This window comes from Flavobacterium ginsengisoli, assembly GCF_029625315.1.
GTDB lineage: Bacteria > Bacteroidota > Bacteroidia > Flavobacteriales > Flavobacteriaceae > Flavobacterium > Flavobacterium ginsengisoli.
On sequence record NZ_CP121110.1, the window covers coordinates 3,345,414 to 3,403,084 of the forward strand.

Annotated in this window: 45 protein-coding genes, 2 tRNA genes and 8 pseudogenes (2 of these 55 cut by a window edge); 26 read left to right on the top strand and 29 right to left on the bottom strand. The window is 33.1% G+C overall.

The annotated features are described in order from the left end of the window. A protein-coding gene (locus tag P5P87_RS15580) for an IPT/TIG domain-containing protein (protein WP_278019863.1) crosses the window boundary here: on the top strand, window positions 1-1,130 show its 3' portion. It extends 175 nt beyond the left edge of the window; the window shows 1,130 of its 1,305 coding nt (coding positions 176-1,305); its start codon lies off the left edge, out of view; its stop codon occupies window positions 1,128-1,130. Between the two features lie 124 nt (window positions 1,131-1,254). Here the strand turns inward: P5P87_RS15580 and P5P87_RS15585 are convergent. From P5P87_RS15585 to P5P87_RS15595, 3 genes and pseudogenes are all read right to left on the bottom strand, one after another. Continuing rightward, window positions 1,255-1,808 (bottom strand): annotated as a pseudogene (locus P5P87_RS15585) (DUF5683 domain-containing protein). A gap of 244 nt (window positions 1,809-2,052) precedes the next feature. Then, window positions 2,053-5,420, bottom strand: a pseudogene (mfd, locus tag P5P87_RS15590) (transcription-repair coupling factor). Then, a complete protein-coding gene (locus P5P87_RS15595; RefSeq protein ID WP_198854902.1) occupies window positions 5,413-6,024 on the bottom strand; it encodes a hypothetical protein in 612 nt (203 codons plus the stop codon). The pseudogene mfd and the gene P5P87_RS15595 overlap by 8 nt, the downstream one beginning before the upstream one ends. A 311-nt stretch (window positions 6,025-6,335) precedes the next feature. Between P5P87_RS15595 and P5P87_RS15600 the strand changes: the two genes are divergently transcribed. Beyond that, window positions 6,336-7,274, top strand: coding sequence for an L-threonine 3-dehydrogenase (locus P5P87_RS15600; RefSeq protein WP_278019864.1), 939 nt, complete (start codon window positions 6,336-6,338; stop codon window positions 7,272-7,274). Window positions 7,275-7,448: 174 nt separating this feature from the next. Further along, window positions 7,449-8,645 (top strand): DUF418 domain-containing protein, encoded by a 1,197-nt coding sequence (locus P5P87_RS15605; RefSeq protein WP_198854904.1) that lies wholly within the window; start codon window positions 7,449-7,451, stop codon window positions 8,643-8,645. A gap of 87 nt (window positions 8,646-8,732) precedes the next feature. Here P5P87_RS15605 and P5P87_RS15610 read toward each other — a convergent pair. Further along, window positions 8,733-10,612, bottom strand: a pseudogene (locus P5P87_RS15610) (M1 family metallopeptidase). A gap of 64 nt (window positions 10,613-10,676) precedes the next feature. Next, window positions 10,677-12,311: pseudogene (locus P5P87_RS15615) on the bottom strand (S8 family peptidase). 302 nt (window positions 12,312-12,613) lie between these two features. Here P5P87_RS15615 and P5P87_RS15620 point away from each other — a divergent pair. The 4 genes from P5P87_RS15620 to P5P87_RS15635 are packed head-to-tail and all read left to right on the top strand — an operon-like array spanning window position 12,614 to window position 19,314. Beyond that, complete coding sequence (locus P5P87_RS15620) at window positions 12,614-16,825, top strand: carbohydrate binding domain-containing protein (RefSeq protein ID WP_278019865.1); 4,212 nt, start codon at window positions 12,614-12,616, stop codon at window positions 16,823-16,825. Beyond that, on the top strand, window positions 16,803-18,395 hold the full coding sequence (locus P5P87_RS15625; protein ID WP_278019866.1) for a leucine-rich repeat domain-containing protein: 1,593 nt from the start codon (window positions 16,803-16,805) through the stop codon (window positions 18,393-18,395). Before P5P87_RS15620 ends, P5P87_RS15625 begins: the two co-directional genes overlap by 23 nt. Next, the gene (locus tag P5P87_RS15630; protein ID WP_278019867.1) at window positions 18,379-18,609 is read left to right on the top strand and encodes a T9SS type A sorting domain-containing protein; all 231 of its coding nucleotides are present in this window, start codon (window positions 18,379-18,381) and stop codon (window positions 18,607-18,609) included. Before P5P87_RS15625 ends, P5P87_RS15630 begins: the two co-directional genes overlap by 17 nt. Window positions 18,610-18,612: 3 nt before the next feature. After that, window positions 18,613-19,314 carry a glycoside hydrolase family 78 protein gene (locus tag P5P87_RS15635; protein ID WP_198854908.1) on the top strand — a complete coding sequence of 234 codons (702 nt, stop codon included), beginning with the start codon at window positions 18,613-18,615 and terminating at the stop codon, window positions 19,312-19,314. Between the two features lie 91 nt (window positions 19,315-19,405). On the opposite strand, the gene P5P87_RS15640 is transcribed toward P5P87_RS15635, so the two are convergent. Both P5P87_RS15640 and P5P87_RS15645 read right to left on the bottom strand, forming a co-directional pair. Beyond that, window positions 19,406-20,263 carry an MBL fold metallo-hydrolase gene (locus P5P87_RS15640; RefSeq protein ID WP_278019868.1) on the bottom strand — a complete coding sequence of 286 codons (858 nt, stop codon included), beginning with the start codon at window positions 20,261-20,263 and terminating at the stop codon, window positions 19,406-19,408. A gap of 76 nt (window positions 20,264-20,339) precedes the next feature. After that, a complete protein-coding gene (locus P5P87_RS15645; RefSeq protein ID WP_198854910.1) occupies window positions 20,340-21,260 on the bottom strand; it encodes a hypothetical protein in 921 nt (306 codons plus the stop codon). Between the two features lie 321 nt (window positions 21,261-21,581). On the opposite strand from P5P87_RS15645, the gene P5P87_RS15650 reads away from it, so the two are divergent. From P5P87_RS15650 to sufD, 6 genes and pseudogenes are all read left to right on the top strand, one after another. Then, window positions 21,582-21,911, top strand: coding sequence for a HesB/IscA family protein (locus P5P87_RS15650; protein WP_026727150.1), 330 nt, complete (start codon window positions 21,582-21,584; stop codon window positions 21,909-21,911). 90 nt (window positions 21,912-22,001) lie between these two features. Continuing rightward, complete coding sequence (sufB, locus tag P5P87_RS15655) at window positions 22,002-23,450, top strand: Fe-S cluster assembly protein SufB (RefSeq protein WP_198854911.1); 1,449 nt, start codon at window positions 22,002-22,004, stop codon at window positions 23,448-23,450. A gap of 7 nt (window positions 23,451-23,457) precedes the next feature. Next, entirely contained in the window at window positions 23,458-23,772 is a 315-nt protein-coding gene (locus tag P5P87_RS15660) for a flavodoxin family protein (RefSeq protein ID WP_278019869.1), read from the top strand. A 16-nt stretch (window positions 23,773-23,788) separates the two neighbouring features. Continuing rightward, the gene (locus P5P87_RS15665; protein ID WP_278019870.1) at window positions 23,789-23,944 is read left to right on the top strand and encodes a hypothetical protein; all 156 of its coding nucleotides are present in this window, start codon (window positions 23,789-23,791) and stop codon (window positions 23,942-23,944) included. 11 nt (window positions 23,945-23,955) lie between these two features. Further along, window positions 23,956-24,701: pseudogene (gene sufC, locus P5P87_RS15670) on the top strand (Fe-S cluster assembly ATPase SufC). A gap of 66 nt (window positions 24,702-24,767) precedes the next feature. Then, on the top strand, window positions 24,768-26,084 hold the full coding sequence (sufD, locus tag P5P87_RS15675; RefSeq protein ID WP_278019871.1) for a Fe-S cluster assembly protein SufD: 1,317 nt from the start codon (window positions 24,768-24,770) through the stop codon (window positions 26,082-26,084). Between the two features lie 103 nt (window positions 26,085-26,187). On the opposite strand, the gene P5P87_RS15680 is transcribed toward sufD, so the two are convergent. Beyond that, window positions 26,188-27,537 carry a serine hydrolase domain-containing protein gene (locus tag P5P87_RS15680; RefSeq protein ID WP_278019872.1) on the bottom strand — a complete coding sequence of 450 codons (1,350 nt, stop codon included), beginning with the start codon at window positions 27,535-27,537 and terminating at the stop codon, window positions 26,188-26,190. 219 nt (window positions 27,538-27,756) lie between these two features. Here P5P87_RS15680 and P5P87_RS15685 point away from each other — a divergent pair. The 6 genes and pseudogenes from P5P87_RS15685 to P5P87_RS15710 all read left to right on the top strand — a co-directional run bounded on the left by P5P87_RS15685 (window position 27,757) and on the right by P5P87_RS15710 (window position 31,864). Further along, a pseudogene (locus P5P87_RS15685) lies at window positions 27,757-28,968 on the top strand (aminotransferase class V-fold PLP-dependent enzyme). 83 nt (window positions 28,969-29,051) lie between these two features. Next, complete coding sequence (locus P5P87_RS15690; protein WP_278019873.1) at window positions 29,052-29,405, top strand: hypothetical protein; 354 nt, start codon at window positions 29,052-29,054, stop codon at window positions 29,403-29,405. Window positions 29,406-29,407: 2 nt separating this feature from the next. Further along, a complete protein-coding gene (locus tag P5P87_RS15695; protein ID WP_278019874.1) occupies window positions 29,408-29,833 on the top strand; it encodes a SufE family protein in 426 nt (141 codons plus the stop codon). A gap of 87 nt (window positions 29,834-29,920) precedes the next feature. Further along, complete coding sequence (locus P5P87_RS15700) at window positions 29,921-30,244, top strand: SUF system Fe-S cluster assembly protein (RefSeq protein WP_012023258.1); 324 nt, start codon at window positions 29,921-29,923, stop codon at window positions 30,242-30,244. An 81-nt stretch (window positions 30,245-30,325) separates the two neighbouring features. Beyond that, on the top strand, window positions 30,326-30,835 hold the full coding sequence (locus P5P87_RS15705; RefSeq protein ID WP_278019875.1) for a DUF2480 family protein: 510 nt from the start codon (window positions 30,326-30,328) through the stop codon (window positions 30,833-30,835). 78 nt (window positions 30,836-30,913) lie between these two features. Next, the gene (locus tag P5P87_RS15710; RefSeq protein WP_198854919.1) at window positions 30,914-31,864 is read left to right on the top strand and encodes a DUF3078 domain-containing protein; all 951 of its coding nucleotides are present in this window, start codon (window positions 30,914-30,916) and stop codon (window positions 31,862-31,864) included. A 141-nt stretch (window positions 31,865-32,005) separates the two neighbouring features. Here P5P87_RS15710 and hflX read toward each other — a convergent pair whose 3' ends face one another. The 11 genes and pseudogenes from hflX to P5P87_RS15755 all read right to left on the bottom strand — a co-directional run bounded on the left by hflX (window position 32,006) and on the right by P5P87_RS15755 (window position 42,584). Then, a complete protein-coding gene (hflX, locus tag P5P87_RS15715; protein WP_198854920.1) occupies window positions 32,006-33,238 on the bottom strand; it encodes a GTPase HflX in 1,233 nt (410 codons plus the stop codon). 166 nt (window positions 33,239-33,404) lie between these two features. After that, window positions 33,405-34,262 carry a hypothetical protein gene (locus P5P87_RS15720; RefSeq protein ID WP_198854921.1) on the bottom strand — a complete coding sequence of 286 codons (858 nt, stop codon included), beginning with the start codon at window positions 34,260-34,262 and terminating at the stop codon, window positions 33,405-33,407. Window positions 34,263-34,399: 137 nt separating this feature from the next. Further along, on the bottom strand, window positions 34,400-34,816 hold the full coding sequence (locus P5P87_RS15725) for a choice-of-anchor J domain-containing protein (protein ID WP_278019876.1): 417 nt from the start codon (window positions 34,814-34,816) through the stop codon (window positions 34,400-34,402). A gap of 26 nt (window positions 34,817-34,842) precedes the next feature. Beyond that, complete coding sequence (locus P5P87_RS15730) at window positions 34,843-35,487, bottom strand: DUF5689 domain-containing protein (RefSeq protein ID WP_278019877.1); 645 nt, start codon at window positions 35,485-35,487, stop codon at window positions 34,843-34,845. After that, window positions 35,465-35,737 (bottom strand): DUF5689 domain-containing protein, encoded by a 273-nt coding sequence (locus tag P5P87_RS15735; protein ID WP_278019878.1) that lies wholly within the window; start codon window positions 35,735-35,737, stop codon window positions 35,465-35,467. Before P5P87_RS15735 ends, P5P87_RS15730 begins: the two co-directional genes overlap by 23 nt. Before the next feature lie 19 nt (window positions 35,738-35,756). Beyond that, entirely contained in the window at window positions 35,757-36,539 is a 783-nt protein-coding gene (locus tag P5P87_RS25935; protein ID WP_340696565.1) for a hypothetical protein, read from the bottom strand. A gap of 143 nt (window positions 36,540-36,682) precedes the next feature. Next, on the bottom strand, window positions 36,683-37,612 hold the full coding sequence (locus P5P87_RS25940; RefSeq protein WP_340696566.1) for a hypothetical protein: 930 nt from the start codon (window positions 37,610-37,612) through the stop codon (window positions 36,683-36,685). A gap of 13 nt (window positions 37,613-37,625) precedes the next feature. Next, a complete protein-coding gene (locus tag P5P87_RS25945; protein WP_340696567.1) occupies window positions 37,626-38,576 on the bottom strand; it encodes a carboxypeptidase-like regulatory domain-containing protein in 951 nt (316 codons plus the stop codon). A gap of 200 nt (window positions 38,577-38,776) precedes the next feature. Continuing rightward, a complete protein-coding gene (locus tag P5P87_RS15745) occupies window positions 38,777-39,991 on the bottom strand; it encodes an MFS transporter (protein WP_198854924.1) in 1,215 nt (404 codons plus the stop codon). A gap of 262 nt (window positions 39,992-40,253) precedes the next feature. Continuing rightward, a pseudogene (locus tag P5P87_RS15750) lies at window positions 40,254-41,298 on the bottom strand (Gfo/Idh/MocA family oxidoreductase). A gap of 216 nt (window positions 41,299-41,514) precedes the next feature. Further along, window positions 41,515-42,584, bottom strand: a pseudogene (locus P5P87_RS15755) (NADH:flavin oxidoreductase/NADH oxidase). Between the two features lie 201 nt (window positions 42,585-42,785). On the opposite strand from P5P87_RS15755, the gene rseP reads away from it, so the two are divergent. From rseP to P5P87_RS15770, 3 genes are all read left to right on the top strand, one after another. Next, window positions 42,786-44,129, top strand: a complete 1,344-nt coding sequence (gene rseP / locus P5P87_RS15760; protein WP_278019879.1) for an RIP metalloprotease RseP — start codon at window positions 42,786-42,788, stop codon at window positions 44,127-44,129. 83 nt (window positions 44,130-44,212) lie between these two features. Further along, window positions 44,213-44,286, top strand: a tRNA-Asn gene (locus P5P87_RS15765). A 39-nt stretch (window positions 44,287-44,325) separates the two neighbouring features. Then, window positions 44,326-44,399 (top strand) — tRNA-Asn (locus tag P5P87_RS15770). Between the two features lie 136 nt (window positions 44,400-44,535). Here the strand turns inward: P5P87_RS15770 and P5P87_RS15775 are convergent. The 10 genes from P5P87_RS15775 to P5P87_RS15815 all read right to left on the bottom strand — a co-directional run bounded on the left by P5P87_RS15775 (window position 44,536) and on the right by P5P87_RS15815 (window position 53,205). Then, window positions 44,536-44,745 (bottom strand): hypothetical protein, encoded by a 210-nt coding sequence (locus tag P5P87_RS15775; RefSeq protein ID WP_278019880.1) that lies wholly within the window; start codon window positions 44,743-44,745, stop codon window positions 44,536-44,538. Window positions 44,746-44,954: 209 nt separating this feature from the next. Continuing rightward, window positions 44,955-45,263, bottom strand: coding sequence for a recombinase family protein (locus tag P5P87_RS15780; RefSeq protein WP_198854928.1), 309 nt, complete (start codon window positions 45,261-45,263; stop codon window positions 44,955-44,957). A 55-nt stretch (window positions 45,264-45,318) separates the two neighbouring features. Next, window positions 45,319-45,492 (bottom strand): hypothetical protein, encoded by a 174-nt coding sequence (locus P5P87_RS15785; RefSeq protein WP_278019881.1) that lies wholly within the window; start codon window positions 45,490-45,492, stop codon window positions 45,319-45,321. Window positions 45,493-46,219: 727 nt separating this feature from the next. Further along, the gene (locus tag P5P87_RS15790; RefSeq protein ID WP_340696568.1) at window positions 46,220-47,833 is read right to left on the bottom strand and encodes a peptidase domain-containing ABC transporter; all 1,614 of its coding nucleotides are present in this window, start codon (window positions 47,831-47,833) and stop codon (window positions 46,220-46,222) included. Further along, window positions 47,823-48,416: a cysteine peptidase family C39 domain-containing protein gene (locus P5P87_RS25950; RefSeq protein WP_340696569.1), complete on the bottom strand. Its 594-nt coding sequence runs from the start codon at window positions 48,414-48,416 to the stop codon at window positions 47,823-47,825. The genes P5P87_RS15790 and P5P87_RS25950 overlap by 11 nt, the downstream gene beginning before the upstream one ends. A gap of 14 nt (window positions 48,417-48,430) precedes the next feature. Next, window positions 48,431-49,726 carry a radical SAM/SPASM domain-containing protein gene (locus P5P87_RS15795; protein ID WP_278019882.1) on the bottom strand — a complete coding sequence of 432 codons (1,296 nt, stop codon included), beginning with the start codon at window positions 49,724-49,726 and terminating at the stop codon, window positions 48,431-48,433. Between the two features lie 94 nt (window positions 49,727-49,820). Next, window positions 49,821-50,027, bottom strand: coding sequence for a hypothetical protein (locus P5P87_RS15800; RefSeq protein ID WP_198854931.1), 207 nt, complete (start codon window positions 50,025-50,027; stop codon window positions 49,821-49,823). 57 nt (window positions 50,028-50,084) lie between these two features. Further along, on the bottom strand, window positions 50,085-50,291 hold the full coding sequence (locus tag P5P87_RS15805; RefSeq protein WP_278019883.1) for a hypothetical protein: 207 nt from the start codon (window positions 50,289-50,291) through the stop codon (window positions 50,085-50,087). A gap of 87 nt (window positions 50,292-50,378) precedes the next feature. Next, complete coding sequence (locus tag P5P87_RS15810; protein ID WP_198854932.1) at window positions 50,379-50,573, bottom strand: hypothetical protein; 195 nt, start codon at window positions 50,571-50,573, stop codon at window positions 50,379-50,381. A gap of 211 nt (window positions 50,574-50,784) precedes the next feature. Next, complete coding sequence (locus P5P87_RS15815) at window positions 50,785-53,205, bottom strand: TonB-dependent receptor (protein WP_278019884.1); 2,421 nt, start codon at window positions 53,203-53,205, stop codon at window positions 50,785-50,787. A gap of 189 nt (window positions 53,206-53,394) precedes the next feature. Between P5P87_RS15815 and P5P87_RS15820 the strand changes: the two genes are divergently transcribed. The 4 genes from P5P87_RS15820 to P5P87_RS15835 form a co-directional block, all read left to right on the top strand. Then, the gene (locus P5P87_RS15820; protein WP_278019885.1) at window positions 53,395-55,119 is read left to right on the top strand and encodes a helix-turn-helix domain-containing protein; all 1,725 of its coding nucleotides are present in this window, start codon (window positions 53,395-53,397) and stop codon (window positions 55,117-55,119) included. A 134-nt stretch (window positions 55,120-55,253) separates the two neighbouring features. Further along, window positions 55,254-55,424 carry a hypothetical protein gene (locus P5P87_RS15825; RefSeq protein WP_198854935.1) on the top strand — a complete coding sequence of 57 codons (171 nt, stop codon included), beginning with the start codon at window positions 55,254-55,256 and terminating at the stop codon, window positions 55,422-55,424. 183 nt (window positions 55,425-55,607) lie between these two features. Then, window positions 55,608-57,200: a S8 family serine peptidase gene (locus tag P5P87_RS15830; RefSeq protein WP_278019886.1), complete on the top strand. Its 1,593-nt coding sequence runs from the start codon at window positions 55,608-55,610 to the stop codon at window positions 57,198-57,200. Next, window positions 57,200-57,671: the start of a lantibiotic dehydratase family protein gene (locus tag P5P87_RS15835; RefSeq protein ID WP_278019887.1), read on the top strand. Its footprint extends 1,358 nt past the window's final position; 472 of the gene's 1,830 nt are visible here — the first part of the coding sequence; its start codon is at window positions 57,200-57,202; its stop codon lies beyond the right edge, outside the window. The genes P5P87_RS15830 and P5P87_RS15835 overlap by 1 nt, the downstream gene beginning before the upstream one ends.

Genomic DNA, 57,671 nt, shown 5'->3' on the forward strand with positions numbered 1-57,671 from the left:
AAATTTTTATTAACGGAACAGAGGTAACTGCGAAAGAAATTTCAAACACTAAAATTGTATTATCTATTCCAGATGGTTTAATAACAGGTACTAACACTTTAAGAGTGCAAATAAAAAATGTAAATAGTAGCGTTGTCAATTTTTATAGCATAACAAAGGGATGGACAAAATTAACAACACTTGGAAATTTAGATATCCAGTCATCCAGCGTTCTTGACAATAGTAAAACTATATTTTCGTTTGTAAACAATATTACATCTGATAATGGAAGTTTTTGGGGTGCTCCCAAAAAATTAGAAGCTAAATCTACAGGTTATGAACAAGTTTATATCAATCAGTCTGGAAGTTATGGCGATTTTAGAATGATTGACGATAAAACAGGAGCTTTAACAAATACTATTGCTGGCTTTTTTACTGACAATGGTTTTGAAACACAAAAACGAATTGATGTTGATAATCATTTTAGCCCAGCAATTAATGGTCTAAAAATTGGTTATTTGGACAATAACATTTGTATTCTTACAACAGTGATTAGCGGTCAAATTTACACGGCCGATAAAGGTGCGACAATTACTAAAAGCGATCCTCCTGCTTGGGCTACCATTATTGGCAGCGGCGGAGGTGTAGGAACTAGATTGTCAATTTCAGCTTTTGGAAAATCAGTATCCGACAATAAATTTTATCAGGTTGGAGTACTTTATACTCCTAAAAATGGTGTAAACAATTTAAAAAACGTGATCCTACAATCTGAAACAGGATACAACAACTGGATTGTAAAAGATTCTGTTTCTAAACAAATCAACTCAAAAATATATCCTGCTAGTTACAAGTTTGTAAATATCAATAAAATATTTGGACTAAATAATGAAGATAAAACATTATATGCTTCTACTGATATGCTTCAAACATGGAATCCGGTAAAAACTGACGTAAAAGCTTTTTTTCTTAGAACAGAAACACAATGGTATATTCAATCTGGAGATAAATTGTTTGTAACGAAAAACTCAGGTGCTTCCTGGGAACTAGAACTAGAGCTTCCTGCTGGTTCTGTTATAAATGATATTTCTTTTGCTAAAACTAAAATAATTGTTTCTGGAAATAAAGGTTTACATTATTTAAAATTAGAGTAACAATTTTAATTTAATTATAAAAATGGCGTATAAGATTTATACGCCATTTCTTATTTTATTTTGCCACGACTCCACGACTCGAGCGATAGCGAACAGAAGAAGCAAATTCGTGGCAAATCTTCTTTTAAAACGAATAATTCACAGCAAACCCGAAATTATTATTGAAGGTGATATCGTTTTTTATAACAGCAGGTTTAAACGCTAATCTTTCATCTACATTAAATTGAGATAAAGCCGCATCAACATTAGCATCTATAATGTTTAAAACATAAAAACCAATCATAAACAGAGCCGATAAATCTCTGTTTCTCTGATAGCCTTTTTGGGCCGTAATTAATTGGCTTTCGCTTAAACCAGCCAAAAATTCCGAATCACTTTTTTTCCTTCCAATCTGTTTTTATATTCATCTCTGTACAAATTGTAGCTTTTCTGATTATCAATGTACAAATATGCACTTGTACCTATTGCTCCATAAACTAAAGGAAGTTTCCAATATTTTTTATTGTAGATCTGACCTAAACCTGGTAAAACAGCCGAATAAAATGCAGCCTTTGCAGGACGAAGCGGGTCAATGGTTTCCGATTTTAGAGAATCATTTAAAATGTTTTTATTTTTTCCCTGAGCGAAGATTGTAGTTAATCCTAAGAATAGAAAAAGGAGAATAAATTGGTTCTGCATATAAAGTTGTCTTTGAAAATTTGACTCAAAGAAAACTTTTTAGTTCTAAGATTTTTCTTAAATAAAAGATAAAGAAAGCTTAATTTTTTTATTTGCCACCAATTTCACGAATTCACACGAATTTTTTAAAACAATTATTGCCACAGATTAAAAGGATTTAAATGATTTTTTTAATCTTCATAATCTTTTTAATCTGTGGCAAAAAAATTGGTGTGAATTGGTGCAATTCGTGGCAAACTTTATTTTACTCCTCAAACAATTCCATCAACTCCAGCGCACGTTTTATCGACTTTACATTTTCAAAAGTCAATAACAAACGTAATCCGTTTACGGTTTGTTTTTCTTTCATTTTACAAAGATTACTATGCTTTTGAACGAAATTTAAAACATTCCTAAACTTCACCGATTGATAATAATCTGATTGCTGATCTGAGACGAAATAACCGATCATTTTGCCTTGTTTCAGAACTAATTTCTCGATTCCAACTTTTGTCGCAATCCATTTTATTCTGATGCTGTTTAATAGAGAAACAGCTTGTTTTGGCAACGGACCAAAACGGTCAATTAGTTTTTTCTCAAATTCTTGTAATCCAGCTTCATCTTTTATAGCACCCAATTCGTTATATAAAACCAAACGTTCCGAAACGTTATTGATATATTCATCTGGAAATAAAAGCTCAAAATCGGCATCGATTTGAATGTCTTTTACATACTCTTTGGTATCGATATCATTTTCTTCAGGATACAAATCTTTGAATTCATTTTCCTTCAATTCTTCGATAGCTTCGTTCATGATTTTCTGGTACGTATCAAAACCAATTTCATTAATGAAACCGCTTTGTTCTCCACCTAATAAATCTCCTGCTCCACGAATCTCCAAATCTTTCATCGCAATGTTGAAACCGCTTCCTAATTCGCTGAATTGTTCCAAAGCCTGAATACGTTTTCTCGCATCTTCAGTCATCGACGAATATGGTGGACAAATGAAATAACAAAATGCTTTTTTATTGCTTCGGCCAACACGCCCGCGCATTTGATGCAAATCTGACAATCCAAAATTATTGGCATTATTGATGAAAATAGTGTTCGCATTTGGAACGTCCAGACCACTTTCGATAATGGTTGTTGCCACCAAAACATCGAAATCTCCGTTCATGAAACCTAACATCAGTTCTTCGAGTTTCGCTCCGTCCATTTGCCCGTGTCCGATTCCGACTCTTGCATTTGGAACCAAACGCTGAATCATTCCTGCGACTTCTTTTATATTTTCGATTCGGTTATTGATAAAGAAAACCTGTCCGTTTCTTTGAATTTCATACGAAATCGCATCACGGATAATTTCTTCATTAAAACCAACTACATTCGTTTCAATCGGATATCGATTTGGTGGAGGCGTTGTAATTACAGATAAATCTCGAGCTGCCATTAATGAAAACTGAAGCGTTCTCGGAATTGGCGTCGCAGTCAAAGTCAACGTATCAACATTAGCGAGCAATAGTTTTCAGTTTATCTTTTACGTTTACTCCAAACTTTTGTTCCTCATCAACAATCAGTAAACCAAGGTCTTTAAAAACTACATTTTTGTTAACCAATTGGTGTGTTCCAATAACAATATCTAGTTTTCCTTCGGCTAAATCTTTTAAAGTCTGCGTTTTTTGTTTTGCTGTTCTGAATCGGTTTAAGTAACCAATTGAAACTGGCATATCTTTCAAACGTTCTGAGAAAGTTCGATAATGTTGATAAGCCAGAATCGTTGTCGGAACTAAAACGGCAACTTGCTTACTATTATCAACCGCTTTAAAAGCAAGCACGAATCGCAACTTCTGTTTTTCCAAAACCAACATCACCGCAGACCAAACGATCCATTGGACGATCACTTTCCATATCGGCTTTTACTTCTGCTGTCGATTTGGTTTGATCTGGCGTATCTTCGTAAATAAATGAACTTTCTAATTCATTTTGAAGATAACTATCCGGCGCAAATTGAAAACCTTTTTCTAAACGACGTTTTGCATACAACTGAATCAAGTTGAACGCAATATGTTTTACACGGGCTTTTGTTTTCTGTTTTAAAACTTTCCAAGCGTTCGATCCTAGTTTATATATTTTCGGAGGCGTTCCGTCTTTTCCGTTGTATTTTGAAATTTTATGAAGCGAGTGAATGCTCACATACACAATATCATTATCAGCATAAACCAATTTTATCGCTTCTTGTGTTTTGCCTTCGACTTGAATTTTCTGCAAGCCGCCGAATTTTCCAATTCCGTGATCGATATGCGTTACATAATCGCCAACCGAAAGTGCAGTTAATTCTTTAAGCGTGATATTCTGTTTTTTCGAATACCCGTTTTTGATATTGAATTTATGATAACGCTCAAAAATCTGATGATCGGTATAAGCCGTTATCTGATTTTCTTCATCAATAAAACCTTGGTATAAAGGCAATACAATGGTATGATATTGTTTTCTGATATTTTCTGAATTGGCTTCATCCAAAGATTCAAAAATATCATGAAACCGTTTTGCCTGAGTATCATTCGAACAAAACAGATAATTGACATATCCTTTAAAATGATTGTCGCTTAAATTATTCAGCAATAAATCAAATTGTTTATTGAAAGATGGCTGAGGCTGAATATGAAATTCAAATTTTTTAGTGGTTTTATAAACAGGTCTTGAAGCCAATTCTACAACCGAAAAGTCCAAAGATCTTTTTATAAATGACGCCTGATTTAAAAATAATTGTTCTGGCGTAGCATGTTTTATTTCTTTCGACAATTTTTCAAAAGCTTCTTCTGCTCTTGCAAATTGTTTGTCTAATTGACTAAAAAGTCCTTCGGTATTTTGAATGAAAACAACTGTTTTTTCGGCAATATAATCTAAGAAACTCTCACGGTTTTCCTGAAAAAGTTTATTTTCAACATTTGGGATAATCGTGATTTTTTTATGCGTTTCTACAGATAACTGCGTTTCAACATCAAAAGTTCTTATGCTATCTACTTCGTTTCCAAAAAACTCAATTCTGTATGGGTGATCGTTTGAAAAAGAGAATACATCGACAATTCCTCCACGAACCGAAAATTCGCCAGGTTCTGTAATAAAATCTACTCTTTTAAATTCGTATTCGAATAAAACTTCGTTGATAAAATCAATTGAAATTTTATCGTTCAGCGCCACTTTCAGCGTGTTTTTATCAAGTTCTCTTCTCGTAACTACTTTTTCAAAAAGTGCTTCAGGATACGTAACAATTACGGCTGGTTTTTTTCTTGAGTTAATTCGGTTTAAAACCTCAGCGCGAAGCAGAACATTGGCATTATCAGTTTCATCAATCTGGTACGGACGGCGAAATGACGCTGGATAAAACAATACATCTTGTTCTCCAATCATTTGCTCGAGATCGTTTAGGTAATAAGCCGCTTCTTCTTTGTTGTCTAAAACAATTAGAAAAGGCAATTCTGTTTTCCTGAAAACAGAACGTATAATAAATGAAACAGCAGATCCTAATAATCCGCTGATATTCATTTTTACTTGGTTTCCTTCCAGTAAACTTGATGCAATCTGCTGTGCTTTTGGCAGATTATCGTATGTAGTATATAAGGCGTTTTTACTCAACTTTCTGTATATTATTTTGATCTATTGGCGGAGCAGAACTTGGAATTGCGCGCGTTGTGTCTAACATTTTAAGAAAATCGGCTTCTCCTTCTTCTTTCGGAATCTTAGCTCTCTCAACAATTTTGTCCATTTGTCTTTCTAACGAAATCAGCTCTTTATTGATTTCTTGTATCAAAAACACCACTTTATCATCTGGAATGGTGCTCAAATGAATAAATAAATCCAGCATTTTAATTTTGGTAATCAAAATAGAAATACGGCTTTTAATCTGTGGTTGATTGAATTGAGCCGGAATATTATTGTTTAAAGCCATTGCTTTCTTAGAAATCGCAGTCGATTTTTTCTGAAACGCACCAATGGTTTTTCTAGGCTTTTCTCCAATTTCTTTTATAAACTCGCGCCATTCTGTCCATGAATTCAATTGTGATTCTGAAATTTCATTAATAGGCTCGTCTAGAAAAGTCCAGCCTTTATTTATATTGTTAAAAATAGCTTCTTTCTTTTTTGCCTCTTTTGCATTTTCCGCAAGGCGTTTTTCATTTTCATTTTGGCAAGAAAACAATACAGTTGTCAAAAGCAGAAAAAGAGATATTTTGTATTTCATTTATTAAAATGTTAGGTCGCAAAGTTACGAAGTAAATTTACAATTATGAATTCTGTTTTTATGCTAAAGATTCTATAAATCAAGGTTATTTTTTTCGTCTTTGCTGACGTTAATTAAGACGCTTTTTTCTGTTTTATCCTCTTAAAAAATGAACTTTATTTCAGAAAATAAAAAGGCACAAAGACACACCCCTGTAAAAGTGAATAATCCAACAAAAAAACTTTTAAATTATTGAATTAATAATTTATACTCTAAAAAAACGCATTTGATTACGAAAACGTTATATTTGTCTATCTAAAAATCATGAAAAAATGAATCCAAAAATATTGATCATTGGCGCTTGCGGACAGATCGGAACGGAGCTGACTCAAAAGTCGCGCAAAATATACGGAACAGAAAATGTAATTGCTTCTGACATCCGAAAATTAAATACTGATGTCGTGAATTCGGGACCTTTTGAAGTGGTCAATGCTTTAGATTTTAATCAGATCGAACATTTGGTAGAAGTGCATAAAATTACCGATGTATATCTGATGGTCGCACTTTTATCGGCAACTGCGGAGAAAAATCCAGCTTTTGCTTGGGATTTGAATATGAATTCGCTTTTTCATGTTTTGAATTTAGCTAAAGCCAAAAAGATTCAGAAGATTTTCTGGCCTTCGAGTATTGCTGTTTTTGGACCAACAACTCCAAAAGAAAATACGCCTCAATATACCGTAATGGAGCCTTCTACGGTTTACGGAATCAGTAAACAAGCTGGTGAAAGATGGTGCGAATATTATCATAATATTTATGGTGTTGATGTTCGCAGTATTCGTTATCCTGGTTTAATTAGCTGGTCTACTCCTCCAGGTGGCGGAACTACAGATTATGCAGTTGATATTTTCTATAAAGCTATTGCTGATAAAAAATACGAGTGCTTTTTGTCATCTGAAACCAAAATGCCAATGATGTACATGGATGATGCAATTGATGCAACAATTAATATTATGAAAGCACCGGTTGAGGAAATCAAAATACATTCTTCGTACAATTTGGTCGCTATGAGTTTTACTCCAACCGAAATTGCAAGAGAAATTAAAAAACATATTCCTGAATTTGAGATTACATATAATCCAGACTTCCGCCAGAAAATTGCTGACAGCTGGCCGGCAAGCATTGACGATTCTTCTGCAAGAGAAGACTGGGGATGGAATCATAAATTTGATTTAGAAACTATGACAAAAGATATGCTGGAACATTTGGCATAATCTAAAAACGATAAGATTTTAAAAGCGTGTTATTTCAGAATGACACGCTTTTTTTGTGAAATTTATTATAAGAAAAAATATTCAATACATAATTTCTCTACTTTTGATAACGTTAAACATTAATCAAGTTTATTCTAAAATCATCAATCAAATCACAACAAAATCATCAATCAAATGACAAATTCTTATCATCCTGTCGAGCAGAGCAAAAGAACTGCAATTGTCGACATACTTCGGGGCTGGGCCATATTGGGCGTAGCAATTGGAAATTATTTAGATTTCCTGTACATCGGTATAGAGAAAGAAATTAAACATAGTACTTTCTCTGAAATTCTTCTATACATTAACCGCTATTTATTTGCGGCAAAATCTTGGACATTATTAACTCTTTTATTTGGCTTCGGATTTGCCATTTTAATTAATAACGTGGCTTCTAAAGGAAAAAATCCTATCGCTTTTTTTGCTTGGCGAATGTTTTTGCTATTTATTTTAGCATTTATTAATTCTGCTTTTTGGCTGGGCGACATTTTAAAAGATTATGCCTTTTTAGGACTTGTATTATTGCTTTTTTATAGATGTTCTGCCAAAACTTTAGCTATTATTTCTGGTGTAATTGTACTTACAGTTCCTTTTGTAATGGCTTATGTAAATGGTTTTAAAATTGAGCATCCTGTAATTGCATCAAATCCTGAATATCTAAAACTATATCATTCTGGAAATTGGATTGACTTTTTTAGATTTAACTTGTTAGCTTCATTTTACGAGCAAATTATTATTCCTGGTTATGCTATTACTGCCCATTATGTAATGTTGGGTTGTATGCTTTTTGGTTTCTTACTTCAAAAACTAAACTTTTTCAATCGCTTAAGAGAATTAAAAGGACTTTTAAAAAATATCTGTGTTGTTAGTTTTGCATTGGCTGTCATTATCGGAATTGCATTTAATATGATAATAATATACAAAGTAGAATTTCTAAAAATCTTCCACCCGCTTTACTGGCTGGTTTTAAGTACGATGATTTTTATATCAACTGGAATTTGTCTTTTGTATATCAATGGCAAATTAAAAACGGTTTTCAGCTATTTTAGCGCAGGCGGAAAAATGACATTGACCAATTATATGACTCAAAATATATTGGCAGGTATTATTTTCTCTGGAATCGGATTCGGAATTGCAGATTCAATGCCGTATTGGTTTTACTTTTTCCTTGCTATTTCTGTCTTTATAATTCAACTATTCATTAGCAAATGGTGGCTTTCAAAATACAATTATGGACCAATTGAATGGTTATGGAGATCTGCTAGTTACAGAGAATGGGTTCCGTTTAAAAAAGCACAACCAGAGGTTGTTGCAGATATGAAAATGGTATAAAAACTAGAAAACTGGAATAAACTTGATTATAAAAGAAAAGCCCTTAAATTTAGTTTTAAGGGCTTTTTTTATATCTAAAAGAGAGATTTACTTCACTTCAAAAACGTTATTTGTTTGTTTTACATCAGCCATTAATCCGCTTGGATCGATCGTGATTTTTTTGATTGACGTCTTGTTCTTCTCAATTGTAAAACTATAGTTTTGTTGTGCCCAAGCCCAGTCTTCTAATACTGTTCTTTTTTCGTTCGGGTTTGGATTTGGTTTGATGAAGTTCATCATTCTTAACGGAATATAGAATGTCTCAGATGTTCCGTCTGTATAATCAACTTTTAAATCGATAGGCATTGGCATTCTTCCAATTCTTTCTAAAGAAATTGTTGTTTTTCCTGCATTATCTACCACGTCTTTAATTCCGTAATCAATAGTATTTGTAGTTTGTGTCCAATCAACTAAATACCAATCTAACTCAGCTCCAGAAACTCTTTCTGCTGTTCTTTTGATATCGTTTGGAGTTGGGTGTTTGAATTTAAAATCGTTGAAATATCTTTTAAAGTTGCATCAACATTCTCTTTTCCGATTACATATTCTAATTGAGAAAGGAAAAGGCTTCCTTTAACATAAGAAGAAATACTGTACGGACGGTTTTCATCATAACGATCTCCGTGAGTAGTTTGTGGCTGTTCTTTTCCAGAATTTACTAAACTGTAATACGCTTTATAATTCCCTACAAAAGGGTTTGCCTCTTTTTTATCTCCTTTTAATTCATTCAAAGCACTATCTTCTATGTACGTTGTAAAACCTTCATCCATCCAAGGATGTTTTGATTCGTTTGAAGCTAAAATATGCTGGAACCAAGAGTGTCCTAATTCGTGCGTTGCAGTTCCTAAAATTCCTTCAAGAGTTCCGTTTCCTAGCATTAAAGTACACATTGCGTACTCCATTCCGCCGTCTCCGCCTTGAATAAATGAGTATTGTTTGTATGGATATGCTCCAACTCTTTGGTTGTAATATTCCATTACTTTAACCATTAAAGGCTCTAGCTGTTTCCAGTTTGCAGTTGTTTTTTCGTTGTTTTTGTAAAAGAAATGCAAATCTACACCGTTTGGTCCTTTTACAATATCATGGTTGTATTCTTTATCTGCAGCCCAAGTAAAATCGTGAACATTTGGCGCGATAAAATGCCAAGTAAGTGTTTTTGCTTTTTTAGGATATGTAACAGTTACACCTTCATCTTGGTAACCATGTCCGATAGAATTTTTGTCTTGTAAATATCCAGAGCCTCCAATTGTGTAGTCTTTATCGATTGTAATTTTTACATCAAAATTACCCCAAACTCCATGAAATTCTCTTGCGATATACGGATCTGCATGCCATCCTTCGAAATCAAATTCGGCTAGTTTTGGATACCATTGTGACATAGAAAGTTCTACTCCTTCAGAATTGTTTCTTCCAGAACGGCGAATTTGAACTGGAACTTGTCCATCAAAATCTAATGTAAAAGTTGTTTTAGAATTTGGCAAAATTGGTTTAGCCAAAGTTACTTCTAAGATTGTTCCAGAAACTCTAGTTTGAGCTACAGCACCATCTTGTTTAAAGTTTGTAATTTTTAGATAACCTGTTTCGTTTGGTTTTAAAGTTTCAATACGGCTTTGTTTTATTTCTTTTCCGTCGGCTCCTTTAACTTTGTTTACCATTCTTCCGTCTGGATCTTTAATAAAATGAAGACGTGCATCCATTTCGCTTCCTGGCTGAAAGGCATTTGGATATAAATGATAGAATACTTTTTTCAACGTATCAGGAGAATTATTGGTATATACCAATTCTTGTTTTCCTTTGTACTGATAGTTTTTTACATCCATCGAAACCTCCATTTTATAGTCAGCGTGCTGCCGCCAATATGGAGCGCTTTGTGCAAAAGCCGAGTTAAAGCCTAAGCTTAGGAAAGAAAGTAAAATAATTTTTCGCATGTTTATATGTAATAGAAAATGGAAGAGCGTTAGCCCTTCCATTGGATTAATCGTTTATTATAGTTTATTTTTTAGACATCTTTTCTGCCATTAATAAAGCATTGTAAGCATTTACCATCTTTGCTGTTTTTGATGATTCTATAGAAGAAACGGCTGGTGTTTTTTCGTTAGGATTTTCGCTTTTCCCTAAAACAACCATTGAAGGAAGGGCAACTCCAGAGTCCATTAAAATCTTTTTAACTTGAGCCGCTTTTAATTTCGGATAGTAAGAACGAATTAACGCCGCAACACCTGCTGCATTTGGAGATGCCATTGATGTTCCTTGTAAGTATTTGTATTTATTGTTTGGAACTGTTGCATAAATTTCTTCACCTGGAGCAAAAACGTCTACGTTTATTTTTCCGAAGTTTGAAAATGAAGCTACAACATTTTCTCCGTATGATTTATTAATCGCTCCAATTGTAATTAAATTACTTGCAAATTCTTTTACATTGTCTTTAGAGTCGTTTGGATAATTGATGTTTTTTATTTCGTCAATATTATAACCATCGTTACCTGCAGCATGAACAATTAAAACGTCTTTCTTTTCTGCATATTTAATAGCATCATAAACCCATTCTTTGTGTGGAGAGAAGCTTTTTCCGAAACTTCCGTTAATTACTTTTGCTCCGTTATCTACTGCGTAACGAATGGCTAAAGCAATATCTTTATCGTACTCATCTCCGTCTGGCACGGCTCTAACAGTCAAAATTTCAACGTTATTTGCTACTCCGTCTCCTCCTAAATTATTTCCTCTAATTTGAGCAATAATTCCGCAACGTGAGTTCCGTGAAGTGCTTTTTCTTTGTCTGGACCAAAAACAACATTATTTCCATAATGGTTGTTTTTAATATCTTCTGGATTATCTCCTACGATTTTTCTTCCGTCGTAATCTTTGTTTAAATTGTATTTTAACTGATCTTCAACTTGCTCGCTGTATTCAGTCAATTCAGATTCTGGATCAAAAGTTGGTCCCGCATTAGTAAAAATCTGAGTCATAATTGCTTTACTTCTTGCCACTTTTGGATCTGTTGAAGTAATTGCGCTTAAATCTTCGAGTTTATAATCTGATTTATTAAGCTCTTTTTTAATTGTATTATGAACATCAAGTAAAAAATCTGCTTGCTGTTTGTCTTGAAGAGCCTCTTCATACTTTTTAGTATATTCTGCTAAAGCGAGCTTTGTATTCTGGAGAACCATCATCGGCTTTTTTTACGATGCGAGTCAATTCTAGATTTTCGTGAACAGCATCTCCAAGAAAATTCCATCCATGAACATCATCGATAAATCCGTTTTTATCATCATCGATTCCGTTTCCTGGAATTTCTTTTTTATTAGTCCAAATCATTCCTTGTAAGTCTTCGTGCTCGATATCTACACCAGAGTCTACGATTCCTACAATTACTTTCTGCCCTTTTTTACCTTGTAATAGTTCGGCATAAGCTCTATCAACGCTCATTCCTGGAATTGAGTCTTTTATCAAATCAAGATGGCTCCATCTTTTTAATTCGTTTTCGCTAAGAGGAGCTTTTTTTACAACTGTTGTAGGTGCTGTAATAAACTCTTTTGAAGTAGAAACCTGCGCTTGAACTGTAGCGCTACATCCTGCTAAAACAAGTAGTGCAAAAGCAGATAATTTAAGAGGTTTTATATGACTCATGTATCTATATTATAAGTAAAGTTAAAAGATGGGTCTAAATTATGCTTTTTTGTTACAAAAAACTAACTGTTAACAATGTGTTATGAAATTTTGACGAAAATTACTCAAAACTATACGATTTGCAAACATTTACGAATCAAACCATTAGAAATAGGGGTTTGATAAACTAAAAATATATTTTTTGCATGTATTTGTTGTTGAATGATGAAAAAATCAACAAAAAATATATTGCTTACGGCTTCCCGTAAAGATTATTCCTTTAATTATCTTATAATTGCGCGACTGAATTCTAAATTTTTTCTATGAAAGCAAAACTACTCTTATTGCTGTTTCTGGCAACTTTTTCTACTTACGCACAAACCAATCTAGTTTCCAACGGAGGACTAGAATCTTGGGGATCTGGCCCTTCAATCATAGGCTGGACCATAGCAAACAATGTTACTCGCAATTTGACCAGTTATAACGGATCATTTAGTGCAGAATTGTCTTATGTAAGTGCTTCCCCTAAAATTACGACACAAGTTCCGTTACAGGCAGGCGTTACGTATAAGATTAAGTTCAAATACAAGTATGTAGATAATAATTATGATGGGACCCATCCTATTGCATTAAATATCTCACAAAACGGAAGTTCTAGTACTTTATCTACAAGTACTTTTGCGACTAATAATTCGTGGACCGAAAAGGAAGCAACTTTTACTCCAGATGCTAATCTTTCTTACGATTTATCTATTTCTACTTTTAGTTTTGATAGTGCTCCTTTTTCTGTTTTAATAGACCATGTTCAGGTATATGTAGAAGGAACAGAACAATACACGAAAATCCCTGATGTGAATTTTGAAAATAAATTGATCGCTTTAGGTATTGATTCTGGAGTTGCTGATGGGAAAGTACTAACTAATGATATCAATTCGATAACAATATTAGATGTTTCAAGTTCTGATATTACTGATTTAACAGGTATTGAAGATTTTACCTCTTTAACTCAATTATATACTATGTCAAATAAATTGACATCATTAGATGTATCTAACAATTTAGAATTAACGACATTGAGATGTGATTCAAATGGTACTATAACAAGTTTGAATATTTCTAAAAACACTAAACTTATAAATTTGTTTTGCGGCAACAACCAAATTACAAGTTTAAACCTTTCTAATCTTACAAACTTAATAGATCTATACTGCTATGAAAATCAATTAAGCAGTCTAGATCTTTCTACAAATACAAATTTACAATATCTGTATGCAAACAGAAACCTTCTGACATCATTGGATCTGAGTAAAAACACACTTTTAAATACCTTGTATTGTCAAGATAATAGTAGGCTTGAAACCTTAAATCTTCAAAATGGAAACAATACTTTACTTAAAAAATTAAACTTAACATACACTCCAAGTTTATATTGTATTTTAGTTGATGATGTTGCTTATTCTGACACCAATTGGAGCTCATACAAACCAAATAATGTTGCTTTCTCGACAGTTTGCCAAACTCCTGAGTATCTTTTAATACCAGATCCAGAACTTGAGAAAGCTTTAATAGCTAATAATGTTGATGGTGTAGTTGATGGTAAGGTTATAAAATCTAAAGTTTTAGCTACCGAAACCTTATACTTAAATATCACTACTGTAACCGATTTGACAGGTTTAGAATATTTTGAAAATTTAAAAAAATTAGATCTTTCAACAAGTGGAGGATCTACTGCTATTAATAAAATTGATCTAGCCCCTTTTACTCAACTGACGTCTTTTGCAAGCAGATTTACTAATTTGTCTGAAATTAATGTGTCTAAAAACGTAAATCTTAAGGATTTAGATTTAAATAGTAATAAGCTTACAAAAATTGATGTTAGCTCAAATTTAGCTTTAGAAAATTTATCCATTTCAAGAAACTCAATAAGCGAGCTAAATGTTACAAAAAACATCGCTTTAAAGATGTTAAATACTATCGAAAATCCTTTAACGGAAATAAACGTTTCTAATAATACTGCACTGCAAGAACTTTACTGTTATTATAACAGGCTTAAAACGTTAGACGTTACGAACAATCCTAATTTACAAGTTTTAAATGCAGAACTTAACGATTTGAAATTATTAGATGTTTCTAAAAACTTACAGTTATTAACTCTTAATGTCGATCAAAACGACATAAGATCTTTAGATGTATCTAAAAATACTGTACTAACAAAATTTACTTGTGGTTATAATAATAACTTAATTTATTTGAACGTTAAAAATGGTAATAATAAAAATTTCATAACTAACATAAATAATTATAGAGGTTTTCGAAGTACTAATTTAAGCTGTATTGAAGTTGATGATGTTGACTATTCTAATACCAACTGGTCAACACTTAAAGATAGCAACGCTAGCTATTCTACTTCTTGCGATGTTGTATTGGCATATACCGCAATTCCTGACGCGAACTTTGAAGAGGCGTTAATTTTACAAGGAATTGATAAAGATGGCAAAAATGGAAAAGTTTTAACTTCTGATATCCTTAACGTTACATCTTTAAATGTATCTAACAACAATATTAAAGATCTAAAGGGAATTGAAGATTTTACGTCTTTAACTTCATTAGATTGTTCTAAAAACAATTTGACAGCAGTAAATGTTGAAAAAAATACACTTTTAACGCAACTTAAAGCTAGCAACAATAATCTTTTTGATTTAAACGTATCAAAAAACACAAAACTAACCAATCTAAGTGTAAGTTTTAATAAAATAGTAAGTTTAGATCTTTCTAAAAATACCATTCTAAAAGAGGTAGACGCAGCTTCTAATAACCTGCACAATCTTAATTTAAAGAATGGCAACAACGTAAACATGCAACGTATGATTTTTGGAAATTTCACCGAAAATCCTCATTTAGCTTGTATCGAAGTCGATGATGTCGCCTTTTCTGAAGCAAACTGGATCGCAAAAGATGCAACTGCAAATTATTCAACTCAAGCTTGCCCTTTAAACGAACAGCAAACTTTAATTCCTGACTTAGCTTTTGAAAGAATATTAATTGCTAAAGGTTTAGACACAGATGGTGAAAACGGAAAAGTGCGCACTTTAAATATTTCAAATTTAAATAGTTTGAGTTTAAATGATAGCAATAATAAAATTTCTGACCTAACAGGTATTCAAGACTTTAGATCTCTAATTTCATTAGAGGCAAATGATAATAATATTACAACGGTTGACCTTTCTAAAAATACCGAATTGATTGTTTTAAATCTTGATCGTAATAAATTAACATCAATTGATTTATCAAACAATACTCGATTATGGTATGTGACTACAAGAGACAATCAATTAACAACGTTAGACATTTCTAGGAATTTAGAATTAGAAAGCTTAAATATTAACGGTAATCAATTAACCGCTTTAAACGTTTCTAAAAACACTAGACTAAGCGGTTTATCTGCAAACTATAATAAATTGGCAGATATTAATTTAGTCGCAAATACAAAATTGAGTTCTTTGTCTATTGATGGCAATTTGCTAGCTTCTTTAGATGTTTCGAACAATGTATTTCTAACTCAAATATTATGTTCTGGTAATGAAATAACAACTTTAGATTTATCTAAAAACACTAAACTAACATCTATAAATGTTGCTAATAATAAGTTATTCAAGCTAAATATTAAAAATGGTGCAAACAATTTGATTAATACAGCTTATTATTTCAGCTTCATAAATAACCCTTATTTAAAATGTATTCAGGTTGACGATGCAGATTTTTCTAATACAAATTGGAGCAAAATAAAAGATGATGCTACAGTTTACTCATCTGATGCTTGTCCAGACGCAGAACCTTTTACACTAATTCCTGATGCTAATTTTGAAAATAAATTAATCGCTCTTGGAATTGACAAAGATGGTCCAAACGGAAAAGTTGCCACTTACAATATTGATAGTTTAACTTCTCTAAATGTATCAAAAAGCAATATTTCTGACTTGACAGGATTACAAGATTTTAAGGCCTTAACTTCCTTAGAAGCTTCAGACAACAAATTGACAGCTATTAATATTTCGAAAAATACATCGCTGACCAATTTAAATGTTAGCAAAAACCAATTGACTTCTTTAGACATTTCTGCAAATTACTTATTAGCTACCGTAGACTGTAGCGCAAATAGTATTGCAACTTTAAATCTTTCTCAGAGCAACTTTTTAAGTGATTTGAACTGCAGTAATAATAAAATTACAACATTAGACCTTTCTTATCTTTATGGATTAACTAATTTAAATTGCGACAATAATGCTATTACTGCTTTGAATCTTTCTAGAAATAGTAAGTTAACTGTTTTAAGCGCAAGCATTAATAAATTAGAAAGTTTAGATGTTTCTAAAAATACTGCTTTAAAAGAAATTGACTGTGCAGGTAATGAGCTATATAACTTAAACTTGAAAAACGGAAACAATGTTAATATGGAAAGAGTGATTTTTGGAAATTTCACACAAAATCCAAACTTGCTTTGTATTCAAGTAGATGATGTCTGCATTCTCAAATGATAAATGGATCGCAAAAGATGCAACTGCAACATACTCTACTGAAGCTTGTCCGCTAAACGGAAAGTTCACTTTAATTCCTGATCCAAATTTTGAAAAATTATTAATTGCCAAAAACATTGATAAAGATGGCGAAAATGGAAAAGTTTTAACTTCAAGTATTGAGAAAATAACATACTTAGATCTTACCGACACCAACCTAAAAGTATCTGATTTAACAGGTATTCAAGCCTTTAAATCTTTAGCAACTTTATACTGTTCTTCTGCCAATTTAACTTCTGTAGATTTATCTAAAAACGTAAACTTGGAAGACGTTAACTTATCAAATAATAAATTAACTTCTTTAGATTTATCTGCTAATATAAATTTAACAAACGTAGCAAGATATTATAATGAACTAACCAGTGTAGATGTTTCTAAAAATACAGCTTTAAAAACTTTAAGTATTTACAGAAACAATTTGACTAGTTTGAATATTTCTAAAAATACCGCATTAACAAGTTTAGATGCTGGTAATAATCAGTTAAACACTTTAGATCTTAGCACAAACATAAATCTGACAAAAATAGATGTTTATAATAATCAGCTAACTTCTTTAGATTTTTCTAAAAATCCGCTTCTAAAAGGGATAAGAATTACTAGCAATAAGATTGAAAACATAAATGTATCTAATCTAAATGCTTTAACATCATTATTGGCAAGTTACAATCAACTTAGTACGATTGACGTTTCTAGAAATACCGGATTGCTTGTCCTGGAAGTTTCTAATAACAAATTAAATACTATTGATGTTTCCCCAAATACAGCCATTACTTCGTTAGATGTTTCGAAAAATCAATTAAAAACTTTAGACATCTCAAAAAACACAGCTTTGGTTGGTCTTTATGCAAATGATAACCAATTAACAAGTTTGGATTTAAGAAATGGAAAAAATACTTTGATTAAAAATTACAATCTATCTCTTACTGGTAACTCGCAATTATATTGCATTCTTGTTGATGATGTTGCTTATTCAAATTCAAATTGGTCTAGTAACAAAGATGCAATTGCTAAATACAACACAGAATGTACTGGCGAGTTAGTTTTAGCTTCAAACAACTTTACTGTAGAAACTAAAGGAGAATCTTGTTTAGGCGAAAATAATGGAGAGATTAGCATTGTTGGAAAAGCTTCTTTTGCTTACAATGCAATGATAAACGACAAGCCTTATACGTTTACAAATAATGCTTTAAAAATTACTGCATTAACTCCAGGTGTTTACAAAATTAAGATCACTATTCCTGACATGATTTTTGAGCAAAACTTTAATGTAACCATTCAAAAAGGTGCAACAATTACAGGAAAATCTAATGTATCGGCTAAGAATGTAGAAGTTGAAATTACAGAAGGAACTGCTCCTTTTACAGTATTTATTGATGGCGCAGAACAATTCCAGACAACAGACAAGAATTTTACAGTTTCTTTAGACAAAGCCGCATTAGTCGAAGTGGCTACTGCCAAAGCTTGTGAAGGTGTTTTTGCTAAAAAAGTTACTTCTTATGAACTAGGAACTATACTTGCAGACTTACCCTAACCCTACTACAGGAACTATTGAAATCGAAATTCCAAGTACTAAAACTGAAATTGCAATTGAATTGTACAATTTTGGCGGTCAATTAGTTTCTCACGGAACTTATAATATTGAAAGCGGAAAAGCTCTTTTAAATCTTGAAAAATTACCTTCAGGAATTTATCTCGCCAAAATCAATTTAGACACTCCAGAATACGTTAAAATCATAAAAAAATAAAAAATGAAGAATTCTATATATCTTTCAATAATCTGTTTAGTATTTGCAGCCTGCGGAAGCGGAGGTGGAGATGATCCTGTCACTCCACCAGTAGTAAATACAGCTCCTACAGTGCCAGTATTAAGCCTTCCTGCAGATAATAAATTATGTTTAGACAATAATGTTTCTTTTCAGTGGAACGCTTCAACCGACGAACAAAAAGACGCTATTGTTTATCAGATTCAAATTGCAAAAGACAATGCATTTAGTCAAATTGTGAGTACGTTGGATAATTCGTCTCTTTCAACAAGCGCTTTAGCTTTAGACAAAAACACAGCTTATTACTGGAGAGTTAAAGCAACAGACAGCAAAGGTCTGTCTAGTGCTTATTCTTCCACTTTTAAATTTTATACTGCTGGTGTCGCTGTTGTCAATCATTTGCCTTTTGCTCCGGCGTTAATTTCTCCAGAAATGAATGTTGCTTTGAGCACAACAACTGCAAGTTTGCAATGGAATGCATCAGATGTTGATACAGCAGATGTACTTACCTATGACGTTTATTTCGGAACGGCAAATCCGCCAACTGAAAAAGTAAGTGATAGCAAATCTGAAAAAACTGTTGATGTTACAATAGAACCAGGAAAACAATATTACTGGCAAGTAACGGTCAAAGACAATAAAGGTGGCGAAACCGTAGGCCAAGTTTGGAAATTTAAAACCAACTAAACTTAAGAATTACAATTAGTTAAAGATAAAAAAGTTCCATTTTCTAAATACTGAAAATGGGACTTTTTTATTTTTTGTAAATGATCTATTTTTAAAGAATTTCTTCGCAGGTAAAAACCTCTTTTAATCGAACACCTTTTTCGGTATGCTCCACAGTTATGATTTGATTGTGGGCATCGTGTTCTAAAAACAAATAATGATTATTATCTGCCGCCACATTTAAAAATTTTGACTTTTCTGGCATTGTCAGCAACGGTCTTGTATCGTATCCCATAACATACGGAAGCGGAATATGTCCGGCTGTAGCCAACAAATCGGCGCAAAAAACAATCGTTTTATCTTGATATTTGATATGTGGAATCATCTGTTTTTCGGTATGTCCATCAACATAGTAAATATCGAAACCTAATTCCTTCGAAAAACCAAAATCAGAATCTGGCCTTTCAACAAAATTCAATTGTCCGCTTTCTTGCATAGGCAGAATATTTTCAGACAAGAAAGAAGCTTTTTCTCTAGCGTTTGGTTTCGTTGCCCATTCCCAATGATTTTCGTTTGTCCAGAATTTAGCATTTTTAAAAGCCGGCTCGTAACCTGTTTTATCCGAATTCCATTGAACACTTCCTCCACAATGATCAAAATGAAGATGCGTCATAAAAACATCTGTAACATCATCACGATTGAAACCATATTTTGCTAGGGATTTATCTAAAGAATGCGAACCCCAAAGCGAATAATATCCAAAGAATTTTTCTGATTGCTTATCGCCCATTCCAGTATCAATTAAGATAAGACGATTTCCATCTTCAATTAATAAACAGCGTGCAGCAATATCAATAAGATTATTGGCATCTGCAGGATTGGTTTTATTCCAAATTGTTTTAGGAACAACGCCAAACATTGCGCCTCCATCTAACTTAAAATTTCCAGATTCTATTGGGTAAAGTTTCATGAGAATGATTTTCTAAAAGAACAAAGCTAGAAAATTCAAACTCCTTTTACTAAAATTTAAGGTTAAAAACTTCAGATTATTCTAATGTAATCGAAGTGCTTCCCATTATTTCTTGCTTATCAAAATAATTCACAAAATAAGTTCCTTTCTTAAATTGGTCCGCATTTAGAATTCCATAAGCATTCAGAGATTTTCCTTGAAAGTCTGTGCTAACAATAAAACTGTAAACAAGTGCTTTATCATTTCCAAATTCAATCAGCTTATTATCGCCCATAACCGTATTTTTCTGATCTAAAACCTGAACATAAAAAACTCTCTTTCCTGGCTTTGCTACTGCATTTCCGTTAAGTGTGAAACTAGCCTTAAGCTTTTTTGTATTCTTTGCCTTGGTTGTTTCCAATTCGGCTCCAGAGCTTTTTTCGCGAAGTGCAACAACTTTAAAATTACTTAAATACAATTTTGAAGCATCTTTTAAAGTCGATTCTAATGTTTTTTGTTTTGAAATCAAAGTGTCATTTTCTGCTTTTTGCTTATACATGACAACATTTTGGCTTTCAATCTCTGTCAGCAAACTTTTATTCTGAGATTTTAATTTTTTAATTTCCTGAACCCTGTTTTCTAAGGAAGTGTTCAGATCTGAAAGCTGATTTCGATAAATTCTAATCTGCTCAGTCGAAGGATTATTTGAAGCTTTAATAATCGCCATCAAATTTTCAACATTCTTACGCTCTAATTCTAATTCTTTAGACAAAGCTGTTTTTTCTAAAATAGCCTCATCATAAGCCATTTTTAATGTATTTAAAGAATCTAAAATATTCTTCTGCACATCTGTTTCTTTGCTTCCAGAAGAGATTATATTGGCAATACTTTCTTCTTTAGCTCCACTATCATTCTTTTCAGGTTCACTGCTAAAAACCAAAACCACAGCACCTACTCCTAAAACAAAAATCATAGCAAACAAAGGTTTAAACCACTTTATTTCATTTTGTTTTTTCATAATTACTCCTAATTTTCTGCAAAAATATTGAATAAAAAACGACTATAATCAGTAGAAATACTTGTTTTTTAACATTTAGAAGCGATATTTGCGACTCGATTGAAAAACAATTATTCTTTTCTAATTTTGATTCCTATTTTATCAAAATAAGTATTATCTATTTTCACATTTGTTATAATAATGTGAACCGTTATGGAAAAAGGTTTTTAAGTCGTATCTTTGCAGATAATTTCTATTTAACATTGAAAATTAGCGTTTTAAATCTGTACTAAATTCATTACAGACCAAAAAATGTTCATTAAAAACAAACATCTAAGAACAATGATAAAAGTTTCTGATACTGCCAAAAAGAAAATCATCGATTTGATGACTGATGATGGTTTTGACGCCGCGCACGACTACGTAAGAGTAGGCGTAAAAAGTGGTGGATGCTCTGGTTTGTCTTACGATTTAAAATTTGACAAAACCAAAGGAGATGACGATAAAATATTCGTTGACAACGACATACAAATTGCTGTTGAAAAAAAATCATTCCTTTATTTAGCTGGAACAATTTTAGAATTTTCTGGCGGATTAAACGGAAAAGGATTTGTTTTCAATAATCCTAACGCAAGCAGAACTTGCGGATGTGGAGAATCATTCTCTTTATAGTCAAAAGCCGAAAGTCATAAAGTCTGCAAAGACTCTCACCGACTTTTAAACTTTGGACTTTAAAAACTTTAAGACAACATTAAAAATATAATGAGCAAATACACCGAAGACGATTTAAAAATCGAACTGGAAACTAAAGAATATGAGTACGGATTTTATACCAATATAGAATCTGAAACTTTCCCTATTGGCTTAAACGAAGAAATCGTAAGAGCTATTTCGCTTAAAAAAGAAGAACCTGAATGGATGACCGAATGGCGTATCGAAGCTTTCCGCGCTTGGAAAGAAATGATCGAGCCAGAATGGGCAAACGTACATTACGAAAAACCAGACTTTCAGGCGATTTCTTATTATTCAGCTCCAAAACAAGTAGATCCTAATAAAACTTTGGACGATGTTGATCCGGAATTGTTAGAGATGTACAAAAAATTGGGAATTTCTGTTGACGAGCAAAAAATGATGAACAATGTCGCTATGGATATTGTTGTCGATTCTGTTTCAGTAGCAACAACTTTCAAGAAAACTTTGGCAGAAAAAGGGATTATTTTCTGTCCAATTTCTGAAGCAATTAAAGAACATCCTGAATTAGTAAAAAAATATTTAGGAACTGTTGTACCTCAAAAAGACAACTTCTACGCAGCGTTAAACTCAGCAGTTTTCTCTGACGGAAGTTTCTGTTATATTCCGAAAGGTGTAAAATGTCCAATGGAACTTTCAACGTATTTCAGAATCAATCAAGCAGGAACTGGGCAATTCGAAAGAACTCTAGTTATTGCCGATGAAGGAAGTTACGTTTCTTACCTTGAAGGATGTACTGCTCCAAGCCGTGACGAAAATCAATTACACGCTGCTGTGGTTGAATTGATCGCTTTGGATGATGCAGAAATTAAATATTCTACCGTTCAAAACTGGTTCCCAGGAAACAAAGAAGGAAAAGGTGGAGTTTACAACTTCGTAACTAAAAGAGGTTTATGCGAAACAAACGCTAAAATTTCTTGGACGCAGGTTGAAACAGGTTCTGCTGTAACTTGGAAATATCCTTCTTGTGTATTAAAAGGAGATAATTCAGTAGGAGAATTTTATTCGATTGCTGTAACAAATAATTTCCAACAAGCGGATACTGGAACAAAAATGATCCATTTAGGAAAAAACACTAAATCGACTATTATTTCTAAAGGTATCTCGGCTGGAAAATCACAAAATAGCTACCGTGGTTTAGTGCAAATCTCTCCAAGAGCTGAGAATGCAAGAAACTTTTCTCAATGTGACTCGTTGTTAATGGGTAACAATTGCGGTGCACATACTTTCCCTTATATCGAAAGTAAAAATCCATCTGCAAAAATTGAGCACGAAGCAACTACAAGTAAAATTGGAGAAGATCAGGTTTTCTATTGCAACCAAAGAGGTATTCCAACCGAAAAAGCGATTGCCTTAATTGTAAACGGTTTCAGTAAAGATGTCTTGAACAAACTGCCAATGGAATTTGCTGTTGAAGCTCAAAAATTATTAGAGATTTCTTTAGAAGGATCTGTAGGTTAATTGGAAGATGCAAAATAAAAAAGTCATCATTTTAGGTTCTTCTAGAAAAAACGGAAATACAGCAAAAATTGTAGATAAACTTTCGAAAGAACACAACATTGATGTAGTTAATTTAAGTGATTATAAGATTTCCCATTATGATTACGAAAGCAAAAATTTAGGCGATGATTTTTTACCTCTGATAAGAGGAATTATCGAAAAGTACGATACTTTAATTTTTGCAACGCCCATTTATTGGTATAATATGAGCGGAATTATGAAGGTCTTTTTCGACAGGATTTCAGATTTAATCCGAATTGAAAAAGAAACCGAAGAAAACTAAGAGGAAAAAAATCGGAGTGATATCAAATTCTCACGATGATGAAACTGACGAAAGTTTTTATATTCCGTTTCAAAAATCAGCCGATTATTTAGGCATGGAATATTTAGGACACACGCATTTTAATGCCGACACCCTAAACCAACAAACAAAAATAGAATTGACATTTATATAAAATAAAAAACAATGTTATCAATAAAAAACCTTCACGCCGCGATTGGTGATAAAGAAATTCTTAAAGGAATTAATATAGAAGTTAAAGCTGGAGAAGTTCACGCTATCATGGGACCAAACGGTTCTGGAAAAAGTACACTTTCTGCTGTTATTGCAGGAAATGAAAATTATGAAGTTACAGATGGAGAGGTTATTCTTGACGGAGAAGATCTTGCTGATTTAGCTCCTGAAGAAAGAGCACATAAAGGTGTTTTCCTTTCATTTCAATATCCAGTAGAAATTCCTGGAGTTAGTGTAACTAACTTTATGAAAACTGCTATCAACGAAACTCGTAAAGCAAACGGTCAAGAAGAAATGCCAGCTAACGAAATGCTGAAAGTAATTCGTGAGAAATCTGAATTGTTAGAAATCGATCGTAAATTTCTTTCTCGTTCTCTTAATGAAGGTTTTTCTGGAGGAGAGAAAAAAGAAACGAGATTTTCCAAATGGCAATGTTAGAGCCAAAATTAGCTATCCTAGACGAAACAGATTCTGGTCTTGATATCGACGCATTAAGAATTGTGGCTAACGGAGTGAACAAATTAAAAAGCGACAAAAACGCAATTATTGTCATCACACACTACCAACGTTTGCTAGATTATATCGTTCCTGATTTCGTTCACGTTCTTTACAACGGAAGAATCGTAAAATCTGGCGGAAAAGAATTAGCTTACGAATTAGAAGAAAAAGGATACGACTGGATCAAAGCAGAAAACTAGTTTACAGTTACAGTTTGCAGTTTGCAAAAACTCATAACTCATAACTCATAACTTACAACTAAGAAAATGGATTTAAAAGAAAAATTAGTATCGTCTTTTATGGCTTTTGAAGAGCGTGTTGATGTACATTCAGATTTACATGACATACGCACAAATGCTTTAAAAAACTTCGAAAATAAAGGTTTCCCAACCAAAAAAGAAGAAGCTTGGAAATATACATCGCTAAATGCCATCTTAAAAAATGACTTTACGGTTTTTCCAAAGCAGGAAAATGCAATCGAATTTAATCAAGTAAAAAAATACTTTTTGCACGAAATCGATACATACAAATTAGTATTTATCGATGGCGTTTTCAGTTCGCATTTGTCTTCTACAACGCATGACGGAATTGATGTTTGCTTGATGTCATCAGCATTGACCAAACCAAAATATAAAATGGTTATTGATACATACTTTAATCAGATTGCAAGTAAAGATGACAGCTTGACTTCATTGAATACGGCTTTTGCAATTGAAGGTGCTTTTATCAATATCCCAAAGAAAAAAGTGGCTGATAAACCAATTGAGATCATGTATTTCTCAACAGGAAATGAAGCAACTTTAATGGTTCAGCCAAGAAATTTGGTTATTGTGGGCGAAAATTCACATGTTCAAATTATTGAGCGCCACCAAAGTTTGAATGAAAATCCGGTTTTAACAAACTCTGTTACTGAGATTTTTGCTCAAAAACGTGCGATTGTTGATTATTACAAAATTCAAAACGATAATAGTGAAGCCAATTTAATTGACAACACTTACGTTTCGCAACAACAGGAAAGCCATGCTTACGTGCACACTTTCTCTTTTGGTGGAAATTTAACTCGTAACAACTTAAACTTTTATCACTTTGGTGAAAGATTGACAAGTACGCTTAACGGAATTTCAATCTTAAATGACAAACAACACGTTGACCATTATACTTTGGTAAACCACGCACAACCAAATTGCGAAAGTTTCCAAGATTATAAAGGAATTTTCTCTGATCGCTCAACAGGAGTTTTCAACGGAAAAGTTTTGGTAGAAAAAGAAGCTCAAAAAACAAATGCTTTCCAAAAAAGCAACAACATTTTATTGAGTGACAAAGCCACAATCAATGCAAAACCACAATTAGAGATTTTTGCTGACGACGTAAAATGTTCTCACGGATGTACTGTTGGACAGCTTGATGAAACAGCAATGTTCTACATGCAGTCTCGTGGAATCCCGAAAAAAGAAGCTAAAGCTTTATTAATGTACGCATTCTCAAATGCCGTTATCGAAAGCATTAAAATACCAGAATTAAAACAAAGAATTACTAAAATCATTGCTACGAAATTAGGTGTGAATTTAGGATTTGATTTGTAGTCGGGTTTTACCGCAAAGGCACAAAGGTTACGCAAAGTTCGCAAGGTTTAGTTTTAAACTTTGCGAACTTTGCGCTTTTACTTAGCGTCTTTGCGGTTAAATTTTATTTTTTTACTGAAGAAATGACATCCTTCAAAAACCCATTAAAATCAAATCCAGGTTCTTCTTCCTTCACTCCCATTCTCACAATTACCATATCCAAAGACGGAATAATCGCCACCATTTGACCTTGGTAACCACTGCAATAAAACATATCACGCGGAACATCCGGGAATTTCCCTCCAGCATTTAGCCAAAATTGTGCTCCGTATTTCCCTTCAGAAGTATTCGTTGGCGTTGATGTGTATTTTACCCAGCTTTCATCCAGAATTTGTTCTCCGTTCCAGTTTCCTTTATGAAGATATAACAATCCAAATTTTGACCAGTCTCTTGGTGTTGCCCATCCGTAAGATGAACCTACAAACGTTCCTGACATATCCTGCTCCACAATCATCGAATTCATTCCTATTTTATCGATTACAGCGTTGTACCAGAAATCAAGATATTCTTGTTGGGTTTTAAATTGGCTTCTTAAAATTCTCGATAATAAATTGGTCGTTCCAGAAGAATAATACCAATGTGTATTGGGTTTATATTTTGCTGGTTTATCCATTTGCACTTTTCCCATATCTTCGGCCTGAAAAAGCATTTTTGTAGCATCGCAAATTGTACTGTAATTCTCTTCCCATTCTAGACCAGAATTCATGTGAAGCAAATCATTAATCGTAATATTTTTTCGTTCATCATTTTTCCATTCTGCAACTGGGGCAGGTTTATAAATATTAATTTTTCCTTGTTTTGCCAAAACTCCAAAAGCAGAACTTGTGATACTTTTTGTCATCGACCAACCCAAAATTTTGCTGTTTTTATTGAAACCTGTATCGTATTTTTCGCCAATTAATTTGTCTTTATATAGAACTACAACCGCGCGCGTCCGTTTTGCTTTTCCTCCATTTTTATCAAAAGAATCATCAATTGCTTTTTTTAATTTTGCGTAATCGACATTCGCGAAAGCGGTATCTTTTGGTTCATTATTTCCGTAAGGGAAAGGAAGATTGTTTTCTAGTTTTGTTCTTTTTGGAAGCAAATAAGGCTTCGAAATATCAAAATTATCATTAATCAAAGTTGCTCCTAATCCTTCACGATAAATCGCTTTTCTTTCTTTTAATCCATAAACAGAAGCGACCGCAAATTTCCCAGCATCATCAATTGCGTTTTTCGCTAGATCTATCATTTTAATATCATTATCCGTTTTCTCAATTAAATCCAACGGACGATTATCAATAAAATGCCCTGATGCAACACTTTTAGCCGAGAAACCAGAAATCAGATCAAGTTTCGGATACGTTGTGAAACCGAAATACAAAAAAGCCAGAACTAATACAAGAAGGAATACTTTGAGAATTTTTTTCATAATGATTAGATATTTTTACTGCAATATAAATAATTTATGTTCACGATTTTAAGTGTCAAATTAGAAAACCATTCCAGATAATTCAGAAAACTTAATTGATTTTTACAGAATCAGCATTTACAGCTTCAAACAATGGCATCATAAAAGGAAATTATAGAATTTCTGTATAAACAAATTTAGTTTTAGTACTTTTGTAAATAGATTTTTTCTAAATAAGACATGCTAGATATTCAAAAAATAAGAGCTGATTTCCCAATACTTTCTCAAACTGTAAACGGAAAGCCATTAGTATATTTCGACAACGGAGCTACTTCGCAAAAACCAAAAGTTGTGATTGATGCAGAAGTAAAATATTATCAAGAAATCAACGCGAACATTCACCGTGGCGTTCACACTTTAAGCCAGTTAGCAACTGATGCTTACGAGATTTCTCGTGGAAAAGTAAAAGATCACATCAATGCTAAACATGCGCACGAAGTGCTTTTTACTTCGGGAACAACTCACGGAATTAATTTAGTTGCAAACGGATTTGCTTCGATTTTAAAATCTGGTGACGAAGTGGTTGTTTCTTCATTAGAGCATCACAGTAACATTGTGCCTTGGCAAATGTTATGCGAAAAAACTGGAGCCATTTTAAGAGTTATTCCAATCAATGATAATGGAGAATTAATCATTGAGGAATTTGATAAACTGCTTTCAGATAAAACGAAAATTGTTACCGTAAATCATATTTCAAATGCATTGGGTGTAATTAATCCAATCAAATATATTATCGATAAGGCACATTCATTTGGAGCTGCGGTTTTAATTGATGGCGCGCAGGCTGTTCCGCATTTAAAACCAGATGTTCAGGAATTAGACTGCGATTTTTATGCTTTTTCTGGCCATAAAATGTGCGGTCCAACCGAACTGGAATTCTTTACGGAAAAGAAGCTTGGCTGAATAAACTTCCTCCTTACCAAGGCGGCGGAGAAATGATCAAAGAAGTTACTTTCGAGAAAACAACCTACGCAGATTTACCGCATAAATTTGAAGCTGGAACTCCAAATATCGCTGGCGGAATTGTATTAGGAACTGCAATTGATTATTTGAACAACATTGGCTTCGAAAATATTGAGGCATACGAACACGAACTTTTAGAACACGCTACAAAACGTCTTAATGAAATTGAAGGTATCCGAATTTACGGAAACACCAAAAACAAAGCTTCTGTAGTTTCGTTTAATATTGATGGAATTCATCCGTATGATATTGGTTCTATTATAGATAAGTTAGGAATTGCAGTTAGAACAGGACATCACTGTGCTCAACCAATTATGAACTTCTTCTGTATTCGGAACAATTCGTGCTTCTTTCTCATTTTATAATACAAAAGAAGAAATTGATGCTATGGTTGATGCTGTTAAGAAAGCACAAACTATGTTAAGCTAAAAAACAAATTATATGCGAATAGTATCATTATTGCTCCTGACACTTTTTATTGCTACGGGATGCTGCAGTCAAAAAAAGCAGACATGAAAGCTACACAAATTGAATACTCTGCACTTTCAAGAGGTTATTATAAAGTGATTACCGTTGAAAACAAAACCGTTTCAGTTGTTAAAGAACGTAACGCAGAAGCCGTTAAAAGCAATATTGATGATGCAAAATGGAACGAGATTGTTTCAGCATATTCAAAAGTTAATTTAGACGATCTTTCTACTTTAAAAGCACCGACAGATAAACGCACTTATGATGGCGCTGCAATAGGAAATTTAAAAATAACTAAAGAAGGGAAAACATACGAAACACCAGGTTTTGACAATGGTTTTCCGCCAAAAGAAATCGAAAAACTAGTTAATTTATTAGTTGATTTTTCTAAAGAATAATTATGACAATAAAAGAAATACAAGACGAAATAATAGACGAATTTTCAATGTTCGACGACTGGATGCAGCGTTATGAGTACATCATCGAACTAGGAAAAAGTCTTCCGTTAATTAAAGAAGAATACAAAACCGAAGATAATTTAATCAAAGGGTGTCAGTCTAAAGTTTGGTCGCAAGGTGAACAGCAAGATGATAAAATTGTTTTTACGGCAGATAGTGATGCTATTTTGACTAAAGGAATAATTGCAATTTTAATTCGTGCTTTCTCTAATCAAAAAGCAAAAGATATCTTAGAAGCTGATACTGATTTTATAGACGAAATCGGCTTAAAAGAACATTTATCCGCAACACGCGCCAACGGTTTGGTTTCGATGATAAAAAACATCAAAATGTACGCTTTGGCTTTTGATGCTAAAAACAAAAATTAAATTTCTTCTGCCACAAATTACACGAATAAACACTAATTTTTAATTCGGGAAATTTGTGAAATTCGTGGCAAAAAAACAAATAACAAAATGGAACAAGAAATAGACACAAACGAATTAGGAGAATCAATCGTAAGAGTTTTAAAAGGAATTTACGATCCAGAGATTCCTGTAGATATTTATGAATTAGGATTAATTTACGACGTAATGGTAAACACAGATTACGAAGTAAAAATCCTGATGACACTTACTTCACCAAATTGCCCAGTTGCAGAAAGCTTACCTAGAGAAGTTGAAGAAAAAGTAAAAACAATAGAAAACATCAAAGATGTAGACGTTGAAATTACTTTTGATCCGCCTTGGAGCAAAGATTTAATGAGCGAAGAAGCAAAATTAGAATTAGGAATGCTTTAAAAAATAGTCATAAAGTTGAAAGTCATAAAGTCCAAAGTAAAAGACTTTATGACTTTCAACTTTCGACTTTCAGACTAAAAAATGGAAGAAATTATCAATAAAGTTGCCAATAGTGCTTTAGAGGTTTTTGATCTTGAAGATTATTATCCAAAAGGAATACGTGTGCAGATTGACATTTCGCAATGGCTTTTGGAAGGATTTTTATTGAAAGAAAAAGACTTTAGAGAGCATCTTAAAAATCACGATTGGTCGCAATATCAGGATCAATATGTGGCTGTACATTGTAGTACAGATGCCATAATTCCTGCTTGGGCATTAATTTTGGTGAGTGTTCATTTGGCTCCTTTTGCAAAAAAAGTCGTTAACGGAACTATTGAAGATCTAGATGCAAGTCTTTACGAAGAAATTTTAAGTACAATTGACTATTCTGCCTACAAAGGCAAACCTGTCATTGTAAAAGGCTGTTCTAGAAAACCAGTTCCAATGCGCGCTTATATTTTAGCAACAACTCACTTACAGCCATTTGCAAGAAGTATAATGTACGGAGAAGCATGTTCTGCAGTACCTTTATATAAAGAATCTAAGAAATAACCTGCAATAACAACGCATCAACCTTTATCTTTCAATTGGTTTTTAGTATATTTGATAATACACTCTAAACTAAAAACCATGAGAAAGCTAACTCTATTACTTTTCATTTTAGTAAACTTCACGTTTGTACAAGCCCAAAATTCAGAAAAAGAGTTAATTCAGAATACTGAAAAGGCAGTAAAAAAAATTAACGATACTATCGAAGGCGAAGGCTGGAAAACAAAAGGAACTGTTTCTCTTTTACTGAATCAATCGAGTTTTAACAACTGGATTGCAGGAGGTGAAGACAGCTTTTCTGGAACGTTAGGAATCAATTATGATTTCAACTATAAAAAAGATGATTTAACTTGGGACAACAAAGTTTTAGCATCGTACGGTCTTCTTCAAACCAAAAATGATGACTTCACAAAAAAAACTGATGACCGCTTAGAATTCAATTCCATACTCGGAAAAAAAGCTTTTGGACAATGGTATTATTCATACTTTCTAAATTTTAGAACACAATTTTCAACGGGCTACATTTATGATCAAGATGAAAATGGGAAGCAGATAAGGACTGAACAAACCAAATTTATGTCTCCGGGATATCTTACCACTGGTCCTGGTATTTACTGGACAAAAGACGATAATCTTAAAATAAATTTTGCTCCTCTAACTTCAAAATTCACTTTTGTAGACAATGCCTATACAACTGGAATTGACAGATTTACTGGTCTACCATATGTAGACGGCAGTTATTTTGGTGTTGACGAAGGCAAAACTATGCGTTACGAACTTGGTTTTTATGCTTCAGTCTATTACAAATTGGCAATCATGACAAATGTGACTGCCGAAAACACACTTAACCTTTATTCAAATTATCTTGAAGACCCACAAAATGTCGATATAAATTATTCGCTAAATGTCATAATGAAAATCAACAAGTTTCTATCTGCTAATTTATCGTTTCAGGCTATTTATGATGATAATGCATTTGCAGGACTCCAAACTAGAGAAGTATTTGGTTTAGGAGTTAATTTTGGATTTTAATTATCCATCGTACTAGATTCCGGCGTAAAAATTATTAATGCCACAGATTAAAAGATTTAAAAGGATTTTTTAATCTAAATAATCCTTTAATCTGTGGCAAAACAAAAAAGCTTTTGAATTTATCAAAAGCTTTTCTTCATTTTATTCTTCATCTTCTTTTTCAACTGCATCCTTGTAATCAGGATACAAGAATTTATTATAAGGAAAACGAGTAATATGAATTTGACGAACAGCTTCATAAACTGTTTCTCTAAATTCTTCGAAATTCTCTTTATTTCTAGCTGAGATAAACAAAGCTTTATTCTGACCAACATTACTCATCCACGTTTGCTTCCACTCGTCAAGAGTATAATGTTTACGGGTTCTTTCTGTAATCAAATCATCTTCGTCAATAGTAAGATGTTTGTAAGCATCGATTTTATTAAAAACCATAATAGTTGGTTTGTCGTTGCTTTTTATTTCCTGCAAAGTCTTGTTTACAGATTCGATATGATCTTCAAAATCTGGATGCGAAATATCTACTACATGCAGTAATAAATCGGCTTCACGAACCTCATCTAATGTACTTTTAAATGAATCAACCAATTGAGTTGGTAATTTTCGAATAAATCCAACTGTATCAGAAAGTAAAAAAGGAAGGTTTTTAATAACTACTTTTCTAACCGTTGTATCTAAAGTTGCAAACAATTTATTCTCGACAAAAACATCGCTTTTACCAATTGCATTCATCAAAGTCGATTTTCCAACATTGGTATATCCAACCAAAGCAACACGAACCATTGCACCGCGATTGCTTCGCTGAATACTCATTTGCTTGTCGATTGTTTTGATTTTATCTTTCAATAATGAAATTCTATCACGCACAATACGTCTATCGGTTTCAATCTCTGTTTCTCCAGGTCCACGCATACCAATTCCCCCTTTTTGACGCTCAAGGTGTGTCCATAAGCCCGAAAGTCTTGGCAATAAATATTGACATTGCGCCAATTCTACCTGAGTTCTTGCATATGAAGTTTCAGCTCTCTGCGCAAAAATGTCTAGAATTAAGTTTGTTCTGTCTAGAATTTTACAGTCAATAATTCTTGAGATATTTTTTTGCTGAGATGGTGTTAATTCATCATCAAAAATTACAGTCGATATTTTGTTCTCTTTTACAAAAAGATTGATGTCGTCAATTTTTCCCGTTCCAACAAAAGTCTTCGGATTAGGGCGTTCCATTTTCTGCGAAAAGCGTTTAATAACTTCACCTCCAGCAGTAAAAGTCAGAAACTCCAATTCGTCTAAATATTCATTTAGTTTTTCTTCACTTTGATTCTGAGTAACAATACCAACGATAACTGTTCTCTCAAAATTTATAACTTCTTTTTCTAACATAGTCTTGAATAAGTCGCAAATTTAATGATTTGTAAGCTACAATCAATTATACAATTTTGTTTTTACATTTATATTCGTAGAATAAGCATCAAAAAAAAAATGGAACCCGTCAAGATAAACTCAACAAGGTTCCACTTAATCAATAAATGGTCTATTTTTAAAACTTTTATTCGTAAATAAACGTTTTTTCCGTTTTCACAATTCCATTTTCTTCTATCTGAGAGCAAGAAATTGGGTAGTTTAATTTATTGTATTTGTATTTTCTGCTCACCGCAACTAATGCTGCAGATGATGGGCTGAAATTCATTTCATTATTATAAGAAATCGATTCAAACTCAAATTCTTCTTCATGATAAGAAATCATTGGTACAATTACTTTGTAATTATCTCCAAAAAGGTTTTGAACGATTAACTGATCAACCGACTTTTTATCATCGTAAGTATATGATTTTGAAATTTTGTCTCCAACCAATCCTTTGTGTCTTGACACATTATCGTTTACATAAACATATTCCAATTTTCCAATGATTGCCTTATTTCTATCACGGGAAGTACGTCTTACAATAATTCCGTTTTCAACAAGGTATTCAATATCGTCTACTAAATTCTGATGATTAGTACTCTTTTTTGTTGTTGCTTTTACTCTTGCTCCTTCATATACAAACGAAACTACTTTTGTAATATAGTTTGGTCCTTCTTGATATTTTTTTACAAATTTGGTAATGTTGTTGTCAGCGTCGTAAGTATAATTTATCACCTCTTTCCAGTCGCTTCCCACTTTATCTTTTACAGTCATATCTAGCAAACCATTTTTGTTATAAAAAAAATGCTGTACAACATCTGAAGTAGTTATGGTTTGAAGTTTACCTTCTTTAAAAACCATTGTTTTGTTAACAATTTCACCGTCTTTAGAGTTTTGGTAATTTGTTTTTACAATGTTAATCTGCTTTAGTCTAACGTTGTCTTGACTGTGCATCAAGAAAGGAAATACCATCCATAAGATGGCAATAAAGTAGGTTCTCATATTTGTTTTTGTATTGATTTGGGATGACCAAAATACAAAATTCAATTAGATTTTAACGTTTTGAAATACAAAAACTACAAACTTTTCAATAATGCTTTAAAAATCAATCTATTAATTTCATTATTCTAAATTAGTTCTTACTTCTCTCCAAATATCTTTATGTCATCAACCATAAAAGCACCATTTAACGTTTTGTCTTTCCCTGAACCGATATATTTAAAAGCAATATTTATATTTCCTGAATAAGCAGATAAATCTATTCCGCCAGAACTCATAAACTCACGGGAAGGTGTTGAGAGCGTAGGTACTTTTGCTTCAAGTTTTACCCATCTTGCTTTGGCCAGGCTTGCACCGTCAAAATTGGTTGATATATATATTTCTAAAGTATTTAAAGGCGAATCTACTTTCAAATCGTGTTGCGCGCTTCTAAACGAAAGCACTGCATTTTTATATCCTGTAAGATCTATTTTTGGCGAAACAAGCCAAGCCACATTCTCGGCTGCGGTTGTGCTTGTAGTATTAAACTCTGCATAACCATTTCCAGAATAGACCATGCTTTTCCAAAGTTTTGAAGCTTTTTCTACAATATTGCTCCAGCCGGAAGCGTAAAATTTACATTGTTTTTAACCGATTGAAAATCTTCTGAAAAAAACGGAGTGCTTCTTTTTCCGTTCATCACAACGTCACTTTCAGAACGCACCATAAATTGATAATCTGACCCAAATTTTGTCATAATTCCTCGTGCTTTTCCATTTCCTTCGGGCACAAAATGATCGGCAAATTTTGCATAAGAGCTTGTTCTAAAAATAACTTGATTTCCTGTTTTATCTCTCAAATACCAATTGGTAGAGCCTCCGATATTATTAGACTCTTCAAAATAATGACGCCCCAATGCTGCCTCTGTAAACTCAACATCGTTTAATTCGATCAGAGTATTTAATTTAGAATCTGAAAGTGCTTCTTCAATAGTAAGCGATTTTACCAATTGATCCTCGTCTAAATTTGCACATGAAGCATTTAGTACATTTTTATATTCGTTTTGAGAAATTCTTCCAATTGTTGGGTCTCCTGCGTTACTTACATATAAACTTCCGATTCTTAAACCTCCATAATACAAATCTGTAAATTGATTTTTAAGTTTTACATATACTTTATTACCAACACGATAGTCAATATAAGTATTTGTAGCATCTACTGGAACACTAAAACCAAGAGCTGCAAGCATTTTCGGTTTCTTTTGTTTGCAATGAAATCGTTTTGAAAAAATTACCTCCCTCATCGCTCGAAACCACATAAGCTTCTATAACATCATCATATAAATATTGTTTGGCAGTTGTTCCTGTAAGCTCGTATATTTTTTCTACTGTTTTGCTTACAGTAAGGTTGGGCTGTGTACATGCCAATTTTGGATTTTCAACTTCGTTACTGCAGCTATATAGTAAGCATAAGCCAAAAAATAAAATTAATTTTTTCATGAGAAATAAATTTTTCAGTTTATAAACCGATTGTAAGATTTAAAAAATAAGTTCGGCCATAGCCATAATAATACCTAGATCCGAAAGAAGGTGTTCCACTGGTCATATCTTGATTTAAGGCTCTAAAATTTGCATTTCTTGCCTGTTCAAAACCACCTGTTTTATATATCAAACCCAAAACATTATTTATACTGGCAAAAAGTCCGATGTATTTTTTATGAATGCGCCAAGACTTGCCACCGTTAAAATTCAACAATGTAATTGGTTGAAATTTTTCCTGTTTTAATAATTCATTTCCTCTTTCGGAAGTTGCTTCAGGAAAAGGAAAACCGTTAGCTGGATTGATGTAAAATTGAGAAGTCCTAGAAATTGGTGAAACATCAATATAGCTTTCGGCCAAATAATTTATATTCCCGCCAATCCACCAGAACTTCGGATCACGATATTCTAATCCAAAAGAATACGCCTGTTGCGGAGTTCCAGGTTGCTTGTAATTTTTTAAAAAAGCAGACCCAAAATCAAAAGTCGTTTGCGCTCCATCTTTTGATCTGTTGGCATCATTGGTAATTGTGACACTCGGATTACTGCTATAAACATAATTTCCAAATGCCGCAGATAAAGTTGTTTTGAATGTTGATGAGATTTGATACTCAAAACTTAATTCTGCTCCTGTATTTTTCTTATCCAATTTTGTCAAGGTCTGACTAACAAATGCGTTTGTAGGATCGTAGCCAGAACCGTTGTCAAAAATTCCTTCAGCATAGAAATAAGACGTTTTGGAACTATTTTTAATTGCGAGCATAATAAGCCGTTAAACGCAATTTTAGTTTTGATGAGCGGTATACATAATTAGCCTCTGCACTACTCGTATTCTCACTTTCGATCCCATCAACAATGTTATTATTTAACCGTGCATTCGAAAAAGTATTTCTGAGTGAAGGCGCTCTAGTAAAATGTGCTCGCATTAAAAAACAGTAATTGTTTTCCTGAAATTTTATAGGTAAATCCGCCTTTGAAACCAAAATTTTCAAAATTTACGTTCTCGCTTTTTCCTAAAGATGTTGTTGCATAGAGTCCGTTTTGATATAATCCTTCCCTCTGATAATTTGATAATGAATAAGACTGCGTCAAGAAAAATTCGGTTTTGTTATAACTAAATTTAAATTGGGTAAAAACATCCAAAGTGTTAGCCAGCAGATTATAATTATATCCATAAACATCTCCTTTAACAACTTGCCGATTTGGATGTTGCAAATCTGATTGAGAGAGATTTCCTTTGTAAAACGGATCAATATCTTCAAAATATGCTCCGCCAAGAAGATCTAGCAAATATTGAAAATTATGCGATTTTAGTTTCTTAAAAGTAAAACTGCCATCAAAAGAAATATTAGGCGTAATCTGTGTATTTAAATTTGAATTTACTGCTAAAGTCTTGTCGTCAGTTCGGTCTTCATAGAGAACATAATGGCTTTGTGCAGGTTCATATCCATTGGGTCCAAGCTTCTGATTGGCAAAATACAATTCGTCCCAATTTATCCTCGGATTTGCTAAAAAAGCTGTTTTATTATTTTCTGCATTTTCATAATCTGGGGTAAACGCACCAGAAAATTCGCCTTGATCTTTCGCGTAAAGCGAACTAAAATAACTTGGCATTTTTCTATAATATACAGGGTCTGGACTATTTGCATTTTGATAATCAATATTACTGTTTCCGACTTTTCCGAACTGGTACATTACACCCGAATTCAGATTGGTTTTATCATCAATTTTAAAGTAATGATTCAGCATAAACAGCGGTTCTTCTACATTTTTTACTCTGGCATTTCTTTTTTCACCGTTCTGAAATCCCCAATATGAATTGTATTTTTCACCCATTAAATTGGTAACTTCATTTGTATTGGCTGAATTTTTTCCTCTTGAATTTGGCGTATAAAACCCTGTAAAATTGAGAGAATGTCTTTTGTTTACTTTTTTCTACACTAATAAAAAACGAATCTGCATTGAAACTTGTACCTTCAAAATAGCCTTCATCTGCCCAACGTTTTCCTGCTGAAACGACAAAAGCCCATCCAGACAAATTCATTCCCGAAGCATAAGTAGCAACTGCCCTCCATAAATAAGTGGTATTGCTCCCAGAAAACGTAAAAGATTCTCCCTTTCTATACAAAGAAGCACGAGTAAAAATCTGCTGTGTGCCTAAAATTCCTCCAAAGGTATAATTGGAAGCAGCTGTCCCGATTGAAAATTCCTGATTGCGAAGTACATTGTTTAAACCGCCCCAATTGCCCCATTGCGGTCTGCCATCGTAGATTTTATTCATTGGCATTCCGTTAAGCATTGTGATTGCATTTTCGCTATCCAAACCACGAACGCGAAATCGAGCTTGCCCCCAATTGAATGCCGATGCCTGCATAAAAGCATCTCTTGAAGATTGCAAAAGACCAGATGTCATTTCAGAGGAACTGTTATCATCTGAAAAATCATTGTCTGACAACGTAATCAATGCAGCTGGAACTTCATCTGAATAAGTATCTTCTAATTGTAAAATTCCGAGATCTATATTTTCTTTTAAATTAGACTGGACTTTTAAAAGAAAATCTTTGTAACCTTGGTTTCTCAATAAAAGAAGCTGTTCTTTTTTAGGAAATATATGAAGTTCAAATTTCCCTATTTTTGAAGTGAGCTGCATCACAGCGGTATTTTGTATGGTTACCACGACACTTTCTAGCGGATTTTGCGTTCGAGCATCAATAACAATTCCTGTTACTGTGATTTCCTTCTGCGAAAAAGAAAAATTAAAAAACCATATAAAAAAGAAGACAACGTATTTTTTTACCATTAAAAAATCCAATTTACTTTGAAAAATAATCTTAGGATTGAAATCCTTTATTCAAAAGATAAAATTGGTTTTTGGAAAAAAGAGCCGTTTAGAACTCCAGTCAATGCTTGAATTCAAATATAGATAATATATTTAAAAAACAAATAAATTCTTACAAATTTATTTGTTTTTAATACATCTTAATCAAAATAGAGTTATGCCTAAGTTCTAATTTTAGAAACCATAAAAGCAATCAGAACACCAAAAATTCCGATGAAGGCAAAAGAAAACTGCAATCCGAAACTTTGTGCAATATGTCCAATTACTGGAGGTCCCATTAAGAAACCTAAGAAACTTACACTAGAAACAATCGTTAAAGCTTCGCCCGCAGGAACGGTTGGATTTTTACCTGCAATACTATAAACAGTAGGAACGATCGTTGCAACACCCAAACCTACAAACATAAAAGCGATTGTACACGGAATGATATAAGGAAGAAAAACAGCTGTAAAAAGTCCAGCCGAAATCATGACACCGCTAATCTGCATAACACGTTCACGTCCGAATTTATTGATTAATCCGTCGCCTAAAAATCTTCCGCTAGCCATCATAATCATAAAAGAAGTATAGCCCAAAACTACCAATGGTCCTGGCGCTTTTACAATGTCTTTAAAGTAAACGCCACTCCAATCGAACATTACACCTTCGCTCGCCATACTACAGAATCCTATTACTCCTAACCAAAGCAAAGCTGTGTCTGGTTTTACAAATAGTTTTTTGCCTTCTTGTTTTGGCTTTACTTTTTCTTTGGCTCTAATTAAAAATTTAAAATTAAATGCGACCATCAATAATACAATTCCGGCTACAATCATAAAATGATGCAACGGACTTAAATCTAAAGCCAGCATTCCTAAACCTACCAATGCACCAGTAAATCCAGCAAAACTCCACATTCCGTGAAAAGAAGACATGATTGTTTTTTTGAATAAAACCTCTGTATAAACTCCTTGAGTATTTACGGCAATATTGGCAAGATTTCCGAACACACCAAACAAGAATAATCCTAATGATAATTGCAATGATGTTGTTGCCAAACCTAAATTGATTAAGCACAAAACATACATTATTAAAGAGAAAACCAAAATACGATGACTACCGAATTTAGTTACCATTTTTCCTGAAAATGGCATAACAATAAGCTGTCCAACCGGAAGCGCAAAAAGTATAGAGCCCAAATCGCCTTCTGACAAATGTAAAGCGCTTTTGATGTCTGGAATTCTACTTGCCCATGTAGCAAAACTCAAACCCATTCCAAAATAAAACATTCCAACAGCAAAACGAATTCGGTTTAAATACGAAGCTTTGGCTTCTCTAAATACTTTCTTGATTTTGGCTTTGGTCTGAAAAAGCGATAATGGATTAATGTTTATCAGCATATTGAATTTTTATTGGAATGTTGTCAAAAATACTAAAAACGCTCGTCAAAGTGCATAAAGCCTCAGGTTATACACAATATACAACGTTATTGTTTATAAATTCAAAGGTTTTTAATTGAATTTGGTCTATTAAAATTACAATTTTTCGGGTTTAATGGAATTATAATTTGTTTCATTTTTTCAAGAAAATAAAAAGGGATTATCTCAAAAATTGAGATAATCCCTTTAATTATTTATATTTCATTATTCCGTAGGAACATTTTTATGATATACCTATTACCTTTTGCTGGGCATTACTTGCAATTGCGGCTTCTATAACCTGCATTACTTTTACCCCTTCGTCTGCAGTAACAGGTTCTTTTTTATCGTTTGCAATCGAGTCGTAAACGCCATCGAAGAAACTAAAATAATTGCCTTGAAGCGTTGGGATTTTTTCTCTCACAATTTTACCGTCTATTTCGGTGTGCAAAAGTCCTTGCAAGTTTTCATCTTCTGTTCCCCAAGAGTCTAGGTTTGGTTTTTTACCTACTTTTAAATCATCTTCCTGAACATCTCCGCGAGGCTTTAAGAAAGAACCTTTTTTTCCGTGCAAAGTATAAGCTGGGTTGGCTTCTCTCACAAAAAATCCTGCTTTTAAGCGTACTCTAAAATTAGAATAAAACAAAGTCAAATCGATCCAGTCGTCTACAACAGAGTTTTCTCTGGTTACTCGAATGTCTCCAAATACCGCTTTCGGACATCCAAATAAACTTACTGCCTGATCTATGATGTGCGGTCCTAAATCTTTTAAAACTCCTGCGCCATCATTTGCTGTTTCTTTATGCGCTTTCGGACTTAATAACGGATTGTATCTGTCAAAATGGAATTCGGCTTCTACTAAATCTCCCAAAAGACCATCATCAATTACTTTTTTTAACGGTTTTAAAATCGCTGTCCCATCTTCTGTTCTGGAAAACAGCCAATTTTAAACCTTTTTCTTTTGCAATTTTTGCCAATTCTTTTGCTTCGGCTGCAGTCGTAGTAAAAGCTTTTTCTACAACGGCATGCTTTCCTGCCAAAAGCACTTTTTTAGCGTATTCGTAATGCGTTCCAACTGGCGTATTTACGATTACTAAATCTACATCGTCTGCTAAAAGTTCGTCTAGCGAAGCGTAACTTTTTACGTATGGATAATCTTCCTGAATTAGTTTTTTACTTCTTTCCCAAGAGCCTAAAAGTTCAAATCCTTCGTGAATATCTAAAAACGGAGCGTGAAAAACTTTCCCCGACATTCCGTATGATAATAATGCTGTCTTTATCTTTTGCATGTTGTTATGTTTTTTTGCCACAGATTAAATGGATTAAAAAAGATTTTATGTCTGCCACGACCCGAGCGATAGCGAATAGGCGAAGCAATTACACAAATTTACACAAATCATAATGTTCAAAACTTAAATAAATTCGTGAAAATTTGTGTAATTCGTGGCGAAAAAAAATTAAAAAAAATCATTTTAATCTGTGTAATCTGTGGCTAATAAAAATATTTAAAGTTTAGCTCTTTCGTATTGTTTTGGCCATTGAATATCGGCGTTTAGTTCTTTAGCAAAATCCAAAGGAAGATTTGGGTTTCTTAAAGATTCTCTTGCGAACAAAATTAAATCGGCTTGACCGTTATTTAAAATTTCTTCAGCTTGTTTGGCGTCTGTAATTAAACCAACTGCGCCTGTAGAAATTCCTGCTTCTTGTTTCACTTTTTCTGCAAAAGGAACCTGATAACCTGGCCCTAATGTAATTTTCTGATGCGAAACCAATCCGCCAGACGAAACATCGATTAAATCTACTCCTTTTTCTTTTAATATTTTAGAAAGCTGTACAGATTCTTCTGGGTTCCATCCGTTTTCTGCCCAATCTGTTGCCGAAATTCTAACAAACAATGGCAAATCTGAAGGCCATTCTGACTGAACCGCTTCTACAATTTCTAATGTAAAACGGATTCTGTTTTCAAAACTTCCTCCATATTCGTCAGCTCTTACGTTTGTTAACGGAGAAAGAAACTGATGCAATAAATAACCATGCGCTGCATGAATTTCTATAACCTGATATCCTGCTTCGACCACTCTTTTTGTTGCCGATTTAAAATCTGAAATTACTTTTTGAATTCCGTTTTTATTTAACGCTTCTGGAAGAAACGGTTCGTTGTCGTGATACGGAATCGCGCTTGGCGCAACAGTCTGCCATCCGCCTTGAGCGAAATCTAACTTTTTATTTCCCAACCACGGAGCCGAAACACTCGCTTTTCTTCCTGCATGTGCCAACTGAATTCCGGAATCGAATTTTGAGAAACAATAAATGCGTTGATTTGTTTTAGTTTTTCGATATGTTCGTCTTTCCAGATTCCTAAATCGGCAGGAGATATTCGGGCTTCTGGAGAAACTGCAGTAGCTTCCTGAATAATCAGTGCAGCGCCTCCACTGGCACGGCTTCCTAAATGAACCAGATGCCAATCGTTTGCAAATCCGTCAACTGCAGAATACTGGCACATGGGCGAGATTGCAATTCTATTTTTTAAGGTGATATTTTTTATAGTAATAGGAGAAAATAATTTCGTTGCCATAAACTTGTAACTTTTAATGAGTTTATACTACCAATTGAGTAAGGCAGTGTTCGAAAAGTAAAGTTACGGCATCTTGTTAAAAAGAGAAATCGAAATGTTTATTAATTAACAAACATTTAAAACCTTAAACACTATCTTGCACTCTTATATTAAAATAGAAAACGCTACTTTTGTGCGTTAAATACGAATTAAAAACAACAAATGGATATAGTTATCAAACTCTCTCAATTTCTATTGAGTTTATCTTTACTTATTATTCTTCATGAATTAGGGCATTTTATCCCTGCTAAATTGTTTAAAACCAGAGTCGAAAAATTTTACTTGTTTTTTGATGTTAAATATTCACTTTTCAAAAAGAAAATCGGAGAAACAGAATACGGTATCGGATGGCTTCCGCTTGGGGGTTATGTGAAAATTTCTGGAATGATTGACGAAAGTATGGATAAAGAGCAAATGGCGCTTCCGCCTCAGCCTTGGGAATTTCGTTCAAAACCAGCTTGGCAGCGTTTAATTATTATGCTTGGTGGTGTTACCGTAAACTTTATTCTAGCTTTTATTATCTATATCGGAATGGCATTTGCTTACGGAGATACTTATATTGCTAATGCTGACTTAAAAGATGGTGTTGCGATTGAAAATCCTGCTATGCTTAAAGCTGGTTTTAAAACTGGAGATAAAATTATTTCTATTGATGGAAAAGCTGTAGAAAACTTTGACAGCGATATGAACATGAATGTGATCATGGCAAAACACGTTTTGATCGAAAGAGACGGAAAACAGCAAACGATTACTATGCCAACAGATTTTGTTGATCAGCTTTCTAAAACAGAGAAAGGAATGCTTATCGATATTCGTAGACCTTTTGCTATTGGAAAAGTTGGAGAAGAATCTCCTAACCAAAATTTAAAAGCAAAAGATTTGATTCTTTCTCTTAACGGACAAAAAGTTAAATATTTTGACGAGGCTAAAGCAATCTTAGTCGCTAATAAAGGAAAAGAAATTTCTGCAGTTGTTTTACGTGATTTAAAAGAAACCCCGCTTAATGTGAAAGTATCTCCAGAAGGAACTTTAGGCGTTTTTGCTGGTGGTTTAGATATGAAATCTTTAGAAAAACTAGGATACTATAAAATAAGCACGAAAGAATACGGTTTCTTTGAATCTATTCCGGTTGGTCTTCAAAAAGGAAAAGATCAATTAGTAGGTTACGGAAAACAATTGAAAATGATTTTTAATCCAGAAACTAAAGCTTACAAACAAGTAGGTGGTTTTGCGGCTATTTATAACATTTTCCCTAGTTCTTGGAGCTGGGAAGTTTTCTGGTCAATCACAGCTTTATTGTCGATTATGCTTGGTGTTATGAATTTATTGCCAATTCCTGCTCTTGATGGTGGACACGTGATGTTTTTATTGTATGAAATTGTAAGCGGCAAAAAACCGAGCGATAAATTCCTAGAGAATGCGCAAATGGTTGGTTTTGTTTTACTTATTTCACTACTACTGTTTGCTAACGGTAACGACATTTACAAGGCGATTGTTGGCAAGTAAAAAAAAGTCAAAAAAAGAGTGAAAATGTTTTTGAGAAACTAAAAATAGTTTTATATTTGCACTCGCTAAAAAGAGCAACACTTTCCTCCTTAGCTCAGTTGGTTAGAGCATCTGACTGTTAATCAGAGGGTCCTTGGTTCGAGCCCAAGAGGGGGAGCAACTTTTTTTAGCAAACATATTAACCTTTTAAGGTGATTCCTCCTTAGCTCAGTTGGTTAGAGCATCTGACTGTTAATCAGAGGGTCCTTGGTTCGAGCCCAAGAGGGGGAGCTTTAATAGACAAGCCATTCGAAAGAGTGGCTTGTTTTTTTTAACGCCTTCTAAGGCATTGTTATTGTTGAATATTAACTCTAGAAAAGCATTTTCTTTTACGGTTCGATAAGTTTTATCATCAAATATCAATTTCTCAGGAAATATCGAACCAATAATCATTTTTTTTAATCTTAGAATCACTCATTTCATAGTATATACCAACTCCATTTAAAAATGAAATTCCAAATTTCAAATAGGCAGTAAATTCTTTATCAGCTATTTTTAAACTTTCTCTTTCATCTTTCATCTCATTTATTGCAACTTCATAGTGTTTAATTATGGTCAGAATTCTTGCAATTGGCACTTCAGTCTCTCCAATTGAATCTTCGAGTTTTATAATTTTAATCTCTAGTGTTTGAATTTCTAAATAAATTTTTCGAATTCTGTTATCTCGAATTTTTGAATTTTCCGAAAACTTACTTTCAAGAATTCTTAAATATAAATTGTAGACCTCATCTTTTATTTCGAACTTTTTAAGGAAAGTAAAAAAGAACCATGTAACTCTTCTGCTCTCTAACTTCCATTACATCTATTCCGACAATGATAATAATAAAATTTACCCCCATTTCCCTTAGATGGAGCTCCTGTAAACTTTTTGTCACATTTAGAACACAAAAGTTGTTGACGCAAAGGCAACATTTCATCATTTAAATTTGTAATGAGAGACTTTCTTTTTTTATCAGACAAAATTGATGCAACTTTTTCAAATATTTCTTCAGAAACTATCCTAGAATGTAAGCCATCTACAATTTCCAACAGCTCTTTTTTCCATTCTGGAACAACTATTCTCCCGACATATAAAAAGTTTCTCAACATATTCATAAAGCCTTGCTTAGAAGTTTTAAGCCCTTTTTTCGCGTCATAGTCCTGATTCCATTTACTTTTTTAGTTCGGTAGATTTTATTAAAATAGTTCTACCATCTCTTACTTTAATTTCAATATCCTGAAAAGCACTTTTATTTATAATATCAACAACTTTCGTATTAACATTCAATTTCATTGAACTTTCAATTAAATAAATTTCATCATCAGTTCGCAGATAGTAAAGCAATTCAAGCTCTTTATGTGTTAGAGTAGTTACCTAGTCGCCATTTGAAAAATCTGTGAAACCATTTTTTGGAAACTCTGTTTGCGATATGTCAAGTAAATTAACAGAGATACGAGTAAGTAAGATGAACTTATCGCTTAGATAATTTAAATACTGCGATTTGGACATTAAATTTATTGTACCGTCATTATAAATAAGGAGTATGCATGGTTCAACCATCAATGAGTAAACAATCGCATATTTTATTGGGGAAAAATTGGAGGCGTCAATTTTGTTTTCAAATAAAAAATCTCGAACACTTTTAATTTTTTCTAATCCAGCGTGTTGGACAGTTATATAAAATTTATCAGATGCATCAGCGACTACTTTATCATAGCCAGGATAGTCGAAATGATTGAAAATTAAATTAATGTGGCCCTGATTGATGGCATTTATGCTATCTCTCTTTTTTTGAAGATTTCTTATACTTTTTCGCTTCCATACTTTCGAGTCAGCTCAGCAGGAGGCATGCCAGGTATATTTCTGATCTTCATCATAAATCTGATCAATTTTCCCTATTACAAGATTTCTCTCGTCCATTGTCATTTCACCTGTTTTACAGCCATAATACCCTAAAAATATAAGTGCAATTAAGATAGTTTTTTTAATATCCTTTAGAAAAATTTTATTCTAATAAAACGAATTCTACGGCAGAAAACTGGCATATTTTTAAGGGCTTTATCAAACACTATTAATTGCCCAATTCTAATTGATTTCGAACTAAATTAAAATAATTTGATCTAATATCAACCAGCTCTTTATGATTTCCCTGTTCAACAATACTCCCGTTTTTCAAGACCACAATATTATCTGCCTTTTTTACAGTTGAAAGACGATGGGCAATTATCAGAACCGTTTTGCCTTTAAAAAACTCATGCAAGCGTTCGTGTATGATTTTTTCATTTTCGGAATCAAGAGCAGAAGTTGCTTCATCTAAAAAAATATAATGGGGATCCTTGTATACCGCTCTGGCGATTAAAATCCTCTGCTTCTGCCCGCCGGAAATATCATTCCCAGAAGCCCCTATTTTTGTTTTATACCCGAGTGGAAGAGACAAAATAAAGTCCTCAATATTTGCAATGCTGACCGCTCTCTTTAATCGCTCTTCATCAATAAGTCTATCACTTGTCGCAATATTTCTCTCTATGGTATCTGAAAAAATAAAACCGTCCTGCATAACTACGCCGCAGTTTTCTCTCAAATTTTTTGGGGAGATTATATTTATATTTTTATTGTTAAACAATAATTCGCCATCACTTGGCAAATAAAATTTTAATAATAGTTTCATCAGTGTAGTTTTCCCGCTGCCGCTGGCGCCTACTATAGCAGTAATTTTCCCCTCAGGAATTTTAAAATTAATATTTTTCAGTGCATAAGCTGATTTTGGTCCGTCATACTGAAAACTTACATTTTTGAATGTTATGCCTGTTGGCATAGTATTTCTGTCAAATAGTTTTTCGTGAATAGTGGGATCTTCTTCAATAATATGATTTTGAACTTCGTTTAATCTCTCAAAACTTAATTTTGCATCCTGAAGTGAGCGAAAAAAATTGACCAACTGATTAACTGGAGAATTCATCTGCCCGACAATATAGGTAACACTCAGCAGCTCACCTAAACTCATTTTCCCTTTTACAACTAATGTGGCAGAAAAAAAAGTTACCAGAATATTTTTCAATTGATTAATAAATTCGAAACCAGAAATTTGCAGCTGGTCAATCTTTAAAATACGAATATTTATATTAAAAAGTTTCTGCTGTATTTTTTCCCACTCATCACGCTTGAAATCTTCAAATTTGTTAAGTTTCATTTCTGCCGCACCGCTTACAATCTCATAGATTGATTCCTGGTTCTCGCTTCGGTGCTGAAACTTGAAATAATCTAAAATCTGTCTTTTTTTAAGCCAATAAACTGACCATATGATAGATATTACAGTAAGAATTAGATAAACAACAAGAATCCAAATGTTATAATAAAAAAGAACACCAAAAAACACCGAAAATGTCACCACTGAAAAGAAAGTAATTAGGCTTTGAGAAGTCAAAAAATGCTCAATTCTCTCATTATCCTGAATCCTCTGGCTGAAATCACCCATCATTTTTGAATCAAAAAATTTAACCGGAAGCTGCATCAGTTTTCTTAAAAACTCAGAGACAATGGTTATGCTTAGTTTAGATCCCACAATTAGCATCACCCGGTTTCTAATAATTTCAAAAAACAAGGTGCCCAAAAAAACAGATAACTGGCCAATCAGTATTAGCATTATAAGATCTATCCTTTTTGCACTGATTCCTTCATCTATCAAGCTTTGGGTTAGAAAAGGCAAAACTAATGTCAGACAGTCTGCCAAAAAAAAGCATCAGGACCATCAATGCCAGCTGTTTTTTATAGGGCTTTAAATAATTTATCAAATAGCTGGCAGACAGCCTAATTTCTTCTGGTTCCTTATAATCGTAAAACTTATCTGTTGGCTGTAAATATAAGACTATACCTGAGTGTCCGTCAGATATCCACGATTTTCTAAATGCGGATTCACTTAAAGTGATGAAGCCATGAGCTGGATCTGCAAGATGAAAACGATATTTCTTAGAAAAAAAATTTTGTGTTATTTTTTTAAGAATCACAAAATGATTCTGATTCCAATGCAGGATACATGGCAGGCTGTCTTTCTCTTCAATAAGCCTCTCAAGTGAAAGCAGGCCTGAAAGCGTTTCGAATCCTATTCCTTGTGCCGCTTCCGTGATGCCAAATAAAGACACCCCCTCTCTGTTAATATAGGAACGGTCTCTTAAGAACTGCAGAGGGTATTTTTTTTTATAAAAACTGGCGATCATTGACAGGCATGCTGGTCCGCAATCTGTCTGATCATGCTGGGCAGTAAAAACCATAAAGAAATATTGTTTTAAGAAATGGCATATAAAAATTTGTCTTTAATAATTTCCAACTTTTTGTTTTCATCAAAATTATTTACGCAATAATCTACCCCTTTATGTTCGATAGCCTGCTGAGAACATCCCCCGTTACATATTGGAAGTATACTGCAGTCTAGACAGGGCGGGTTTTTAAATTTAGAATTCATTCTATCCTCAAACTTATCATTCCATTCAATAATACCTTTCTCGTTCAGTTGCCCCTCTTTAGATTTTGACTCAAAATCTCTCGCAGTACACTTGAAAACTTCTCCATTATAATTTAAAGTTGCATGATTATTTTTGTCAGCATAACATGAATTTCGCACAGTATCTAAATTCATTCCTTTATAAAGGGCATTGAATCCTTTTTCCCGAAACAGATCCACAATGCCCTGAACATCTGCATGAATATCCTTTTTCTCCTGCCAGACCTCATGAAATGAAAAATTTAGAAACTTCTTATCTGTATCTATCAGATTAATAAAATCATCAATAATCTGTGGTAGCGTTTCGATAGTTTCCTCAGAAATATTTAATCTTACACTTACCGTAAAAGCATTTTTTATAGCTAAAATAATGTTTGCCACTATTTCATCGTACGACCCTTTTTCTTTCGAAACATATCGCACTTTATTATGTCTCTCCCTGTGTCCGTCTAAAGTGATCTGGAAATAATTCACGCCATAAGCTCTGCATGAATCAAGCATTTTTTGGCTAATTAACAAACCATTAGTGGTGAAACCTGAAGTAAAGCCAATTTTCCTTTCCTGCATTTTTGGATAAATCTCTTCAAGAAGTGGCAAAACTGTTTTATCAAAATAAAGCAAAGGCTCTCCACCAAACCAGCTTAGATGGAAATATTCTAAATTTTTCTTTTCAGCCAATAAATTATCAACAAATTTTATCACTGATAAAATCGTTTCCTGAGACATTTTAGATGCTTTTATATGGGTTTCGTAGCAGTACCAGCATTTAAAATTGCAATTCATGGTTGGATTGACAGTCAGCTGATAAAAAGATTCATTTTCCCTGTCGATCTGCCGAACCAGATTTTTTACATTTTCAATTTCGTCGGTTTCGTTTTCTACTAAAAACCCTTTTTCAATTAGATGAGTATGGAAATCCGGATGGATATTAAATAGCTCCTCAAAATCGTCCTCTCTTCTTGAAGCTTGAAACAATTCAAAAAGTTCTGGATCCAAAAGAACAAATTCATTTGAAAATGCATTATATCCGATTTTTTTATCCTCATAATTAAAAAAATTATTGAATTTGCTGTACTTCATAATGATAATTTTTATTTAATTATTGGCATAGAGACAATAAAATCTCTATGCCAACATAATTATTAAAATCTTATAGATTGTATAAGAGCTTGATTTAACTGCATGAAGAAGTATTTGTACACTCAACGTTTCCGCCTCCGCATGTTCCATTGGTGCAATAATCATTTACCCCTGGCGCCTGCTTTCCTCCACGAATTTTAGCCATTTGAGATTCGTCCAATGATGCAAATCCTCCGCTTAAGACACTTTTCGAATTGATTTTTAATGTCTTTAGATTCTCAATTTTTATAATTGACTTCATAGATTTAGATTTTATTAAAATTAATTTTACAGTAATTTTTTTTTCGTTTTATAGCTATCAGCATACTCCGTTTGAGCATACTCCATTAGATTCGCCAGCACATGATGCGTTTGAGCATGCACTGTTCGTACAATCTGGAGGCATCTTACCGCCCTTTATTTTGTACAGTTGAGAATCAGTCAATGAAGCGAATCCTCCTGAAAGTCCGCCATTTTTATCCTGTTTTAAGGCAGGCAGTTTCCCTGCATTTTTATTTGTTTTCATAAAAATTATTAATGAATTAAAACTCCATATCTTTTAAGTCTTCAGAATTTTTTTCGGACTTTTCATCTATAAATTTTTTCGTTTTTATTAACAGCTTGCATTGGTGCATGCTCCATTATCTCCATTGCAGTTTCCTTTATTATCGCAAACAACATTGCTTTCAGGCGCTTGCTTACCGCCTCGTATTTTATTCATCTGGCTAACATCCAAAGATGCAAAACCGCCCACTAATAATCCATTTTCTGTTTTAAGTCCTGGAATTTTTTTTAATCTTTTCTTCATTTTACATAGTTTTTAAATTATTTATATAATCAGCATTTAACCCAGCTGCTCAGGCATAATTCATTATAAAAACTTCATAATTGCAAAACTGATATCCCTAAATTTGAGATGCAGATAACTATCTCCGTATTTTTAATCAAAAAAATGCGGAAGCAATACAGCGTATCTTTTTTATAAAAAAGTCTATGTCAAGCTTAAAACATCAGCAGAATCAGTTTGCCCTGTTTGATTCAGTCTCATTTCCTCTTTTCTTTTCACGCACATTAATTTTGCTGTTGCCAAACTTGTAGAGTACGGAAAATCTCATGAACTGGCTATCAGCGTAATTATTTGACTGCGATTTTACTCCATTGGAATAACTGTAGGCTCTGTATTTGTTATCGCGCAACAAATCATAAAAATTTAAGGCAAACTGTAAATTCTTGTTAAGCAGAAAGTACTTGGCGCCTGCATTTATATTAAATGTTTCTCCCATATGGGAAATATTAATAATTTGGGGGGATCTGTATGCTAAATCCAGGCTTGCAAAAAAAGTTTTAGATTTATTTAAAATAAAAGTATTATTTGAGTTAAAATAATAACTGGCCATTTCAACAATCTGATTATCCAGCACTGCGTTCGCAATGGTTTTTTTATAAAAAAGATTGGCATAATTGTAGGATTCCAGCCATTGTCCTTTTTTAAGAGTATAACTTGCATCGAATGAGATACTGTACACATCGCAAAAATTAAGATAAGTGAATTTTGAAACATTTGTGATTGGATCTAGAAGCTGTACCTGACTTTTGCCATTTTCTAAATAACCAAAAGAGAGCGAGGTTGTCAGATTATCGTTATAGGTATGGGAAAGCTCAATGTTATTATTAAATTCAGGCTGTATAAAAGGATTTCCCTCTATATAACTATAATCATTTATATAGGTTCTAAATGGATTAGTCATATAATAACTTGGTCTTCCAACCCTTCTGGAATAGTTTAATGCCAGCTGATTTTTGTCATTCACATTATAGGAAGCATAAGCAGTGGGGAATAATTTGATATACTTGCTTTTATTTGTTTCATTCAATGTTTTTGAAAATCCTTTCGTCTGTGTGCTTTCTGCTCGTAATCCAATTTGAAATTCCCACTTATCCATTTTACTTTCTGTACTGAAATATACTGCTTGGGTATTTTCTGTGTATTTAAATTCGTTACTCTGTTTGGTATCTAATACTGATTCGCCTGTTGATATATCATAATAATTAAAAAAATTATTTGTATCAATAAATGAAACTTTGCCTCCAAAATTATACTTCAGCTTCTTATATGGCAATTCTACATCAATATTAGAAGTTGTAATTTTAACATTTTGATTGCCGTTAGTAAAGGCATTGTAAAATGCAGAATTCCCATTGACAAACGAATTAATATCAAATGTTCTGTCTGTATCCTGATCTGCAATTAAATAATCAATATTTCCTGATATAGACTTGCCTAAAGAGTCGAGGACGTTTTTATAATGCACATTATAAGAATGAAAAAAATCTTTTCTGTGCTTGAAAGAAGCCGTCTTCGTATAATAATCTGTTAATTCATTTTGATTATCATATATATTAGTCTGATCTATTTCAGTGTTTGATGGCTTGCTTAATGACCCCAAGTACGATGCTCCCAGTTCATTTTTGCTGTCTAATTTATAATCCATGCCAATTCTGCCCGATAAAAGATTAATATTTTCCTTTTTATTATTATATTCATCCCATAACTGGTCAGGATAAAAATATTTTCTGTTTTCCCTTATTTTAAAAGCCCCATTTTTATAATTTACATTTGTATAAATGCTCAGCCTATCTACTTGGGAATTTATATTACCGCCAATTGTTCCTGCCGCATAAGTTTTCTGCTCATAGGAAGAATTAATATTTGCATTAAAGGGTTCCTCTTTATTAAGCTTTTTAAGATTTATATTGATAATTCCGCTATTTCCTGCCGCATCATATTTAGCGGGCGGGGCTGTTATTACCTCTACGGATTTAATATTGTCTGCAGGAATTGAGCTAAGAAAATTAATTAAATCTTCACCAGATAGCCGCACAAGTCTGCCATCAGTCATTACGGTCACAGAATTCTTTCCTATTATGTTTATGCCACTGTTTGCTACTTGTAGCCCTGGTGTTACTTTTAACACATCAATAGCATTTCCCCCAGTTGAAGAAAGAGAATTTTCAACATTAAATAACAATCTGTCTAATTTCCTGACAAACGTTTTTTTAGACGTTTTAACTAAAACTTCATTCAAATTTTCACCTGCATCTATTTTAATGACCCCAAGATCAACACTCCCGATTGCTATTACATTTCGATGCCACACAATCTTTCCTCTCTGTTTTATTTTTAGAGAATAATCCCCAGGTTCTGTCTCTATATTAAAATTCCCAAGATCATTAGTTAACTCATTCTTCAGAACTATAGAATCTTTATTTATAAGCAAAACTTCTGAAAATTTAACAGGAGCATTATTTATATCAGTTACTTTACCTTGTATTTTATTTTGGGCAATTAAAGAACAACTTAAAAGCAATAGGGTGCCAATTATTATTTTAAACATTATAAAATCTGCATTAATTATTTTACTTCTATATTTTCGAATCAAAACTAAAGGAGAATATTAAGTCCTACAAAACATTGTTACCGACATTCCTGAATTCAGATAAGAAATTCAGGAATTCGCTCTTTGCATAACACTATTTAAGAATTCTTCAATAATATTTCTGTAAGATTTTATTTGTTTTTACTAATTGTATTATACTTTTTATAGTATTTTTACCTAAAAACAAAAGTCATGATTTATTTGAAATGGAATTCTTTTTCAATTCTATTCCTAGTTACATTTACATTATCAGCACAGTCACCTGACAAAAAACTTTACCGTTTTACATACGATGAACTGCATAATCTATACTTTGCAAATACCGACAAGCCTAAGTTGCAACTTAAATACGCAGAAACTTATCTTCAGAAAGCAAATGCAGAAAATATAAATATCAGAAGAGCAAAAGCATATTATCAATTTGCTATTTTGTACTATAATAAAGACCACAAGAAGAGTATCAGATATCTTGACAGCGTAATAAAATATTCTCAAAATAGCGGAGATAAATTCTTTCCTGCTGCTGCATATTGTGAAAAAGCAGATTTATTAAGATCTAATTTTAAATACAAAGAGGCAATGGCCAACTATAAACTTGCAGAAAAATCCGCACTTGAAAATAATATTGATTACTATTATGTTGTGAGGGAATATATAGCAATTGCCAAATCTGAGGATTTAGAAGAATATCAAGAAGCTTTAGAAATATATAAAGAATGCTATAATTATTATATGAAGACAGATTATAGAGTGGGAAAATATGCAAAAGATTTTCAAAATGTTGTTTTTGGAATAGCGGACTGCTTTAAATCTTTACAAAATACAGATTCAACTTCTTATTATAATCAACTAGGTTTGCGAGAATCGGTCATAACCAAGAATGAGCATTACAAATATCTTTTCATCTTAAATGAAGGAGCAAATCAGGTATTAAAAAAAAATTATAATCAAGCTCTTGACAGCATTAATAAAGCTCTGCCGAAAATGATCCAATACAATGATACGGGAAATATACTGGCATCATACTATTATATGGGTAAGTCCTATAGCGGATTAGGAAAGAAAGAAAAAGCAGCAAGATCTTTTATCAAAGTAGATTCGATATACCGTACAACAAAGGAAATAAGCAACGAGTTTCTAGGAGGGTATCCATATTTAATTAATTATTATAAGAATACAGGAGATAAGGAGAATCAGCTCAAATACATAACATCCTATATGCAAATCGACAGCACTCTGCAGAAAAATTACCGTGAACTAAATAAGCTGTTAAATAAAGAATATGATACTCCGCGTTTGCTTTCCGAAAAAGAAAATCTGATTGCATCTCTCAAAAGAGATAAAGAAAATACATATTGGGGATTTGGTATTTTACTTATAATAGCTCTCTGCCTAGGAACTTTTGGCATATACCAATTTCGTACAAGAAAGCTGTACCGTGCCAGATTTGAGAAAATAATAAAAGAAGAAAAAAATAATGAAAACACTGAAAATAAAACAGATAACAAAAGTATAACTACAAACGAAATAAATAAACCTGAAGATATTGGAATTGTTCAAGAACTGGTAAATCAGATATTAGAGAAACTAAATCATTTTGAAATGAACCGAGAATTCCTCACCCCAAATCTTACAGTTCATAGCTTATCCCAAATTTTTGAAACGAACAGCAAATACCTATCAAAAATAGTAAATGTATACAAACAGAAATCATTTACTCAATATGTTAATGATTTAAGAATTGACTATGCTCTTAACAAATTAAAAGAAGATAACAAACTGAGAAAATATACTATTCATGCACTTGCTCGGGAATTTGGCTTTAATAATGCTGAATCATTCTCAGCGACCTTTTATAAGAAAACAGGCATCAAACCTACTTATTTCATTAAGGAATTAGATGCAGATACAATATAAACAGCTTCTGTTTTTCAACAACTTGCAGATATAAAAACTCGAAATTCCTGAATTCCGACATGCAAATAAAATTTCTGCATAATTCTGTAAGCCTCAGCATATATATTTGCTGTAATAATAAATAAAAAAACAAAATGATGAAGCCTAAAAAGAAAAAAGCAGAAAAAAACAAGTTTAGTCTGGAAAAGTTTCAAGTAGCTAAATTAAAGAACCTTCATTTAATTGTAGGAGGAGGAATTGAGGGCGATGACCCTATCGATACAAATAAAACTGGCAGAGGAGGATCCTCTGGTGACTGTGCTTAATAAAAATTTAGATTATTATAATTGCGAGCATAAAATCCTATTTAAGGATTTTATAAAATTAAATTTTCAAAAAAAATGAAACCCTATTACATAACTGTCCTCTTTGTATTCTTTGTCTGCAGTTGCAAATCCATAAAGGAATCAAATAATTCTGCTGAGAATAGGAACTCAGATACGGAAATTTTGAGTGCAGATGCAAAAAATTGGTGCCAGAAAGATTACAGCCAAGATGGTATCCCAGGCATCTCATTAGAGCGCTGGTATGCTTTGAATAGAAAAAAGCCTAAAAATAAAAATATTATTGTTGCGGTAATTGATACACAAATCGATTTAAAACATGAGGATTTGCTAGGCCAAATATGGGTAAACACTAAAGAAATTCCAGGTAATAATATTGATGATGACAATAATGGATACATTGATGATATTAATGGATGGAGTTTTACCGGCACAAAAAGCGGCGGTTATGTAGTGTGGAATCGATATGAATATGTGCGTATAGTCGAAGAGTGGGGAAAGCTTTATAAAGACAAGACTGAAGCTCAAATAAACGATGATGATTTATGGAAATTTAATGAATATCAAAGAGCTCTGAGCACCTTGAAAGAAAAAAATGCCTATTATAAAAGGTGGCTTAAATCTTTAAATTATAAAACAGAACTTTATCCTAAAGCAAAAGATACATTAAAGTTCTTTTTTCCGAAAGAAAACTACACCTATAAACAGCTTGACAGTCTTTATCAAAAATACAAAATTAATGATAAGGAGTTTCGTCAAAGGCGCGATGATGGCGATAGAGATTTAGGCGCATTGATAGGTTCTATTATTGCTAATTTAGATATGGGGCAGAATACTTTTGAAAAATTGCAGGACCAGAAAACCCAGTTGGATTCCATTGTAAACAAAAATCTAAATTTAGAATATAATGAGCGTCTTCCAATAGGTGACAATCCCAGTATTTTAGAAAAAGGATATGGCAATAACAGGATCAGCAATACTATTGAAGGTGTCCGTCCTATTCAGGATCATAACACAATGGTTTCTGGTTTAATTGCTGCAAACAGAAACAACAATAAAGGAATAAAAGGCATTGCTGAAGTAAAAATTATGCCTTTAAATATTTCGCCATCTGGTGACGAACATGATAAAGATATTGCCATGGCTGTCAGGTATGCTGTGGATAATGGTGCAAAAATAATTAATATGTCTTTTGGAAAAGAATTTTCAATGCATAAAGACTGGGTTTCAGATGCTTTTAAATATGCTGAGAAGCACAATGTACTCCTTGTTCACAGTGCTGGAAATGAAAGCACTGATATTGATAAAGTACCAAATTATCCAAATGATCTGGATTATGATGGCGTAACTGAGATCTGCAGTAATTTTATTAACGCTGGATCTATAACCCAAAAGTTAGGAGACAAATTTGTGTCGGATTTTTCAAATTACGGCAAACATAATGTAGATCTATTTGCGCCTGGAGATGAAATCTACACAACAGGCTTTGGCAACATTTATAAAACAGACTCAGGAACTTCCTTTGCTGCTCCGATGGTATGCGGCACCGCTGCGTTAATATGGATGTATTATCCCAAATTTACAGTGCAGGAGATTAAGCAAATTATTATTAATTCAGGGACTCCGTATGATATAGAAGTTATTATCCCAGGATCTAATGGTAAAAAAGTTCCATTTTCACAACTATCAAAATCCGGAAAAGTTCTGAATGTTTATAATGCAATGAAATTCGCTGAAGAAATAAGTAAAAAGAAATAATGCATCATTATAAAATTACAGCTTTCTCTGACTATGTTCTTAGAACTCCTTTATTTCCATTGTCTGCTTATTTGGAGTTGGTCAAAGACTATTCAGCCGAGAAGGCAAAAAAATTCTATAAAAATTCAATTATAAAAGAAGCTATTAATCTGGCTTCTCCCGAATTGCGTAATGAACTGGATAAATGGGCTTTAGATACATCCTCATTATCTAACACGAAAACGCATGCTCTGGAACTTACTTTCTTAAAATACATAGCGAGAATGTCTTCCCGCTGCACACCATTTGGCTTATTTGCGGGATGCTGTGTCGGGAAATTAAATTCTGAAACAGATATCGTATTGCGTCCCATAAATAAACATAAGCGATTTACCCAATTCGATATGCAGTACTGGATAGCCTTGCTTCAAGATATCGCCAAAAGAAAAGAAGCTGCCCTTCTTTTAAAATATTTTCCCAATTCTTCTATTT

Coding starts and splice junctions, on each gene's coding strand:
- P5P87_RS15620 (WP_278019865.1), top strand. CDS start 12,614: ATGAAAGCAAAACTACTCTTATTGCTGTTTCTGGCAACTTTTTCTACT.
- P5P87_RS15605 (WP_198854904.1), top strand. CDS start 7,449: ATGACAAATTCTTATCATCCTGTCGAGCAGAGCAAAAGAACTGCAATT.
- P5P87_RS15635 (WP_198854908.1), top strand. CDS start 18,613: ATGAAGAATTCTATATATCTTTCAATAATCTGTTTAGTATTTGCAGCC.
- P5P87_RS15745 (WP_198854924.1), bottom strand. CDS start 39,991: ATGCTGATAAACATTAATCCATTATCGCTTTTTCAGACCAAAGCCAAA.
- P5P87_RS15660 (WP_278019869.1), top strand. CDS start 23,458: ATGCAAAATAAAAAAGTCATCATTTTAGGTTCTTCTAGAAAAAACGGA.
- P5P87_RS15595 (WP_198854902.1), bottom strand. CDS start 6,024: ATGAAATACAAAATATCTCTTTTTCTGCTTTTGACAACTGTATTGTTT.
- P5P87_RS25945 (WP_340696567.1), bottom strand. CDS start 38,576: ATGGTAAAAAAATACGTTGTCTTCTTTTTTATATGGTTTTTTAATTTT.
- P5P87_RS15645 (WP_198854910.1), bottom strand. CDS start 21,260: ATGAAAAAACAAAATGAAATAAAGTGGTTTAAACCTTTGTTTGCTATG.
- P5P87_RS15825 (WP_198854935.1), top strand. CDS start 55,254: ATGATGAAGCCTAAAAAGAAAAAAGCAGAAAAAAACAAGTTTAGTCTG.
- P5P87_RS15650 (WP_026727150.1), top strand. CDS start 21,582: ATGATAAAAGTTTCTGATACTGCCAAAAAGAAAATCATCGATTTGATG.
- P5P87_RS15805 (WP_278019883.1), bottom strand. CDS start 50,291: ATGAAAACAAATAAAAATGCAGGGAAACTGCCTGCCTTAAAACAGGAT.
- P5P87_RS15695 (WP_278019874.1), top strand. CDS start 29,408: ATGACAATAAAAGAAATACAAGACGAAATAATAGACGAATTTTCAATG.
- P5P87_RS15725 (WP_278019876.1), bottom strand. CDS start 34,816: ATGGTCTATTCTGGAAATGGTTATGCAGAGTTTAATACTACAAGCACA.
- P5P87_RS15680 (WP_278019872.1), bottom strand. CDS start 27,537: ATGAAAAAAATTCTCAAAGTATTCCTTCTTGTATTAGTTCTGGCTTTT.
- sufB (WP_198854911.1), top strand. CDS start 22,002: ATGAGCAAATACACCGAAGACGATTTAAAAATCGAACTGGAAACTAAA.
- P5P87_RS15700 (WP_012023258.1), top strand. CDS start 29,921: ATGGAACAAGAAATAGACACAAACGAATTAGGAGAATCAATCGTAAGA.
- P5P87_RS15625 (WP_278019866.1), top strand. CDS start 16,803: ATGATGTCTGCATTCTCAAATGATAAATGGATCGCAAAAGATGCAACT.
- P5P87_RS15780 (WP_198854928.1), bottom strand. CDS start 45,263: ATGAATATGTTGAGAAACTTTTTATATGTCGGGAGAATAGTTGTTCCA.
- P5P87_RS15705 (WP_278019875.1), top strand. CDS start 30,326: ATGGAAGAAATTATCAATAAAGTTGCCAATAGTGCTTTAGAGGTTTTT.
- P5P87_RS15730 (WP_278019877.1), bottom strand. CDS start 35,487: ATGCTTGCAGCTCTTGGTTTTAGTGTTCCAGTAGATGCTACAAATACT.
- P5P87_RS25940 (WP_340696566.1), bottom strand. CDS start 37,612: ATGGGTGAAAAATACAATTCATATTGGGGATTTCAGAACGGTGAAAAA.
- P5P87_RS15795 (WP_278019882.1), bottom strand. CDS start 49,726: ATGAAGTACAGCAAATTCAATAATTTTTTTAATTATGAGGATAAAAAA.
- P5P87_RS15720 (WP_198854921.1), bottom strand. CDS start 34,262: ATGAGAACCTACTTTATTGCCATCTTATGGATGGTATTTCCTTTCTTG.
- P5P87_RS15820 (WP_278019885.1), top strand. CDS start 53,395: ATGATTTATTTGAAATGGAATTCTTTTTCAATTCTATTCCTAGTTACA.
- P5P87_RS15600 (WP_278019864.1), top strand. CDS start 6,336: ATGAATCCAAAAATATTGATCATTGGCGCTTGCGGACAGATCGGAACG.
- P5P87_RS15800 (WP_198854931.1), bottom strand. CDS start 50,027: ATGAAGTCAATTATAAAAATTGAGAATCTAAAGACATTAAAAATCAAT.
- P5P87_RS15810 (WP_198854932.1), bottom strand. CDS start 50,573: ATGAAGAAAAGATTAAAAAAAATTCCAGGACTTAAAACAGAAAATGGA.
- sufD (WP_278019871.1), top strand. CDS start 24,768: ATGGATTTAAAAGAAAAATTAGTATCGTCTTTTATGGCTTTTGAAGAG.
- P5P87_RS25950 (WP_340696569.1), bottom strand. CDS start 48,416: ATGGTTTTTACTGCCCAGCATGATCAGACAGATTGCGGACCAGCATGC.
- P5P87_RS15690 (WP_278019873.1), top strand. CDS start 29,052: ATGAAAGCTACACAAATTGAATACTCTGCACTTTCAAGAGGTTATTAT.
- P5P87_RS15640 (WP_278019868.1), bottom strand. CDS start 20,263: ATGAAACTTTACCCAATAGAATCTGGAAATTTTAAGTTAGATGGAGGC.
- P5P87_RS25935 (WP_340696565.1), bottom strand. CDS start 36,539: ATGCTCGCAATTAAAAATAGTTCCAAAACGTCTTATTTCTATGCTGAA.
- rseP (WP_278019879.1), top strand. CDS start 42,786: ATGGATATAGTTATCAAACTCTCTCAATTTCTATTGAGTTTATCTTTA.
- P5P87_RS15735 (WP_278019878.1), bottom strand. CDS start 35,737: ATGAAAAAATTAATTTTATTTTTTGGCTTATGCTTACTATATAGCTGC.
- P5P87_RS15710 (WP_198854919.1), top strand. CDS start 30,914: ATGAGAAAGCTAACTCTATTACTTTTCATTTTAGTAAACTTCACGTTT.
- hflX (WP_198854920.1), bottom strand. CDS start 33,238: ATGTTAGAAAAAGAAGTTATAAATTTTGAGAGAACAGTTATCGTTGGT.